Raw genomic sequence first — 57671 nt, 5'->3', positions numbered from 1 at the left:
GCCCTGGTGGCCGCGATGCTCAACCTGCTGGCCGCCGTCGGCGCGCTGCTGTATGTGCGGCGTCACACGCCCACGCCGATCACTCACACTCGCAGCACCCAACCGGCGCGACTGGCCCTGGTGCTGTATGCCATCGCCGGTGGCGTGGCCCTGGGCTACGAGGTGGTGTGGTCGCAATCCATCGTGCAGTTCATGAGCACCCGCACCTATGCGTTTGCCGTGGTACTCGCCACGTACCTGGCCGGGCTGTTTATCGGCAGCCAGTTCATGGCGCGACGGGTAGAACGCATCCGTGACCCATGGGGCGTATTCGGCCTGCTGATCGCCGGCGCCGGGCTGGTAGCCTTGCTGGAAATCGCCCTGCTGGGCCGCTGGCTGGTGCTCCTGCAAACCCAGGCCGAAGCCCTGGTGCTGAGCCTGGGCGGCGCCGAACTGCCGGGCATGAGCGCACGCTTTGCAGTGGCCGCACTGTGCATCGTGTTTGTGCCCACCCTGCTGCTCGGCGCCGCCTTTCCCCTGGCTCTGCGCTTGAGCGTGGGCAGCGAGCAGGTGGGTCGGGATGTCGGCGCCGTGGTGGCGTTCAACACCCTGGGCGGGATTGTCGGGGTGATGCTGTGTGGTTTTGTGCTGATTCCCTGGCTTGGGCTGGTGCGTACCCTGGGTTTGCTGGCCGTGATTGCCGGCGCCATCGGCTACATGGCCGTGCGCCGTGGCCACGGGGTGAAGAAAGGCCGGCGCCAGGCGGTGGTCGCTCTCGGCCTGCTGTCACTGGCAGTGGCGCTGCTGACCCCGGTGGACCGCCTGGCCAAGCTGCTGCCCGGAGCACGCAATGCGAGCCTGGCGTTCTACCAGGAAGGTCGCGGCGCCACTGTTGCCGTGGTCACCCAGGGCCAGGGCGCGCGGAGTTTTCAGCGTCTGTACATCCAGGGCGTGTCCAACACCGGCGACGCCATGCCGTCCCTGCGCTATATGCGGGTCCAGGCGCTGTTGCCGCTGTTGATCCATAACGGCGAGCCCCGTTCGGCTCTGGTGATCGGCTTCGGTACCGGGATTACTGCCGGGGCGTTGCTGCGCTATCCGGGACTTGAGCACCGGGTGGTCGCCGAGCTGCTGCCATCGGTGATCCAGGCGGCGCCGTTGTTCAAGGGCAACTTCAATGCCGCCAGTGACCCGGGTGTGAATGTGCGCCTGCGGGACGGTCGCCAGGAACTGCTGCGCAACCCACAGGCCTACGACCTGATAACCCTCGAACCACCGCCACCGTCGGCGGCCGGGGTGGTCAACCTTTACTCCCGCGACTTCTACCAATTGGCCGCCCGGCGCCTGGAGAAAAACGGCCTGCTGGCCCAGTGGCTGCCGCTGCCGACGCAAAACCTCGAGGACTCTCAGTCCCTGGTGCGCAGTTTCCTCGACGTGTTCCCGTACGCCACGTTGTGGACCAGCGAGTTCCACGAAATGCTGCTGGTGGGCTCCATGGAACCCATCGACCTGGACGCCACGCGGATTCGCCAGCGCTTTGAGCAACCTACCGTGAGCAGCGCCCTCGGCGATGTGGGCATTGATTCGGCCGCCACCCTCCTCGCCACCTGGGTCACCGATCGCCAGGGCCTGGAACGCTTTGCGGGCAATGCGTTGCCGGTCACCGATGACCGGCCGCGTATCGAATACGCACCCTGGGTACGCAGTAAAGAAATCGCGCGGGTGTTGCCGGCACTGCTGGATTTGCGGGTGCCTGCGCCCTTGCTGAATGCAGACCCGGGGTTCACACGGACGCTGGCCAGCGAACAACAGCGCCTGATGCAGTTTTATCGCGCCAGCCTGCATGCCTACGACGGCGACCGCGCCGCCTGGGGTCGGGATATCCAGGCGGTATTGCAGCAAGACAGTGCCAACCCTTATTACCGCTGGTTTATCGGCCAGTAGTCGCCCGGGGCGCGAGCCCCGGGCACAGCACTTCAGCGTTTGAGCTTCAGGTACGACTGGTGCAGGTCCGAGGCCCAACCATCGATCACGCTTTTGACGTCATCGGCCTTCATCACCTGGGAGTCGTTCGACAACGGCTTGCCGGTGCCTTTGCGCACGACCTGGGCGATGACCTTGCCGCTGCCGCCATCCAGGAACTGGGCTTCGGTGCCCAGGGTGGTTTCCTGGTCGCGAATCCCGGTACCGGTGCTCACCGCGGCCGCCACCAGGGCGACGGGGATGTACTCATACGGCTTGAGGCTTTCGGTCTTGCTGCTGACCGCCGTGATGGCGGCCCGCACCACGATCACCCCCGGGCCAGGCCCGTTGGCCAGTGGCAGGGACTTTTCCAGTTCGCGCTTGAGGGCCTGGTTGTAGTAGCTGTTGATGCCCTGCAAGGTGCTGTCGGGAATTTTCGTGGTGGCTTGCGGCTTGGGGTAGAACTGCGTGGGTTCGATGTAAACGGCGGTATAGCGGCTCAGGTTCAGGTCGGGGTCAACCCAGCGCATCACTTCTGCACCCGACGGCGACTTGGCCTCCTTGAGGTGGCTGTAGTCGGAGAGAAACCCGGAGTATTCGTCCGGCTGCGTCACCTTGCTGGAACATCCCACCACCCCGATTGAGGCAATGCATACGGTGCCGATCATTAGTCCTAGCTTCATCGTCGAACTCCCTGGCTGTCATCGAAGGAACACTGAGCTTGTAGGTATAGCCAACTCTGGAAAAATAGCCCGCCTCACCTTGCAGGTTGCGAGCTATTTCACAGCACACATTTGACAGGCATGCGCCCAACGTCAAAGCTGCACAAAGCTTAAGCGCGCCACTAGAGCGTCAATGCATCGGACATCGGAAGTCGCAATGCCCAAGCCTGACAATAAAGCCGTACCTCCCCGTGATTCATCCAGCCGTTACCTGTACCCCGTCGTGATCGCCTTGTTGCTGTTGGCCATGGCCGGGATCTGGTTTTTTCTCCAGGCCAGCACGCCCAGGCTGCCCGTAGCGGCGCCGGCGCCTGTGACCCAGCCAGTGGCGGTCGTGCCCCCGGCAACCATGGTCGATGAGCAGCAATGCCAGGGCTGCCACCAGGCCCAGGTCAAGGACTGGCAAGGCTCGCACCACCAGTTGGCGATGCAGGCTGCCACGCCGGAGACGGTGCCGGCCGACTTCAACGATGTGTCGTTCAGCAGCGAAGGCGAGACCACCCGTTTCTCCCGTCGGGGCGACGATTTTTGGGTCAATACGCCCGGTGCCGACGGCAAGGCCGCGGACTTCAAGGTGGCCTATACCTTCGGCATCGCACCGTTGCAGCAATACCTGATCGAGGTCGGCGACGGGCGCTTGCAGGCCCTCGGCGTAGCCTGGGATACGCAAAACAACCGCTGGTTTCACCTCTACCCGGGCCAGGGCGTGAACTTCAAGAACCCGCTGCACTGGAGCAAACCCAGCCAGAACGCCAACTTCATGTGCGTGGAGTGCCACACCACCGGCTACAAGCGCAATTTCGAGGCTGCCAAAAACAGCTTCGACAGCCAGTGGAACAGCCTGGGGGTCGGCTGCCAGGCGTGCCATGGCCCGGCGTCGAACCATGTGGCATGGGCTGCAAAAAAAGGCGACCTGCTGCACGCAGGCTTTGCCGTGAACCTGAAGGACAAAGACGCCACTGTCGAGCTCGAAACCTGCGCGCGCTGCCACGCCCGCCGTGCTCCCCTGGGAGACGGCTATACCGTCGGCAACCGCCTGATGGACGACTACCTGCCCAGTGTCCTGACCCGCGAGCTGTACGCGCTGGACGGCAAGATCAAGGATGAAGTGTTCGAACACGGCTCCTTCGCCCAAAGCAAAATGGCCGACAAGGGCGTGCGCTGCAGCGACTGCCATAACCCCCACAGCGCCGAACTCAAGGCCCCGGGCAATGGCGTGTGCCTGCAATGCCACAACACCGCAGGCAAAACCCCGGTGCCGACGGTGGACGGTCGCGGGTTGCAGGCCAAGAACTACGACTCCCCCGAACACACCCGCCACGCAGCCGGCGAGCCGGGTTCGTTCTGCGTCGATTGCCATATGCCGGGCAAGTTCTACATGGGCAATGACTGGCGGCACGACCACAGTTTCAGCATCCCGCGGCCCGGGGATAAGGTCAGCGAACAGTTCAAGCTATGGAGTGCCAGCGAACCCGAGCATGCACCGCGTTACGCCGAGAGCATGGCGTTGATCCGTGGCGGCCAGCCGGGTGCGGCGCAGGCGCTGTATGACCAGTTGGCACGCAACAACCTGCCGGCGATCCAGCGCGCAACCCTACTCGCTGAACTGCCCAACTACCCGAGTGAGCAGGCGTTGAAGCTGGCGACCAGGGAGCTGGGCAACCCGGCGCCGCAGGTACGTGAAAGCGCAGTGCGCGCGATCAGTGCGTTCCTGCCGCCACCTGAGCGGGTGGCGTTGTATGGACCGTTACTGCGGGACCCGGTGCTGGCGGTGCGGATCATCGCCGCCCGGGACCTGTTGAGCGCGTCCGGGCAAGGCCTTGGGCCGGCCTGGGACAAGGCGATCGTGGAATACGAAAATGTGCAGCTGAGCCTGCTGGAGCGGGCCGAAGCCAACCTCAACCTGGCCATGCTGTATCAGGCCAGCGGCCGGGGCGACAAGGTTGAAGCACAACTACGCACCGCGTTGCTGCGAGACCCGGACTTCTTCCCGGCGCTGGTGACCCTCGCGCAATGGCTGGAAGCCAATGGTCGGTCACAGGAGGCGCGCACGCTGATAGCGGACAACCTCAAGCAGCATCCGGAGGCGGCACTGTTGCAGCACACTCAAGGGCTGATGCTGATTCGGGCCGGGGATACGGCCAACGCCATGCCGCACCTGCGCGAAGCAGCACGGCTGGAGCCGGCGAATCCACAGTACAACTACGTGCTGGCGGTTGCGCTGCATGACAGCGGGCACGTGGATCAGGCCTGTGAGCAACTGGAAAAGCTGCTGGCGTTGCAGCCGTATAACCGCAATGCACGGCTGTCGCTGATCCAGTACTACCTGGAGAACGGAAAAGAGCCCAAGGCGCAGGTGGTGATGCAGTCGTGGAAGAAGCTCAACCCTGGAGATCCGGCGTTGAAGTGAACCGGGCTCCTTCATGCCCCCGCTCAACCATCCGTAGAACGCGTCAACGCCTCCCACTGATCGATATCCCGCAGCGATTGCGCGAGCTTTTCCCGCACATACCCCAGCGCATCACTGCCCAGCAGCAGGTGCGCCGGTGGGTTGTCGCTGGCAATCAGCGTCAACATCGCCTGCGCGGCTTTTTGCGGGTCACCCAATTGGTGGCCGCTTTTCGCTTCCCGCGCCTGGCGCACCGGATCGAAGCTGGCGTCGTAATCGGCAATGCTGCGGGGCGTGCGCTGCATCGAGCGGCCGGCCCAGTCGGTGCGAAACGAACCCGGCGCCACGGCCGTGACGAAAATGTTGAATGGCTTGAGTTCCTTGCTCAGGGTGTCGGAGATGCCCTCCAGCGCGAACTTGCTGGCGCAGTAGTAGGCGATGCCCGGCATGGTAATGGTGCCGCCCATGGACGTGATGTTAATGATGTGCCCGCTGCGGCGCTGGCGGAAGTACGGCACGAAGGCCTTGGTCACGGCAACCGCGCCGAATACGTTGACGTCGAACTGACGACGCATTTCTTCCAGCGGCGACTCTTCGAAAATGCCTTCGTGGCCATAACCGGCGTTGTTCACCAGCACGTCCACCGGGCCGAAGCGGGTCTCCACCTCGGCGACAACGCTGTCGATCCGCTCAAAGTCGGTGACATCCAGGATTACCCCATGGGCACGTTCCGCAGACAGCGCTTCAAACCCTTGCAAGGCCTCCTGGTTGCGTACGGTGCCAATGACGTGGTGGCCGGCAGCCAATGCCTCTGCTGCCAGCGCCTTGCCAAAGCCGCTGCTGATGCCGGTAATGAACAGGTTTTTTTGCGTACTCATAGGAAATGGCCCTCGGTGGATGTGTACCCATGGTAGCCAGGTAATCAGTGTCGACCTATGCCGGTAAATCTATGAGCCTTGCCTATTCCTATGATCCTTGCGAGCCACCGCCCGCTGCTCAGTGCGTTGTTTCTGCTCTTGCTTGAATTGCTGCTGCCAGCGCGCCAGCGCTTCAGCCCCGTCCGATGCCTGCACCGTTACCGGCGCAGACACGATCATCCCGAAAAGCGTCCAGACAAGGAGTTGCTTCATTTCATCTCACCTTCGTTGTGTTTGCTGAAACCTGTGTGTACTGATCGAGCAGCCCGGCCAAATCCTGGTAGCAAGCCGCCAGCTCGTGGGCGCCCAGGTGGGTCAATGACCTGGCGGTCCGCCGCGCCTGGGCCGCGCTGACGGATGAATGGGCGGCGTACCGGGAAATGCGCCGAGCGCCGGTTTGTGCGCATCTGGCGATCAATGAGTCAGGCTCCAGGTCGCGGGTCTTGCGGTGCAGTAACCTCAACTGGCGACCCAACTGAAGCGACACTGCACCCGCCTCATCGGTGCCCGACACCGCCTGCAGGGCAACGAGGCGTTGCTGTTGGGTGGCCTGCCACTTCAGCAGGTCCAGACGATGCCCATGACGCAGCAACCGGCGCGTGTCGTTATGCAGCGCCTTGCGCAGGACGTGGGCGTGGCTGGCGGGTTTTCCCGGCAGCAGCTGGAAGGCCAGCAGGCAGATGGCAAGCGTCACCAACCAGGCAAGGGCCTGATTGGCGAAGTCGGTGAAGTCGTATTGGGCGGTCCCGGCGGTGCCGACGAGGGTGTTGAAGGTAATCAGGTAGGCGATGCCTTGCAGGGCATGGCGCGGCCGGGTGGTGGCATGAATCCCGACCGCCCAGAACGCAGTCAGCACCACCGTGAGCAACCCGAAACCGCTGATGTGTGGCAACAGCAGGAACTTGCACCCCGCCGCCGCCAGTATTCCGTAGAAGGTTCCCCTGGCAAGGCTCGTGATGCCTTGTTCGGGCGCCGGGCTGGTAGCCAGCAAGGTGCAGTACGGGCCCAGTACGGCCAACAAGGTTGGCCCCTGATCCCAGCCGGTGAGGTACCACACCGCGGCGGTGCCCAGGGTGGCCAGCAACGCTCGCACACCATTACGCAAAGCAGCGCCGTAGTGTCGGTGGAAGCCCACGGCGCGGGCCGGTGTTTGGGGCGCGCGCTCAAGGCAGGCAAAACTCGACAAGGCACTGGCCAGGTTGTCCAGTTGCTCATTCAAGCGCGGCTCGCTTGCACGGCTTTCAAGGCTGCATTGCAGCGCCCGGACACGATCGGCCGCCATGGAAAACCCGGGCATGGTTTCAGCCAGCTGTTGCAGCTGCGCACCGATATGAGCGTGGGAAGGCCACGCACACTCGTCCAGCACCACGGCATGCAGGTACGCAAGCCCTGCCTGGAGGGTCGCGAGCCTTGCGCGGATCAGCACCGACTCCCCCCGGCCGATGCCGAGAAGGTCGTCCACCTTGCTGATATCAACGGCCAGCGGGCCTTGCGCAATCGCCGGCGCGCCGTCAGTGCGCGTGGCCAGCAGCCGCAAGGTGCGGGATGAAACGTCGCGAAGCGCCGCGTTCAGTGAGCGCTCCACCGTCTTGCGGCTGAACAGCGTGGCCACCAGGCTCAGGCTCACCACGCCAAGTACAACGGCCGTGCCCCGCCCCACGATATGCTCGAAACCTTGCTGCGGCTCGACAATGGCGGGGCCCAGGGCAAGGCAAACGGTGTAGCCGGCAACCACCGCCGCCGTGGCCTGGTAGTGCCGAAGCACGGTCATGGCTCCGACACAGAGGCCGAGCCACACGCCGATTCCAAGAATGAACAGCAGCATTTTTTGGGCGAACAGGCTGGTCAGCACCAAGGCGACAGCCAACCCCACCAGGGTGCCCAGCGCCCGGTTGAGCCCCTTGCCCACCACCGCGCCCTGTAGCGGATGGATCAGCAACAACACGGTTGAAGCGGCCGAGAACGGCGAATCCAGGTGTAGCTGGAACCCCAGCCACAGTGCCAATGAGGCCGCCATCAGGCTGCGCAGTACGTAGCCCGATATCGCAGGTTCCCATGCCCCCAGCATGCGTAGCGCACGTCCCATCACATGAACGCCTGAAGCCATTGCACCAGCCTCCAGCGCGGCGCGGCACCCGCTTCGCTGACCTCAATGCTGGCGGTCATCCCCGCCGCCAGCTCCACGCCCGCCGGCACCTTGTCCAGCTCGATGCGCACGGGCACCCGCTGGGCCAGGCGTATCCAGCTGAACGTCGGCGCCACTTGGGGCAAACCACTGTTGCTGCGCAACTCGTTGCCGTCGGCGATGCCTCGGCCAATGCTTGCCACATGCCCTTCAAGCAGCGGTGCATAGCCCATGAGCTTGATAGCGGCCGAAGCGCCGACGTTGACGCCAGACAACTTGGTCTCCTCGAAGTAACCGGTGACCCAGAAGCTATGGCTGTCCACCACAAAGATATTGGTCTCGCCGGCCGTGGCGTAGTCACCCGGCTGAAGCCGCAGCTGAGTCACATAGCCGTCCACCGGCGAACGAATCGTCGTGCGGTCCAGGTCGAGCCGCGCATGGGCCAACTGGCTCTGGGCCGCATCCAGGCGCGCCCTGGCCACCGCCAGGTCGCGGGCCGCGTTGTCGGTTTCCTCCCGGGCAATGGCATCGCCCAGCTGGTTGCGGCGCTTGAGCTGTGCGCTGCGCTGCTCAAACACACTGCGTGCCTCGGCAAGCTCGGCCGCGCGCTGTTGCTGGGCCAGCAGGTAGCTGCTGCGGTCGATCTGATACAGCAAGGCGCCCTTGGCCACCCACTGGTTGTCGCCCACCAGCAGGTGTTCCACCTGGCCGGAGACCTCGGGGGCAATACGGATGACCTGCGCGCTGACCCGCCCGTCCCGCGTCCAGGGCGCCAGTTCATAGGCGCGCCACAACTGCGTACAGAACAGCAATGCCGTCAGCCCGAGCACCAGGGTCACGAGGGCCTTGAGGATGTGTTTGATCGTCATCGCGGCGCCTTCAAAACGTCAGGACCAGGGTCGAGAGCACGATCATTGACACAAAGAAACGCGCCAGGCTCGGGTGCCAGGTCCAGTCCAGCCAGCGCCGCAGGATCCGCTCCAGCAGCGCGTAAACCAGGGCTGCAACACCCACGTAGAGCAAGAAAGGCGGAATGTAGAGGTGGGCAATCGTTATTTCGCTGAGCATCGGTTGAATCTCGCCGTCGGCAATCACCTTGATGGCCTTGGTGACGATGGTAGGGGCTGCAAGGCCTTGCCGATATTGAGTATGCTGCCAGGATATAATCAAATTCAGACAATCGAGGCGGTGCGCAATGGGCGAGATGAAGCTGCAGGGAATTGATCAATTCGAACTGGACAGTTTCGATCAGCCCGCCGTCGCGTTGATGCTCGGCAGCCAGCGCAACGACACTGAATTCCCGGTGCACAGCCACCGCAAGGGCCAACTGGTGGTGGCGTATCACGGCGGCATCGTGTGCACCGTGGAGGATGGCGTGTGGATGGTGCCGTCGGGCTTCGGCGTGTGGATTCCCGGCGGTGTGGCCCACAGCAACCGCGTGACCGCCAACGGCAGCATCGGCTTTCTGTTTGTGGAACCCGGCGCCGCCGCCTTGCCGGAGAAATGCTGCACCCTGGTGCTTTCGCCGCTGGTCCTGGAGTTGATCCTGCACCTGAGCGCCCAAGCCCAGGACTACCCGCCCGCCTCTGCCAATGCCCGGGTGGCGAGCGTGCTCCTCGAACAGCTGGAACTGGCCCCCTCGGAACAGTTGTACCTGCCGCTGCCGGCCACCGCGCAGTTGCGCTTGATCGCCCGCGGCCTGGCCCAGGATCCGGCCAATCGTTGCACCATGGCCCAATGGGCGCATCAAGTCGCCATGAGCGAGCGGTCCCTGGCGCGCCTGGTCAAGCACGAAACAGGCCTGACCTTTGGCCAATGGCGCAAGCAATGGCAAATCATCGTGGCCTTGCAGAGCCTGGCCGAGGGCGAGTCGGTGCAACGAACCGCCGAAGCGCTGGGGTACGAGTCGGTCAGTTCGTTCATCAGCATGTTTCGCAAGACACTGGGCTCGTCGCCGGCGCGTTATATCCGCGGTACTGCAACGCGTTAGCCGAGCCCGTGCCAGGGCGCCGTTTAGAGCAGCTTCCAGGTATAACTGAGGATCAGCCGGTTCTCGTCGATATCGCTGCGGTAGTTCGAGCGGGCCATCACGTTACGCACCCGAATCCCCACACCGCTCAACGCGCCGCTTTGCACCACATAGCCGATATCCAGGTCACGCTCGCGGTCACGGCCTTCGTAACCGGCGCCAGTGGTCACGTTGTTGCCGGTGATATAACGCACGGTGGTGGTCAACCCCGGAATGCCCAGCGCGGCGAAGTCATAGTCGTATCGCGCTTGCCAGGAACGTTCGTCGGTGTAGGCGAACTCGTAGGTGGGCACCTCGTTGCCCAGCGGCGAGATGTTCGCAAACACCCGCGGGAAGGCACTGTCGCCGTACATGGCCTGGTAACCGACATAGAACGTGTGCCCGCCACGCCTGGCCGACAGCAGCGAAAAAAACGCCTGGTTGTCGATCTTGCCGAGCAACTTATCGCCGTCTTCCCGCGCAGTGTAGTAACCCAGGTTGGCGCCGAGCACCCAGTCGCCCATGGGCTGGCTGTGCTTGAGCCCGATAAAGTCCTGGCGGTAGATGTCTTTGAGTTGGCCGTGCCAGTAGCTGGCTGTGGTGCGGTTGGTGTTGAAGGCGTAGTCGCCACCGACGTAGTTGAACGCGTCACTCTCGGCTCCGCGCTGCGGCACATGGCCGAGCATGGCGATCATCTTTTCGGCGCCGGCCTCGTTGCGCAGGCTGGTGGTGGTCAAATGCCCGGCCTGCAGCGTGAGCCCCGCGATTTCACCGGAACTTACGCTCACGCCCTGGTAACTCGGCGGCAGCAGGCGAATATCACTGAACGCCAGCACCGGCAGGTTGGGTTGCAGCTCGCCGACTTTCAGTTCGGTTTTGGAGAACTTCGCCTTGAAGGTCAGCCCCAAACGGCTGTAGTCATCCGGCGCGCTGCCATCGCCCTTGACCGGGAGCAAACCGGTATTGGCCCGGTCCGGGCTGCTGTCGAGCTTGAGGCCCAGGGTGCCCAGTGCATCCAGGCCAAAGCCCACGGGCCCCGGGGTGTAGCCGGATTTGTAGGTCAGGATAAAACCCTGGCCCCACTCCTCTGCCTTGGATTGTTTGTTGGCGCCGACGATGTCGGAGAAGTCGCGGCTGAAGTAGTAGTTGCGGGCCTGCAAGCTGGCCGTGGAGCCTTCGATAAAACCGCCCTCAGCCGCCGTCGCCGCAAGGGGCATCCCTAGCAGGGATAGCCAGATACGTTGTGTTTTCATGTCGTTGCTCTTAGTTATTGTTATCGACAGATCTGGAAGTTACTGCGCCGGTGCGACTACCCCCGCAGGCCGGTCTCGATGCTCATTCAACGCATACGCGGTCATCGCCAGCACCGCGACAGCCCCGGGAATCGCAAAGGCCATGAAGTTCAGGTGCAGGGGCAGTTCAATCCCCATCAGCGCGCCGCCCAACAGCGGACCGACGATGGCGCCGGTGCGGCCAATGCCGGACGCCCAGCCCAGGCCCGTGGCGCGAATGGACAAGCCATAGAGTTGCGCAGCCCCGGCGTACAGCAGGATTTGCGTGCCGATGGTGGTGGCGCCCGCAAAAAAGATCAGCAGGTACAGGACCGGCATCGGGCTCTTGATGCCCAGCAGGCTGATGGACACCAGCGCGGCGATGAAGAAGCAGATCACTACCTTCACCAGGTTCAGCCGGTCACACAGCCAGCCACCGACCAGCGCCCCGGCGATGCCACCAAAGTTCAGGGCCAGCAGGAACGACAGGCTCGATCCCAGGCTGTAACCGGCACCGGCCATCAGTTTGGGCAGCCATGAACTCAGGGCGTAGACCATCAACAGGCAGCAGAAAAACGCGACCCAGATCGCCGCCGTGCGTAACGCCAGGCCATGGCGAAACAGCTCCAGCACCGAGGCGCCCTTGCCTTTGCCGGCGCTGATATGCAGCTCATCTTCCGGGTCGATCCGGGTGTGCGGCGACAGACGCTTGAGCAGCGCACGCGCCTGTTCCTTGCGGCCCTGGCGAATCAGGAAGCCGATGGATTCGGGCAGCCAATACACAATCAGCGGCATCAGCAGCAGCGGGATAGCCGCGGCGAAGAACATCGATGGCCAGCCAAAACGCGGCAGCATGAAAATCCCCACACCGGCCGAAAGCATGCCGCCCAGGGAGTAACCGCCGAACATCACCGCCATCAGGATGCTGCGCATTTTCTTCGGTGCGTATTCAGTAATCAGTGCGGCCGCGTTGGGCATCAGGCCGCCACAGCCAAGCCCGGCAATAAACCGGCAGATCCCGAATTCAGTCGGGTTGCTGGCAAAGCCGTTAACCACGGTGGCGACGCTGAACAATGCAAAGCAGATGGCAATGCCTTTACGGCGGCCGAACTTGTCGGCCAGGCTGCCGAAAATCAGCGCGCCAAACATCATCCCAAACAGTGCGTAACTGCCCAGGGCTCCGGCCTGCAAGGGCGTCAGGCCCCATTCCTGCATGATCGACGGCAACACCACGCCGTAGATGAACAAGTCATAGCCGTCAAAGATCAACAGCACGGCACACAGGCTGACCACCAGCCAGTGAAAACGGTTGAAACGGGCGTTATCGATAATCGAATTGACGTCGTGGGTACGCATGGCAGTGCTCTCATTATTGTTGTTGTGAGTCAGTGTCTGCAGGTACAGCGGTGGATCAGCCGAGGTCGCCACCTCCTACCGGCAAGGTCACGCCGGTGATGTAGGAGGCCTCGTCGCAGGCCAGGAACAGAATCGCGCCGGCCTGCTCGTCAATGCTGCCGTAGCGTTTCATCGGGCTGCTGTCGAGGGTCTGGTCGACGATCTGTTGGTACCAGACGCGCTCCTGGTCGCTCTGGGGCTGGTTGTTGCGCGGGATCCGCCGTGGTGGTGCCTCGGTGCCGCCGGGCGCGGTGGCGTTGACCCGGATGCCGCTGCCGGCGGTCTCCAGGGCCAGGCACGCGGTCAGGGCGTTGACACCGCCCTTGGCCGCGCCATAGGGCACGCGATTCACCCCGCGGGTGGCCACGGACGAGACATTCACGATGGCGCCACTGCCCTGTTCCAGCATGTAGGGCAACACGCAGTGGCAGCACCACAGCGTCGGGAACAGCGAGCGGCGTACCTCGGCCTCGATTTCATTCTCGGCGTAGTGCTCGAACGGCTTGGCCCAGATGGTCCCGCCCACGTTGTTCACCAGAATATCGATACGCCCGAAGCGCGCCTTCGCGGCGGCCATGACGCGGGCGCATTCGGCATGCTGCTCCAGGTCGGCGGTGAAGATCAGCGCCCGTTCATGCTGCAACTCATGCACGAGCTCCGAGCGATCCACCGCCACCAGCCAGGCGCCCTCTTCCAGCAAACGCTCGGCCACGCGGCGGCCGATGCCCTGGGCGGCGCCGGTCACCAGCGCCACCTTGGTGTTAAAACGTGAATTCATAGCGGTGTCCTCAGGCAGCATCGCCGGTGACGATGGCGTTGGGGGTGAACTTCTCGTAGTGGAAGCTGGCCGGCGTTACGCCCTGGGCCTTGAAGTGCTGGCGCACCGCGTCGACCATCGGTGGCGGCCCGCACAGGTACACATCCACGTCGCCTTCGTTCAGCAGGTCTGCGGCCATGTGCTGGGTGACGTAGCCCTGCCGGGGATGCGCGGTCTGCGGGTCGGCCACGCAGGTGACAAAACTGAAGGTGGGCAGGTGTTTGGCGAAGGCCTCAAGCACCTCGACCATCACCAGGTCCTGGTCCCGGGTCACGCCGTAGATCAGCGTCACCGGCCGGTTCTCCCCACGCTCGGCGAGCACTTCAAGCATCGACAGGAACGGCGCCAACCCGGTACCGCCCGCCAGCAACAACAAGGGCCGCGCCACTTCACGCAGGTAAAAGCTGCCCAGCGGCCCGGTCATCGGTACGGCGTCCCCCGGCTGGGCACGCTCCAGCCAGCCACTCATCAACCCGCCGGGCACGTGCTTGATCAGGAAACTGGCGCGCGTGTCGCCGGGCTTGCTGCTGAAGGAATACGAGCGCGTCTGCCCACTGCCAGGCACACCGATATTCACGTATTGCCCCGGCAGGAATACCGGCGCCTGGTCCAGGTCGAAGCTGACTTCCAACGCCGCATCGGCATGCCGGGTAATGCTCGCCACCGTGGCGGCAAACTGCGCGGTGCCGGTCTTGCACGCACCCGACGGCACCGGCACGGCAATCACGCAGTCCGATTGCGGCACCATCTGACAGGTCAATACCTGGCGCTCAACGGCTTCCTCTTCGCTCAGGGCGTCTTCGATGTAGTCGTCGCCCAAGTCATAGGTGCCGGTTTCACAGCGGCATTTGCAGGTGCCGCACACACCGTCGGAGCAGTCCATGGGCAGGTTGATACGTTGGCGAAAGGCCGCGTCGAGGACCTTTTCACCTACCTTGCAGTCGATGAAACGGGTCACCCCGTCCTCGAAGTTCAGGGCGATGGAGTACGTCATGGGCGTGTCCTCAGATGTGGTAGATATCGATGACCTGGTGGATGTAGTCGTTTTTCAGCACCACCTTCTTGCGCGTGATCAGCGGCTGTTCGGCGCGGATGTCCAGGCGGTAGAACGAGGTGCCGAAATACGTATCCGTGGTCTTGTACCGATGGCTGAGGGTTTGCCAGTTGAAACGCAGCTCCACGTGTTGACCGTCGTCGGCCAGCACTTCGAGGTTGGTGATCAGGTGCGCGGTGCGCGGTTCCGGGGTGCTGGCGCTGGAGCGTTCGGTCTTGATCCGGAACACGCGGTCTTCCAGGCCGTCGCGGCTGGGGTAATAGATCAGCGAGATTTCACTTTGGGGGTCTTCGGTCAGGGTGTCGTGGTCGTCCCACGCGGGCATCCAGTACTCGACCTTGGGTGAGTAACATTCAAGCCACTCGTCCCACTGGCGGTCATCCAGCAGGCGGGCTTCGCGGTACAGAAAGTCCAGCAGGCGATCACGGGAAGCACTCATGCCAGCACCTCCTTGTCTGTGGCGATCAAGCGTTGTTGCTCCTGCTGGATCGCACGTTGCAGGCTTTGCGCCCAGTGGGCGTGCTGGCGCACGAACAGGCCTTCGTCTTCGGTTTTCACCCCACTGAGCTGCGGGTGCATGCCCATGGCCCGGGCGTTTTCGTCGGCGCCTTCGACCCACTGTTTCGCGCCACGGCTGAGGTCATTCCACAAGGTGGTCGCGCCCTGGTAGCCGGTCTGGCAGGCGCGGAATTCTTCCAGGTCATCCGGCGTGCCCATGCCGCTGACGTTGAAGAAGTCTTCGTACTGGCGAATGCGCGTGGTGCGCTCCTCGGCGCTTTCGCCCTTGGGTGCCATGCAGTAGATCGTGACTTCGGTCTTGTCCACGGCAATCGGCCGTACCACGCGAATCTGCGTGGAGAACTGGTCCATCAGGTACACATTCGGGTAGAGACAAAGGTTGCGGGTTTGATCGACGATAAAGTCGGCGCGTTCCTGGCCCAGGCGCTCGGCCAGGGCCTCACGGTGAGCATGCACCGGGCGCACCTGCGGGTTGAGCAGGCGCGTCCACAGCAGGATATGGCCGTGCTCGAAGGCGTAGACACCGCCGAGGCTTTTCGACCAGCCATTGGCGTCCACGGTGCGGGTGCCTTCGGCTTCGTAGTTGCGCCGGCCCATGGTCGCCGAGTAGTTCCAGTGCACGGAGCTGACGTGATAACCGTCGGCGCCGTTTTCGATCTGCAGCTTCCAGTTACCGTCATACACATAGGACGAACTGCCTCGCAGTACCTCCAGGCCCAGCGGTGCCTGGTCGACCATCTGGTCGATGATCACCCGGGTTTCACCCAAATAATCACTCAGTTCCGGCACCGACTCGCTGAGGCTGCCGAACAGGAAGCCGCGATAGTTTTCGAAGCGGCCCAGGCGCTTGAGGTCGTGGGAGCCGTCACAGTCGAAGCTGTCGGGATAGGCGCCGGTCTTGGCGTCTTTCACTTTGAGCAGCTTGCCGGCGTTGCTGAAGGTCCAGCCGTGGAATGGGCAGGTAAACGAGCCTTTGTTGCCTTGTTTGCGGCGGCAGAGCATGGCGCCACGGTGGGCGCAGGCGTTGACCAGGCCGTGGAGCGTGCCGTGTTTGTCACGGGTGATGACCACGGGTTGGCGGCCGATCCAGGTGGTGAAGTAGTCGTTGATCTCTGGCACCTGGCTTTCGTGTGCCAGGTAGACCCAGCCCCCTTCGAAAATATGCTTCATCTCAAGGTCGAACAGGTCGGGGTCGGTGAAGATGTCGCGGCGGCAACGGAACACCCCGGTGGCGGGATCTTCCTGGACGGAGTCGCGCAATTGTCGGGCGAGTCGGTCGAATGTGCTGATCATGGGGTAGGCCCTCGGTTGTTCTTGTATCAGGCACCTCCACCTTATGTACTTGCCCTACCCGTCAATATCCGCTGGCTGCAAATCGTTATCCGCCTGGCGCAAGCCGGCGCTTCCAGGTGTAGGACGGCAGCTCGCCAAAGCGTTTGCGGTAGGCCTCGGAGAACCGCCCCAGGTGCACAAACCCGTGGTCCAGCGCCACCTCGGTGACGCTGCGCGCAGCGCCCCGCTGCAACACGGCGTGCACCCGCTCCAGTTTGCGTTGGCGGATATAGTCACGGGGCGAAACGCCGACCTGGCGTTCAAACAAGGTATACAGCGAGCGCTCGCTGACCTTGGCCACGGCCATCAGTTGCTCAGTGCTGATGTCGTCGGTCAAATGCTCCTCGATAAACTCGCGCAACGCTTCAAAGCCGCCGCGCTGATCGGGCCGGGGGATCACGCGCAGCACGTTGCTGCCCAGCAGCGCCAGCAGCTTGTTTGCCACGACGCGCTCATACAGGCCCTGCAGTTCGGGCTCGGCGGCGTTTTCCGCCTCGTGGCAGATCAGCCCGAGCAACGGCAGGAACCCGCCCATTTCAGTCAGCACATGCCGCGCTGCCGCGAAACGGATGCCATCCTGGGGCAGCGTCCAGTGCTGCTCAAGGCAGGCGTTTTCCAGCAGGCGCACCGGCAATTTGATGATGAATTTTTCGCAGTCTGCGGAATAGGTCAGGTCCACCGGGTCATCCGGGTTGATCAGCAGGATCTCCCCCGGTCCGAACACCAGTTCCTCGCCCCGAGCGTTCGAGCGGCAATGGCCCTGGAGCAGTACCTGCAGGTGGTAAATGGTTTCCAGCGCTACCGACGTCACCCGCACCGGCGCGCCGTAGCTGATACGGCACAGGTCCAGGCTGGAAAAGGTCCGGTGGCTGATGCTCGCCTGCGGGCGCCCTTTTGGGGGCAGGCGGATACGGTGGCTGCCCACATGCTGGTTCACATAGTCCGACACCACATAGGCATCGGCCCGCTCAAATATCTGGCTGCGCTCACTCAATAGCACGGTCATGGTTGCGCCTCTTTTATTATTATGGGCCCCGATTTTCTGCTTCAACGCAGAGTGCTGCCGGGGGCACAGGCCGTCCAATATTCAATAGGTGTTGCTTCATACCCCGAAGGTATCGTGGGCTCACTTGCGTTGCAGCACCGATTCTCCCGCCTGGGCCGGAAGCCGCAGGTTATCCAGCAACGCCACGCCGGCAATCACCGCCACCCACAGAAACGTCAGCTGAAAATCGGCGGTCGCGGCCTGCCCGGTGTTGCCGTGTAAATTCATGGCAAAACGTAACAACAGCGCACCAATCGCCACGCCCATGGCCATGCTCAGCTGGAAAAACATGCTGAACAAGGTAGACGCATCGCTCATCTGCGCCTTGGGTATGTCGGCAAACCCCAGGGTGTTGAACAAGGTGAACTGCATGGAGCGTGACAGGCCGCCCACGAACAGAATGAACAGGATCAGCGCCCAACTCATGCGCTGGTCCAGCAACGCGCACGCGGCAATCGCCAGTACGCCGAGAATGCCGTTGATCATCAGCACCGGACGAAAACCCCAGCGCTGCATCACCGCTGTGGTGAAGGGCTTCATCGCCAGGTTTCCGGCAAATACCGCCAGCACCAGCAACCCCGCATCGAAGGCAGAGAGCCCGAACGCCAGTTGAAACATCAACGGCAGCAGGAACGGCAAGGTGCTGATGGCCACCCGAAAAATCGACCCACCGCACAGGCACACGCTGAACGTGCGCACGCTCACCACCTCCAGCGCCAGCAACGGCTGTGCATGCCGGCGCATATGGCGCCAGGCAAAGGCGCCAAGCATCACGCCGGCGGCACTGAGTAACAGGCCCTGCAACAGGCTGCCACGGCTTTGCCCGAGCAGCTCGACACCGTACAGCAGCGCCGCACTGGCGACGCCTACCAGCAGGAAACCGCTGAAATCGAAGGTGCGGGACGTCACTTCGTCACGCTTGGGGATCAGTACCAGCGTGGCGATCAATGCCAGCAGGCCCAGCGGCAGGTTGAGGTAGAAAATCCATGGCCAGGATGCGTGAGTGACGATAAACCCGCCCACCGGTGGCCCGAGTATCGGCGCCACCAGGCCGGGCCAGGTGATAAATGAAATCGCCCGCACCAGGTCTTTTTTCTCGGTAGCCCGCAACACCGCCAGGCGCCCTACCGGCACCATCATCGCCCCGCTGATGCCCTGCAACACGCGCGCGGCGACGAAGGTCTGCAGGCTGTCACTCAAGCCGCACAGCAACGAAGACAGGCTGAACAGCACGATCGCCCAACCGAATACCAGCCGCGAGCCAAAGCGGTCCGCCAGCCAACCGCTGATGGGAATGAACACCGCGACGGCGAGCATGTAGGCGCTCATGCCGATGTTCACGTCCACCGCGCCCACGCCGAAGGTCTTGGCGATGTCCGGCAGCGCGGTGGCGATCACCGTGGCATCGAGGTTCTCCATGAAGAAGGTGACGGCCACCAACAAGGCGATCAAGGTCGAGCGGCGTTGGGACATCGACGGCATTGCGGTTCACTCACGGTTTTGAATCGGCACTTTATCAATAAGTCGCTTCTTTATGCCCCGCAATATTCCTGCCCCACCACGTAGCGCCCGGTAACGAATCGCCCCGATTTGGTGTGCGTGCGTACAAAAAAAGGCCCTCTCACGCTTAAAAAACCGTCAAAAACCGCGCAAATCCATTAGTTGGCACGATAACGGCTTAATGGTTAATACAGGATTGTTGAACAATCCAAATCACCCCTGTATCCAGTAACCGAGGCGACGAACATGCAAAAAGGTCTGACGGGCAACACCACCATGCGCACCCTGGGGCTGGCGATCACCCTGGCGTGTGTGGCACCGCTACTGTCGGCGGCCGAGATCAAGGGCACCCTCAAGCCGGGCGAGCTGTCGATCGGCTCGGACCTCACCTACCCGCCCTACACCTACCTTGAACAAAAAACTCCGGCCGGGTTCGATCCGGAGTTCATGCAGTTGATGGGCACGCAACTGGGACTGAAGCCGCGCTTTCTCGACACGCGTTTCGCCAACCTGATCCTCGGCGTCAACGCCCAGCGCTTCGACGTGGTGGCCTCGGCGTTGTATGTCACCCCCGAGCGTGCCAAGCAGGTGGATTTCCTCAGCTACCTGAAGACCGGCTCGTCGCTGATGGTACTCAGCGCCGGCGACTTCAAACCCCAGCGCCCGGAAGACCTCTGCGGCAAGCGCGTCGGCTCGATCAAGGGTGCGTCATGGGTGCCAAAGCTGAACAAAGTCTCGGCTGAATACTGCCTCCCTACGGGCAAGCCGGCGATCGAGTCCCGCGAGTTTCCGACCTCCCCGGAAGCCGCCCAGGCCTTGCTCGCCCAGGCGGTCGATGTGCAGATGGAAGACGCAGCGGTGGCCAAGATCACCGTCGAAAAGCTGCAAGGCAAAACCGTGATCAGCTCCAGCGAGCTGATCTACCCGGTGGTGGTCGGCCTCGCCGTGCGCAAGGAAAACCCGGCACTGCTCCAGGAACTGACCGGCGCCCTGAACCAGATCAAGCAGGACGGCAGCTACGGCAAGCTGCTGGCGCGCTACAACCTGGCCGAGCCGAACGCCGCCGAGATCAGTGCGGCACTGGGTAACTGAAACGCGGAGCACATGTATGCAATTCGATTGGCACTACACCCTGGGCCTGTTGTGGAACGGCGACTTCTGGCGAGCGGTCGGCACCGTGGTCGAGCTGAGCCTGGAAACCTGGCTGCTGGGGATTGTCCTGGGGTTCTTCCTGGCCCTGGCCCGACAGTCGGAACGCCGTTGGCTGCGGGACTCCGCCGGCGTCTACATCTGGTTCTTCCGCAGCCTGCCGTTGCTGGTCCTGCTGATCTTCGTCTACAACCTGCCGCAGGTATTTCCGTCCACCAGCGTGGTGCTGTCCAACCCTTACTCGGCGGGTTTGATCGCCCTGGTGCTGAGTGAGGCGGCCTACATCGCCGAGATCCACCGCGGCGGCCTGCTGGCGGTGGTCAAGGGCCAGCGGGAAGCCGGCAAGGCGCTGGGCGTGGGTTATCGCGGCGTGCAGCGGTTGATCGTGGTGCCCCAGGCGCTGCGGGTGGCGCTGCCCACACTGGCCAACGAGTACATCACTATCGTCAAGCTGACCTCGTTGGTGTCGGTGATTTCGCTCTCGGAAATCCTGCTGGTGGGGCAACAGCTCTACACCCAGAACTTCCTGGTGATGGAGACCATGCTGGCGGTGGCGTTCTATTACGTGTTCATCGTGACGGTGTTCAGCTGGCTGTTGCGCGTGCTGGAAAACCACCTGGACGTGACCCGCCGCAAACCCAAGGCCATCGCCCCCGCCGAACTTGACGGGGTAGCGACGCGGCGTGCGGCCGGCCAGGCCGAGCCCGGCGAGTTTGCCTTGCAGGCCCGCGCCGTGCGCAAGGCCTATGGCGAGCTGGAGGTGCTCAAGGGCGTGGAACTGAATGTGCGCTGGGGCGAGGTGGTGTCGATCATCGGCCCGTCGGGCTCAGGCAAGACCACGCTGATTCGCACCATGAACGGCCTCGAAAGCCTGGACCGCGGCGAGATCACCCTGCAAGGCCAGCCGTTCCTGCGCGGTACCCGGGAGCCGCAAGGCGCGCTGGGACACAAGGTGCATATGCGCGGCATCGTCCACGTCGGCATGGTGTTCCAGGGGTTCAACCTGTTCCCCCACAAGACCGCCCTTGAGAACGTGATGCTCGCGCCCGTCTACCATGCCCATGGTGGCAGCGAAGAATTGCGCCTGTTGAGCCTGGCCCTGTTGCGCAAGGTCGGCATGCTGGAGCACGCCGGCAAATACCCGCACCAGTTGTCCGGCGGCCAACAGCAGCGCGTGGCAATTGCCCGGGCGCTGGCAATGCGGCCCTCGGTGATGCTGTTTGATGAGCCCACCTCGGCCCTCGACCCGGAACTGGTGGGCGACGTGCTGGCGGTGATCGAGGAACTGGCCCGCGAAGGCATGACCATGGTCATCGTCACCCATGAAATGAACTTTGCGTTCAAGCTTTCCGATCGCGTGGTGTTCATGGAAGGCGGCGAGATTATCCAGGACGCCGCGCCCCGTGAAATGCTCGAGCAACGCAGCGAACGCATGACCAAGTTCCTCAAAGACGTCCAACTGGCGTGAGCCCAAGGAGCCCCAACGTGAGCCAAGCCAAGGAACCCAGCCTGTCGCTGGCCGACCAGGTTGCCATCGAACTGCGCGAAGACATCATCGGCGGCCGCCTGCTGCCCGGCATGCCGCTGGTGGAGAGCGAGCTGGTCAACGCCTACAACGCTTCGCGCAATACCGTGCGCGAAGCCTTGCACCACCTGGGCCGCGAAGGCCTGACCAGTTACGTGCGCAATAAAGGCGTGATCGTGCGCCGCCTGGGGGTGGATGAAGTACGCGACATCTTCAAGGTGCGGCGCACCCTGGAGCTGCAGGCGATTGCCGCAAGCAAGCCACTGCGCGAGTACCAGTCCGACCTGATGCTGGAATCCATCGAGGCCGCGCAACTGGCCCAGGACCGCGAAAACTGGCAGGCCTTCGGTACCCACAGCCTGCGCTTTCACCAACACATCGTCGGGCTGATGCGCAGCCCGTTGCTGGATGAGTTCTTCACCCATATTGCGGCCCAGATGCGCCTGGTGTTTTCCAACGCCCCCAGCGAGGAAACCTTCCAGAAGCCCTGGCTGGAACGCGACCGGCAGATTCACGACTTGCTGGTTGACGGCCACAAGCAAGCCGCCGGCGAAGCCTTGGCCAGCTACCTCAACGACTCCGAATCGCTGCTGCTGGACATCCTCAGCAGCCTCCCAAAACCCTGAAGCGAGAACCCACCATGTACAAGGACTACCCGGCAGCCTACCAAGTCAGCAAAGGCGCTGCCTTGCAGGTCGACAAAGCCTTCTATGACCGCGTGCGCGAGTCCCGGGACGGGCGCACCCTGATCGAGCAATTCGAAGTGCCGATCCGCACCGGCCGTGCCTGGAAAGTACCGGCAGGCCACGTGTTCCGCGTGACCACCCCGGTTGGCCCGCAGGTCGGTGACTTCAACGTGTGGAGCGCCAACGACCCCCGTGAACGCATGTGGGCAGCGCGCACCCGCCAGCTGCAAGGTGCTCATGTCACGACCTACGACCGCCTGTGGTCGAACCTGCCGTTTTTGCGGCCGATGGTCACCATCACCGACGACAGCCTGGCCGACTACGGCATCGACGAGCACGGCGGGCGTTTGCACGACTTGCTGGGCACGCGCTGCGACCCTTACGTGAACAAGATGCTGACCGGCGAAGACTTCCACCATCACTGCCACTCCAACCTGACCCGCGCGGTGCTGCCCCACGGCCTGACCGAGTTCGACGTGCACGACGTGCTGAACATCTTCCAGTGCACCGGCCTCAATCACGACGACATGTACTTCATGAAAGCCTGCCCGGCCAAGCAGGGCGACTACCTGGAGTTCTTCGCCGAAATCGACCTGCTGTGCGCCCTCTCCACCTGCCCCGGCGGCGACCTGTCGCTGCCGATGTGGGGCCCGGATGCCGAAGACCCGCTGAAGGTGTGCCGGCCGTTGGGGGTTGAGATCTACCGCCTGGACGACGCGCTGCTTGAAGGCTGGAAGCAGCCCGAGCGCGCCGCCTATAATGGCAACCATGGCCTGTTGATTCCCAAGGCTGACTGGGAAAAGTAACGGCCCGACTGACACCTGGGGCCCCGCGCCTCAGGTGTTCTGCGCAATCCTGCGACTGATAAAGCTGAAGGCCAGTACCGCAAAAATCAGCACGCCGGTTGCCACCTGCTGCCAGTAGAAATTCCAGCCGATCAGCAGCAAGCCATTGGCGATGACATTGATAAACAGCACCCCCAGCAACGTGCCCGGAATATTCGCCCGGCCCTGACGATTCAGGGTGGTGCCGATAAACACCGCGCCAATCGCATTCAGCAGGAACGCATTGCCCGACAGCGGCACGTAAGCACTCACCGTCGAACTGAGCAGAATCCCCGCCACTGCGCACGCCAGCGCTGCCGCCAGCACTGTGGTGGTGACGATGCGCCGCACCGACAACCCCGAGTAATACGCCAGCAACGGCTGGGTGCCCTGGGCCAGCAACTCCCGCCCCAGGCGCCCACGGGCCAGCAACAGGCCGTAGACCACGGCCAGGACCAGCACGATCAACAGTGGCAACGGCACGCCCAGCGGGCTGAAGCTCGCCAGTTCCGGCTTGAATCCCTGGGCGATGTAGATCGGTTGGCCGCCGTCCGAGAGCAACTGCTGGGCACTGGTGCCGATAAACAAGGTGCCCAGGGTCGCCAGGAACGGGCTGATCCTGAGCCCTGCGATCAAGCCGGCATTGAACAACCCGACCAGCAGCCCGGCGGCCAACGCGCCAGCAATCGCCACGCCCAATCCGTGCCCGGCGTTAAGCAGCACCACAAAGCTGAAACTGGCGAAATCCACCACGGTGCCCACCGACAAATCGATGCCACCGGCCGCCACCGCGTAGGTCATGCCGATGGCGACAATCGCCAACAGCACGAAGTTGTTCAGCGCAAGGCTTTTCAGGTTGCCGCCACTGAGGAACCCGGGCGCCTGCCAGGCAAACACCAGCACGATGGCCACGAATACCAGCGGCAACGTCAGGGGCAACAGCGAACGCCAACCCGCTACGCCCATGGTTGCGATTCGGCTCATGATGACTCTCCCCGATTCAAAGCACTGGAGGCCGCGACCACCAGCAGAATCAACACGCCCTGCACACCGTTGACCCAGAAGCTCGACAGGTTGAGCAGTTGAAACCCGTTGATCAAAAAGCCGATCAGCAAAGTCGCCAGCAAGGTGCCGGGGATGCTGGCCACCAGCCGCCGGGAAAACACCACGCCGAGAAAGGCGATCGCCACCACCGACAGCAACATGTCACCGGAGCCGGTGGTGCTGCCGCTGAAAAACGCCGCCGAACACAAGGCCGCCACCGCCGCGCACAGCCCCGACAGCAAATAGCTGGAAAGCACATAGGCCGGCACGCGAATCCCGGCAGCTTCTGCGGCGTGCGGGTACTCGCCTACGGCATGCAGGCGCAACCCGTAGGCGGTGTGCTGGATCAGCAACGTCAGCAGGAAGGCTGTCACCAGCAACACCCAGGCGAGCGCCGGCACGGCCAGCCAGGTGCCGCCGCTGAGCAGGTCGAGCAACGGTGAGTCAGTGGACACCACGGTGTTTTCGGTGAGCACCAGCTCCAGCCCGGCCAGCACATTCATGCTTGCCAGGGTCGCGAGCAAGGGTGGCAAGCGCAGCACCACCACGGCCAGGCCATTGAGCAGTCCGACCGCCAGTCCACAGCCCAAGGTCAGCAGCAGGCTGGCCCAAAGGTCGAGGCCGGCGTTGTTGAGCCGACTGAACACCGCCGCGCACAACCCCAGGTTAGCCGCCAGCGACAGGTCGAGACCGCCGGCCACCACGTTGGAGCCGCCGCCGATAATCACGCAGGTCAGGCCGAAGGCAAGCACGCCGAGGATCGCCGACTGGCTGAATACATTGGCGATATTGCCCGCCGACAGGAAATTCGGCGCAGAGACGGCAAACCCCAACAAGATCGCGAGGAACACGCCCACCGAGCCGCGTCGCAACACCAGCACCCACAGTCGCTGGGACAAGCCCGGGGTCGCCGTTTCAAGCAGGGACATGGGCCACCTCCTGTTTCACCGGCACGGCTACCGAGGGTTGCACCGCGCCCGTGGCACACGCTAACAACTGATCACTGTCTGCCTCACCGGCCTGGAATTCGCCGGCAATCTCGCCTCGGTGCAACACCAGGATGCGGTCGCAAATGCCCAGCAGCTCCGGCAGGTCCGACGACAACACCAGCACCGCAGCGCCCTCTTCCACCAGGCGCCCGATCAGGCGATAAATCTCGACTTTGGCGCCGACATCCACGCCAACGCACGGCTCGTCCAACAGGTACACCGCCGAGCGCCGGCTCAGCCATTTGCCCAGGGCAACCTTCTGCTGGTTGCCGCCGCTCAACTGGCTGACCGCCGCCTGCGGGCCCGGCGCCTTGATTACCAATTCACTGATCAGCCGCAGACTTTCGGCCTGCTCATGGCGTTTGCTCAGCAAACCCCAGCGGCTGAAGCGCCCAAGCCCGGCCAGGGTCAGGTTTTCCAGCACCGAGAGCAGCGGCGAAATCCCCTGGCTGCGACGTTCTTCCGGCACCAGGGCAATCCCTTGGGCGATCGCGTCACCCGGTGAACGCAGGCGCAACAGACGACCTTCCAGATGCACGCTGCCACTGTCGGCACGCACCACGCCGAACAGGGTCTTGAGCAAATCCTTGGCCCCCGACCCCACCAACCCGGTCAGGCCGACGATTTCGCCCCGGCGCAGTTCCAGGTCAATCTGCCGGTAACGCCGGGCCAGGCTCAGCCCGCGCACCTGCAGTAACGGCTCGCCAAGTTCGACCTGCGCCTTGGGATACATCTCCTGGACCTCGCGATTGACCATCAACCGCGCAATCTGCGCGCTGGAGGTATGCCGCGGCTGCACCACCGCTACATCGCGGCCATTGCGCAACACCGTCACCTCATCGCACAGGCTGTCGATTTCCTGCAGGTAATGGGAGATGTAGAGGATCGACAAACCCTGGTCCCGCAAGCGCTTGACGATGCGCAGCAACTGGTCGACTTCGCGCTTGACCAGGGCCACGCTGGGCTCGTCGAACACCAGGATCTTCGGCTGGCGAATCAACGCCCGGGTGATTTGCAGCACCTGGCGCTCGGCGCTGTTCAGCTCGCCCACCAACGCACCGGCCGGCAGTTGCAGGTCAAAATACTCCGCCAGCAAACGCTCGGCTTCGCGCTGTTGGCGACGCCGGTCGACAAACGGACCACGGCGCAACTCATGCCCGAAGAACAGCGCCTCGCCTACGGTGAAACTCGCCGGCAATAACCGCTCCTGATGGATGAACTGCACACCCAGGGCGTCCACCTGGCGCGGCGACAGTGAAGCGTACGACTGGCCGTCAATGCTCAGTTGCCCCGAGTCCGCCTTGTGGATCCCCGCCAACACCTTGATCAAGGTCGACTTGCCGGCACCGTTCTCGCCCACCAGGCCGTGAATGGTGCCGCGCTCGACTTTCAGGCTCGCATCGTCCAGCGCCAGGGTGGCACCGAAGCGTTTGCGCAGATGCTGCAAGTGCAACGCCGCCATCAATCACCCCGCAGTTGCTGGACCTGCGCCAGGTTGGCAGCGGTGGTCAGCAGCGTCGGCACATGGGTTTCCTTGGGCAGGTCGCGCTGCCCGGCCAGGTACCGCGCCACGTTCTGCACGGCGGTCTTGCCGATCAGCGCGGGTTGCTGGGCCACCACCGCGCCTACCGGCGAATTCGCCTGGCCCAGCAGTTCCAGCACTTCAGGCGTGCCATCCACGCCGTAGGTCTTGATCTCGGTGCGCTTGGCATCGATCAGCGCCTTGCTCGCGCCCAGTTGTGGAATGTCCCACGCCGCCCAGATCGCCGAGACGCTGCCGGCCGGGTACTTGTTGAGCAACGCAGACACTTGGGAATAGGCATCCTGCACGGTGTTGGGGATTACATCCCGCAGCTCCGGCTGGATGATCTCCAGCTGCGGATGATCCTTGAGCGCCAGCTTCAACTGGTCGTAGCGAATCGCGCACACCGGCACGCCGTAGAAGCCGTTGAACACCAGGATCTTGCCCTTGCCGCCGGCGTCCTTGATCAGTTGATCGGCCAAGGCCTTGCCGGTGGCGACGTTGTCGGAGGTGGTGTTGTTGAGGCTGTACTGCGAAGGCGCGTCGATGGTGAACAGCGGAATGCCGGCCTTGCTGATGCGCTTGAGCCACGGGTCGATCACGCTGAGGGTGCCGAGCGTCTGGATCACCGCATCGGGTTTCTGGGTGACCACGGTTTGCAGCTGGGTCACCAGGTTCTTGTCATTGCGCCCGGCGTCCAGGGTAATGGGCGTGCCGCCGAGACGCTTGATCTCGTCGACCTGGGCCTGGAACGCCTTGATATCGAAGTAGTGACTGGTACCAGTCATGCTCACGGCAATGCGCTTGCCGGCCAGGGACGGTACCGCGTCATCGCCCTCGGCGGCCTGGGAAATGGCGGCATGGCCCAGCAACAGCGCTGCGCCAAGCCAGATAAAACGGGAACGCGAGAAAAAGGTGCAAGGCATACAGGGCTCCGCTGAGCGACGGGTGAAAGGGTTCACCTGTGTGCATTGCAGAGCCCATGCCATAAATAAATATCAATAGAATCAATCAGATGAAAACAGTCGTCGGCAGTGCGCTGTCCAGCGCAAACCACAACTGCCCGATAGCTGTTGCCCAGCCAACAGTTGGCCGGGCAGTCACCTCAGGCCGCCGGGTAAGCAAAGATCAGCTCGACCCTGATACCGTTCGGGTCCTCGACAAACAATTGGTGCTCGAACAGCTCCGGCACCACCCGCTCGGTGAACGGCACCCCACGCTTGCGCAGGCGTTGTTGATGCCTTGGCAGATCGTCACAGCGCAATGCGATGTGATCGAGCGCACCTGAGCCGTGCCCCGGGCTGCGCCCGCCAAGGTACGCTTCAAGCGCCGCATCGTTGCGTTGAACGTTGGCGATGTGCAACAGCGGCCGCCCTGCTGAATAAAGCCAGCTCCCTGGAAAAGGGAACGCCGGGCGCCAGCCCTCCTCAAGGCCGAGGGCGTCACGATAGAAACTCACCGTCGCGTCGACATGCTCCGTGCGGAGCGTGAAGTGATCCAGGTAGTGAACGGTCATGTGCAGAGCCCTCCCGTCAGAGCGCACCCAACTGCTTCATCAGCGTCAGGTTGTCTTCGATGTGCCAGTTGGCGACGATCTTGCCGTTGCCAATCTGATAAATGTCGGTGGCAATAAAGTCCACGACCTGGCCGGTGCCCTTGATCTGGCCGAAGGAACCGGTGAAGTGCCCGCGAAAATGCAAATGCGCCACGACGCGATCGCCGGCAATGATCATTTGCTCCACTTCGCAGCTCAGGTCCGGCACCGCGCCGCGAAACGCGCGGGAGGCCAGCAGCGGGCCCTCCGGCCCTTGCTTGCGCCCGGCGGGCGGTGTTTTGTCGATGAAGTTGAGCGCCAGCGCTTCACGGGCCAGGCTCTCGTCACCGGTATTCCAGAACGTGTCGTAACGCCGGGCGACCGTTTCCATGATCTTCAGTTGCGCGGCGGTCAGGCTCTTGTCCACCACCAGGACACCGGGCGCCACCAGCTCGGTGGTGGCAAACGCCAAGCCCGAGAGGGTCAGGGCCAGGAATCCGGCGGCGATAAAGGGAATGGAGCGTTGCATAGAGGCACATCCTATAAAGGCGAAGAGAACGAACTCAGATGGTTTCGCTTTCCCTGAGGCTGAGGGGGCTTTTCAAAGTGTATTGAGCGATGGCGTCCTTGCGCATGAACGCCACGCCGGGATGGCTGTTGGCGTACCGCAGAAACTCGTCCCAGACCCTGACCATTTGCGGCGTACCGCTGATGCGGTCGTGGGCACTGATCGCCATCATGCGGCGTCGGCTACCGGCTTCCTGGTAGAGCTGGTCGAACTCCAGCTTGACCTGTTCAAGGAATTTCGAGGGCGAGTAATTGCGCCCCTCAATCAACACGATGTCGTTGTTGCGCAGGGTGTACGGGACCACGACAAAGTCCTTGCCATTGACCTGCTCGATAAACGGCTCATCACGACTCACATCATCAATGTGATAGACGTAGCCCAGCTCCTGCAGCAACGACAAGGTATTGGGCCCGCGCCGCAGCCAGTTACAGTTGTAGCCGGTGACCGGCTGACCGGTGACGTCCTGCAGCATGCTCGCGGCCTGGCGCAGGAAGGTGCGCTCTTCATCGCGGCTCATGGCAAATTGCGAGCTCCAGTGCGGGCCATGCCCCGAGGCTTCGTGCCCACGGGCGACGATCTCCCGGGCCAGCGCGGGGTTGCGCTTTACGGCGTCGCCGATCATGTGGCAGGTGACTTTCACCCCATGCCGGTCCCAGAGGTCAAGCATCCGCGGAATACCTTCACGGTAGCCGTAGGCAAACCAGGTGTTGGTGGCCACATCCTGCGGAACACTGTCGGGAAAATCCACGTGGGGGAACGGACTGTCAGTGCCCTTAAGCGGTTGGCCGCCTGCCTCGAATTGCATGGAAATGGACACCACCAGCCGGGTGTCCCCAGGCCAGAAACGCCCGGTTGCCTTGCCGGCAGTCGCCGCGGGGGCAGCGTTGCCCTGCCCTGTCACCGCGGCGTTGGCAGTGGCCGGGCCGAGCAGCGATCCTGCGGCCAGAACGGCTGCACCTGCGCCGGCCTGGGCGAGGAACGTACGACGTTGCGGGTTATCGGTTTTGTCCATGTTGGTTCACCTCATACTGAATTCAGGGGATCAAGCCATTGCGGCAGGCCGGGTGGCTTTACCCGCGCCTTCCTGGGAAACAATGAACAGCACACCGAGCAATGGAATCGCCGCAGCCGCAAACGGAATCGCCGCCGCGCCCCAGTGGCTGTCCACCACGATGCCGCCGATGATGCCGCCCAGGGCGTTGGCCAGGTTGAAGGCCGAAATATTCGCCGTGGCAGCCAGCTCCGGGGCCTTGCCGCCATGTTTCATCACGCGCATTTGCATGGATGGCACGTTGGCGAACGAGGCGATACCAAAGAGGAACGCGGTCACCAGGAACGGCCACTTGTAGGGCGCCACGAGGCCTGCGGCGATCAGCGTCACGATCATCGCCGCCGGCCAGAACATCAGCGAAAAGCGCAAGTTGGCGTCGGCGGTACGCGCCCCGAGGCTGTTGCCAACTACCAGGCCAATGCCGACCACGACCAGCACCGCGGTCAACATCGTCGAATCAAACCCGGCCACCTGTTCGGCAATCGGCGCGATGTAGCCATAAAAGGCCATGAACCCGGCCCAGCCGAGCACGGTGAACATCAGGCTGGCCAGCAGGTTGCGGTTACGAAACACCGACAACTGGTTGATCACCGAAACCGCCTGCTCGGTGCCCTGGCGCTTGATCGACACGACGATTGCCAGCAACGCGAGCACGCCCAACGCGGCGACTACCAGGAAGGCCGTGCTCCAGCCATATTGATTGCCAATCCACGAGCCGGCGGGTACGCCCAATACGTTGGCCAACGTCAGCCCGGCAAACATCTGGCCGACGGCGCGGCCTTCCATGCCGCTGGCCACCAAGCGCGTTGCGACCACGGCACCGATCCCGTAGAACGGCCCCTGGGTCAGCCCGGCAATCGCCCGACTCACCAGCAACACGCTGTAGTCGCTGCTGAGGGCGGTCATCACGTTGGCGCCGACGAACACCGCCATCAACAGCCACAGCACCGTGCGTTTTTCGTAGCGTGAGAGCCAGATCGTCAGCACCGGGCCGCCGACCACGATGGCCAGCGCATAGGCGGTAATCAGGTTGCCCGCCTGCCCTTCAGTGATGTTGAGGCTATGGGAGACTTGGGTCAGCAAGCCGGCAATCACGAATTCGGCGGTGCCGATGGCGAAGGCCGCCAGGGTCAGCACCCAGACCTGGATGGGCATTTTTGCAGGGTTGGACGACATGTCAGTCACTCCGCTGGTTAACGATGGGTGCAAAACTAGTCCTTTGGGTTTAATTTGATAATTGAGCTGAAATCAAAAACCACCTTCGGAAATACCGAACAATGCTGCTGAAGAACCTCGAGTTGTTTTTGCTGATCGTGGAAAAAGGCGGGCTGTCGGCGGCGGGTAGAGAGCTGGGACTGTCACCCGCCTCCGTCTCGGAAAGGCTCGCGCAGCTGGAGGGTTTCTATGGCGCCAGCCTGCTCAACCGCACCACCCGGGCGATCAACCTGACGGACGAAGGCCGCTTGCTGGTGGACGGTGCACGGCGCCTGCTGGCGGAGGCCGAGGAGTTGCACAGCAGCATTCGCCATGGCACCCACACCCTGTCGGGGCCGATTCGGCTCAGCGCCCCGGAAGACCTCGGGCGCCAATACATTGAACCGATCCTCGCCGCGTTCATGCTGGAGCATCCCGAGATCAGCATTGACCTGAACCTTAGTGACGGCTACGCCGACCCGGTGAGCCAGGGCATTGATTTCGCGGTGCGCTACGGCGCGCTGGCGGATAGCACCCTGCATGCCAGGCCGATTGGCGAAAACCGTCGCGTGCTGTGTGCATCACCCCACTACCTGGCGCTCAATGGCACGCCCCGACACCCCGAGGACCTGGCGCGTCATGAGTGCCTGGTGATGCGCTTCGGCATCAATATTTCGCGGGAATGGACCTTCAAGCGGCACGGGCACACCCATCGGGTGCTGGTCCAGGGCCGGCGGGTGGCGAACGACGGCGCGCTGGTGCGCCAGTGGTGCTTGGCCGGTCATGGCATTTGCCTGAAATCGGTGTGGGACGTGCGCGCCGATCTTGAGGCCGGACGCTTGGTCGAGCTGCTGACTGACTATGATCTGGGCAGTACCGCGTTGAACATCGTCTACCCGCCAACCCGGGTTCAGCCGCGCCGCGTCAGGGTGCTGATCGAGCGAATGGTGAATGAGCTGGCACTGCACGATCATTCAATATCCGGCAAGCCATTGGGCCTAACGTAAGGCTCCGATGACTTGAAACCCTGGAACCTCCAATGTCCGCCACCCCCGCTTCGACGAATTACACACCGATCAACTTCGCCAGCAAATACGCCCTGTTCAGCGAGCAATGGGCGCCCAAGGTCGTCGCGCAAATGAATGACTACCAGTTCAAGGTGGTGAAGATCGAGGGTGATTTCATCTGGCACGACCATGCCGACACCGATGAAACCTTTATCGTGCTGGAAGGCACGCTGCGCATCGACTTTCGCGATGGCGCCGTGACGATCGGCCAAGGGGAAATGTACGTGGTACCCAAAGGCGTCGAGCACAAGCCGCACGCATTGGGTGAGGTGAAGTTGCTGTTGATCGAGCCCTGCGGTGTGTTGAACACCGGCACGGAAGGTGGGGAGCGCACGGCGATCAACGACGTGTGGATTTAACACCGTCCGGCGTTACCTGTTTGGGCTAGTCTTCACATCACTGTTTCTCCAGACCAGGAGCACGCGTGATGAACAGGCAGCTCAAGAAAACCTCAGCCCTCGTGATTACCCTGATGGCGTTGGTGGGCAACGCCTACGCCGGCGCTGGCGCCTGCCCGCCCACCAATGCCCTTAAAGATGCTTTCAAAAAGACACCGTCCGGCGAAGTGGTTGCCTACACCGCGTCCGGCCCAGGCGGTCAGCAATGGACCGGGCAAAACCCGATGACAGAGCAGACGGACCTGCACCAGGTCCAGTTCGAAAAGGCGGTGATCCAAAGCAGCCAGGGTCGGTCGTCTGTGGCATGCCACTACCTCGATCAGAACCATGAACCGGTGAGCATGACCCTGAAAAACCAGGCCAACGCCAAGCCTGTTGGCAGCGCCTGGACAGGAAACGAATGCAAGGCCACCAACCCGGCGCTGTGCACATTTGAATAGCAACCACCCTCGACAGTTTACGGGGCGCGCTGTTCCTTGCATCCTGCGCAATAGTCCTTTGTCATCAACAGCATTGATAGCTCCCTAACGAAACCCTCATGCTAGAGGGCTCGCTTTACGCTTATATCATTCCGAATGATAGTTACCTTTGTTTCATTCGATTCGTGAGATAGCACCCTGCCGAGCATGATCCGCCCATCTTAAATACATTGGCGGATGCACCTCATGGAACAGTCACTCAAACATTTGCGCTATCCACTGGCCATTTTGGCCGTGATGGTGATGAGCGCGTGCGGCAAGACACCAGAACAAGCGGCCGCCATGCCACCAAGCCACGTCAGCGTGGCCAAGGTGCTGGAACAACCGGTCAACGAGTGGGACGAGTTCACCGGCCGCCTCGAAGCACCGGAAACCGTGCAGATCCGTCCACGCGTGTCGGGCCAGATCGATCAGGTAGCTTTCACCGAAGGCGCGCTGGTCAAGAAAGGCGACCTGCTGTTCCAGATTGACCCACGCCCATTCCAGGCTGAAGTGCGCCGCCTCGAAGCACAGCTCGCGCAAACCAAGGCCGCCGCCACCCGCAGCGATAACGAAGCCCAGCGCGGCGAACGCCTGCGCCAGAGCAATGCGATCTCCGCCGAACTGGCCGACTCGCGCACCACCGCCGCCCAGGAAGCCCACGCCACGGTGGCCGGGATCCAGGCGCAGTTGGACCTGGCCAAGCTGAACCTGAGCTTCACCCGTGTGACCTCACCTATCAGCGGCCGTGTCAGCCGTGCCGAGATCACCGCCGGCAACCTGGTGACCGCCGATGTCACCGCGCTGACCAGCGTGGTGTCCACCGACAAGGTCTACGCCTACTTCGACGCCGATGAGCGTGTGTACCTCAAGTACACCGAACTCGCGCGCCAGGGTCGCCGTGGCGCTACCACCCCGGTGTACCTGGGCCTGTCCAATGAAACCGGCAACCCGCACCTGGGCCAGATGAACTTCGTCGACAACCAGGTCAACCCGGCCACCGGCACCATTCGTGGTCGCGCCGTGTTTGATAACAGCAAGGGCGAATACACCCCTGGCCTGTATGCCCGCCTGAAGCTGGTAGGCAGCGGCACCTACTCGGCCGTGCTGATCACCGATGAAGCCGTGGGCACTGACCTTGGCAAGAAATTCGTACTGGTGATGGACGGCGACAAGCCGGCTTATCGCGCCGTGGAACTGGGGCCGAAGATCGAAGGCTTGCGCATCGTGCGCAGCGGCCTGACCAAGGACGACACGATCATCGTCAAGGGCTTGCAGCGCGTTCGCCCGGGGTCGCCGGTTGCTCCGGAAACCATCCCGATGGCCAGCAAGGAAACCCTCGCCGCCCTGGCACAACAACGACAAGCGCTTGAAGCCAGCAACCTGGAGCAAGTGGCGCCGGATAAAGCCGCGCCCAAGCTGGCCAGCGTCGCGACTCCACGCGGTTAAGGGATACAACTCAAGATGAATTTTTCCAAGTTCTTCATTTCGCGGCCGATCTTCGCAGCGGTGCTTTCGCTGTTGATCCTGATCGCCGGCGCGATCTCGCTGTTCCAACTGCCGATCAGCGAATACCCGGAAGTGGTGCCGCCGACTGTGGTGGTACGCGCCAACTTCCCGGGGGCCAACCCCAAAGTCATCGGTGAAACCGTGGCCGCTCCCCTGGAGCAAGCCATCACCGGCGTCGAGAACATGCTGTACATGTCCTCGCAGTCGACCGCCGACGGCAAGCTGACCCTGACCATCACCTTCGCCCTGGGCACCGACCTGGACAACGCGCAGGTGCAGGTACAGAACCGGGTGACCCGGACTCAGCCAAAACTGCCTGAAGAAGTGACGCGCATCGGTATTACCGTGGACAAGGCCTCCCCTGACCTGACCATGGTGGTGCACATCACCTCCCCGGACCAACGCTACAACATGCTCTACCTGTCCAACTACGCCATCCTCAATATCAAGGATGAGCTGGCGCGGCTGGGCGGCGTGGGTGATGTGCAGCTGTTCGGCATGGGCGATTACTCCCTGCGTGTGTGGCTGGACCCGAACAAGACCGCCTCGCGCAACCTGACCGCTACCGATGTGGTAACGGCCATTCGCGAACAGAACCGCCAGGTGGCGGCCGGTGCATTGGGTGCGCAGCCTGCGCCCACCGACACCAGCTTCCAATTGTCGGTGAATACCCAGGGCCGTCTGGTCACTGAGGAAGAGTTCGAAAACATCGTCATTCGTGCCGGCGACAACGGCGAAATCACGCGCCTGAAAGACATCGCGCGGGTTGAGTTGGGCTCCAGCCAGTACGCCCTGCGCTCGTTGATCGATAACCAGCCGGCCGTGGCGATCCCGATCTTCCAGCGCCCGGGTTCCAACGCGATCGACATCTCCAATGAAGTGCGCGCCGAAATGGCGGAGCTGAAAAAGAGCTTCCCGGAAGGCATGGACTACCGCATCGCCTACGACCCGACCGTGTTCGTGCGCGGTTCCATCGAGGCCGTGGTTCACACCTTGTTCGAAGCACTGATTCTGGTGGTGCTGGTGGTAATCCTGTTCCTGCAGACCTGGCGCGCCTCGATCATTCCATTGGTGGCGGTGCCGGTATCGTTGATCGGTACGTTTGCGGTGATGCACCTGTTCGGCTTCTCACTCAACGCGCTGTCGCTGTTCGGATTGGTATTGGCCATCGGCATCGTGGTGGACGACGCCATCGTGGTGGTGGAGAACGTCGAGCGGAACATTGAATTGGGACTGGAACCGTTCCCGGCCACTGAAAAGGCCATGAGCGAAGTGACCGGCCCGATCATCGCGACCGCGTTGGTACTGTGTGCCGTGTTCATCCCCGCTGCCTTTATCAGTGGCTTGACCGGACAGTTCTATAAGCAGTTCGCCCTGACCATTGCGATTTCCACGGTGATTTCGGCGTTCAACTCGCTGACCCTGTCGCCGGCACTGGCAGCGGTATTGCTTAAAGGTCACAACGCACCGAAAGACGGCTTCTCGCGGTTCCTCGACAAGATGCTGGGTGGCTGGTTGTTCAAGCCGTTCAACCGCTTCTTCGATAAAGCCAGCCATGGTTATGTAGGCACCGTGCGCCGGGTGATTCGCGGCAGTGGCATCGCGCTGTTCCTGTACGCCGGCCTGATGGTTCTGACCTGGCTGGGCTTTGCCCACACGCCAACCGGTTTCGTACCGGCCCAGGACAAGCAATACCTGGTGGCCTTCGCACAATTGCCGGACGCCGCGAGCCTGGACCGCACCGAAGACGTGATCAAGCGCATGTCCGACATCGCCATGAAACAGCCCGGCGTGGAAAGCGCGATTGCCTTCCCTGGCTTGTCGATCAACGGTTTTACCAACAGCCCGAACAACGGCATCGTGTTCGTGACCCTGAAACCGTTCGATGAGCGTAAAGACCCGAGCCTGTCTGCCGGTGCGATTGCCGGTGCACTGAACGGCAAGTACAGCAGCATCCAGGAAGCCTACATGGCGATCTTCCCACCGCCGCCGGTACAGGGCCTGGGTACGATTGGCGGGTTCCGCCTGCAGGTCGAAGACCGTGGCAACCTGGGTTACGACGAGCTGTACAAAGAAGTGCAGAACATCATCACCAAGAGCCGTGGCGTACCGGAGTTGTTCGGCCTGTTCACCAGCTACACGGTCAACGTGCCCCAGGTCGATGCTGCCATCGACCGCGAAAAGGCCAAGACCCACGGCGTGGCGATCAGCGACATCTTCGACACCCTGCAGATCTACCTGGGGTCGTTGTATGCCAACGACTTCAACCGCTTCGGTCGTACCTATCAGGTCAACGTGCAGGCTGAACAACAGTTCCGCCAGGATGAAGACCAGATCGGCCAGCTGAAAGTACGCAACAACAAAGGCGAGATGATCCCGTTGGCGACCTTTATCAAGGTCAGCGACACCTCGGGCCCGGACCGCGTGATGCACTACAACGGTTTCATCACTGCTGAAATCAACGGTAACGCCGCACCGGGCTACAGCTCCGGCCAGGCTCAGGTGGCGATTGAAAAACTGTTGAAAGACGAGCTGCCCAACGGCATGACCTACGAGTGGACCGACCTGACCTATCAGCAAATCCTCTCGGGCAATACCGCGCTGTTCGTGTTCCCGCTCTGCGTACTGCTGGCGTTCCTGGTACTGGCCGCCCAATACGAAAGCTGGAGCCTGCCACTGGCGGTGATCCTGATCGTACCGATGACCCTGCTGTCGGCCATCACCGGGGTGATCATCTCCGGCGGCGACAACAACATCTTTACCCAGATCGGCTTGATCGTACTGGTGGGGCTTGCCTGTAAGAACGCGATTCTGATCGTCGAGTTTGCCAAGGACAAACAGCAGGAAGGTCTCGACCCTCTGGCTGCGGTACTGGAAGCCTGCCGTCTGCGTCTGCGGCCGATCCTGATGACCTCGTTCGCCTTCATCATGGGTGTAGTGCCTCTGGTGCTCTCCAGCGGTGCCGGTGCCGAGATGCGTCACGCCATGGGTGTGGCGGTGTTCTCCGGGATGATCGGCGTGACCTTCTTTGGTCTGCTGCTGACGCCAGTGTTCTATGTACTGATCCGCCGGTTTGTCGAACGCGGTGAAGCGCGCAAAGCGGCCAAGGCCTTGAAGCTGGAGACACAGCAATGAGCGTGAAAGTATTTTTGCCGAGCTTGCTGGTACTGGCGCTGAGCGCCTGTGCCGTGGGCCCGGACTATAAAACCCAGCCACTGGAGGCGGCCAACGTAACGGCCGCCGCCGACGCCAAGCAGTACGACCATGCGAAGTTCGAAGGCATCTGGTGGCAGCAATTCGAGGACCCGACCCTTGACCAGTTGGTGACTCAATCCTTGCAAGGCAACCGTGACCTGCGGGTGGCATTTGCCCGCCTGCGGGCCGCCCGGGCGATTCGTGACGACGCCGCCAACGACGTGATGCCGGTGATCACCAGCCGCGTCAGCAGCGACGTGGGCAAAGGCCAGATTCCGGGCCAGACCACCAACCGCGTCAACAGCGAGCGGTATGACCTGGGCCTGGACATGGCCTGGGAAGTGGATTTGTTCGGGCGCATCCGCCGCAACCTGGAGGCCAGCGATGCTGACCAGCAGGTTGCCGAAGCCGACCTGTATCAACTGCAAGTCACCATGATTGCCGAGCTGGTGGACGCTTACGGCCAACTGCGAGGCGCGCAACTGCGCGAGAAGATCGCGGTAGCCAACCTGAAGAACCAGGAAGATTCCCGTGGTATCACCGTCAGCCTGCGGGATGCCGGTGTGGGCGATCAGCTCGATGTGGTGCGTGCCGATGCGCGTCTGGCGGCTGTAGAAGCCAGCGTGCCGCAGCTGCAGGCTGAGGAAGTGCGCGAGCGTAATCGCATCGCCACCCTCCTCGGCCAGCGCCCGGACAAGTTGACCGTGGACCTGAGCCCGAAAGACTTGCCGGCGATTGCCAAGGCGTTGCCGATTGGCGATCCGGGGCAGCTGTTGCAACGTCGTCCGGACATTCTCAGTGCCGAGCGTAAGTTGGCAGCGGCCACCGCGCGGATTGGGGTGGCCAAGGCTGATCTGTTTCCACGGGTGAGCCTCAGTGGTTTCCTTGGCTTTACTGCCGGGCGCGGTTCGCAGATTGGTTCGGCGGCGGCCAATGCCTGGTCGCTGGGCCCGAGCATTACCTGGGCGGCGTTTGACCTGGGCAGCGTGCGGGCGCGGTTGCGGGGGGCGGATGCGGAAGCTGATGGCGCCTTGGCGACTTACGAGCAGCAGGTGCTGTTGGCGCTGGAAGAATCGGAGAATGCCTTCAGTGATTACGGCAAACGCCAGCAGCGGTTGGTGTCGCTGATTCGTCAGAGTGAGTCGAGCCGTGCGGCTGCCGACCTGGCGGAGATTCGCTACCGCGAAGGTACGGTGGACTTCCTGGTGTTGCTGGACGCGCAACGTGAGCGTCTGGCCGCCGAGGATTCGCAGGCTCAGGCTGAGGTGGATCTGTACCGCGGTATCGTGGCGATCTACAAGGCGTTGGGTGGTGGTTGGCAGCCGAGTACTACCATCGCCAGTGCCAAGTGATCTGATTTAAAGAGCTCCTTTGGTTGGTCGCATCCAGCCAATTTTTTGCCCCGCGCCCTCATTCGGTCGCGGGGCTTTTTTTTGGGGCTGGGGGTTTGTGTGTATATCCGTTATTTGGGTTATGGCGGCTATTGGTTCCGCTCTTACAGCGGGTCACTTTTGAAAGGAGCCCAAAAGTAACCAAAAGGCTCTTGCCCCACCACTCGGCACCTCGCTAAGGCTCGGTGTGCCCGCACTCCGGCAGCACGAAGCGGGCCGCCGCGACGGGGCGTCCCTGCCCCGTCGCGGCTAAACCGGCGTCCTGCCGGTTTACCCGCTCCGTACTACCTGCGTTCGGCCAGCGTGGTTTAACGGGGCGCCTAAGATCAAGATCAAAAGCAGATCAAAAGCAAAGCACAGCGGCCTACAGGCCGGCTTGAGTGTGGTGAAGCAAAGGCAACATCAACATCTAAAGCGAGCACGATCCACTGTAGGAGCTGGCTTGCCGGCGATGGTCGTTAACGATGACGTTGGCGTCCTGAATGAACGCGGCGCTCTCAGGTTCTTCGCCGGCAAGCCAGCTCCTACAGAAAAGCGGCTTTTGCCTTTGCTTCACCACACTCAGGTCGGCTTTCAGGCCGCCGTGCTCTTGCTTTTGATCTTGATCTGACTGCCCCATTCAGCCCGAGGCCGAACGCAGGGATTGAGGAGCGGCTAAACCGGCAGGACGCCGGTTTAGCCGCGACGGGGCAGGGACGCCCCGTCGCGGCGGCCCGCGGAGCAATACCGGAGTGAGGGAACACCGAGCCTAGGCGAGGTGCCGACAGGCGGGGCAGAGCGTTTTGGTTACTTTGCCGCTTTTGCAAAGTGACTCGCTGTAAGAGCGAAACCATAAGCCGCCGTTACCTAAATAACGGACATATACGCAGACCGGCTACCGCGCAAGCACCATGGCAAAATATCCAAACACCGTGAGCAAGATCCCCGACACCGCATAAGCCACCGGAAACCCGATCCACGGCACGGTGCTGTCAATCTCCTTGGCCGCCTCCCGCGCAGGCCCCGAATGACTACGCGCCCCCGCCACCCCGCCCATGAGAATCGCCGGGTTGATCTTGAACACATGAAACCCCACCGCCCAAACAATAAACGGCGGAATCGTGCACGCCACAAACCCCAGCACAAAGATCTTCAACGCAATAATCGCGCTGATCTGCGAAACCAGATTCGCCCCCGCATTCACCCCCACAATCGCAACAAAGAAAATCAGCCCCATGTCCTCGAGGATGTTGCGTGCCGCGTTCGGCGTATTACCAAAGAACCGCACCCGCGATACCAGCGACGAAACAATAATCCCCGACACCAGCAACCCACCTGCATTCCCCAACCCAACCGCCGCACCGAACGCCGGCACTTGAATCAGCCCGATCAGCAAGCCCAGCACCATGCCCAGGGACAACGTGAGCAAATCAGTCGCGGTACTCGGCCGCCCCGCCTTGCCCAACAACGCCGTGGCCTTGTCGATAGCACTGCGCAGGCCAATCAGGTGCATCACATCCAGGCGTTGCAGACGGGTTTCCAACCCCACGGGAATCGGCGCCCCACCCCGCTCAATCCCCACCAATTGCACCTGCCCGGCAATCGGCGACTGGCTGAATTCCTTGAGGGCCTTGCCCACGGCATCCTTGTGGGTCACCAGGATCACCGCTTCATCCAGCGGTATATTCAGCGCCCGGGCATCCGGCACTTCCGGACCGATCAGGCCCATGTGATCAGTCAGCGCGTCCAGGCTCCCACCCAGCGCAATCACGTCGCCCAGTTGCAACACCAATGTCGGATCGGCGCCCAGCAACTGATCACCGCGCTCGACATTCTCGATCTGGTACAGCGCAAACCGCTCGCGAAACTGCGCGATGCTCTGCCCCACCAGCTCCGGATTCACCAGCCGATAAGCCCGCAGGTCAAACGGTCGATAACCGCTGAGTCCCGCATCATCGACGTTCGGCACGCCGTGTTCGACTTCATATTGCTTGGCCGCCTTGCGCGCATCCACACCCCACCAGCGCGGCAGGTATTTGCAGATCAGGATGATGCCGACCGTGCCCCAGATATAAGTGATGCCGTAGGACAGCGCGATCATCGCCGTGGCCGCAGCCGCCGTGGTCCCCGGCGGCAGCGGCACCACGCCCGAGGTGATGGCCTGTTCGGCGGAACCTATGGCCGCCGACATGGTTTGCGAACCGGCAAGAATCCCGCCCGCCGCACCCACCGGCAGCGATAACAGGCGTACGCCCAGCACCACGATGCCCAGCCCGAGGAACGAGGACAGAATTGCCAGGAAGGTGAACTTCAGGCCATCGCCCTTGAGGCTGTTGATGAACGAAGGCCCCACACGCAGGCCGACGCCGTACATGAACAGGTAATAAAACAGACTCTTGGTGAAGTTATCGAGTTCGAAATGCACGCCGTAGTACGACGCCCAGGTCGCAATCGCGCAGCCGATCACGATGGCTCCGGCCACCGCGCCCAGGCCGTAGCCCTTGATGGTGCCACGCCCGACCCAGACAGACAGGCCAACCACCAGGAACAGCAGGATGTAAGGGTTGTCGTGCAGGAAAGTAAAGAAGGCAGTCACGATGATTCGTACCTGGCGATGAAACGCTAAAGGCACCGGGCCTCAAGGCCCGGTGAGTGTTCAGGGCGTTCAGTCGAGGTTCGGGGTGTCGGCCGGGGTAACCGGGTCGGCAATGGCGCCATGGCTGAAACTTGGGCCCGCGTCGGAATGCTCCACCGGGTTTTTCTGCAAGTAGGCGATGGCCTTGCGAAGGTCATCAAGCAGCAGCGCCACCAGGTCGCGACTCACGCCATGGCGCACCAGGATGCGCTGCACCACGATGTTCTGGCGGTCGGACGGCAGCGGGTAAGACGCAATCTGCCAGCCGCGCATACGCACGCGCTCCGACAGGTCGTAGAGGCTGAAACCGTGGTCGACGCCATCCTTGAGCTTGTAGCAGACCGCCGGCAGCCCGTCCTTGCCGTCATACACCAGTTCCAGCGGGGCGAACTTGACGATCTCCGACGCCAGCCACTGCGCAGTGTCCGAACAGGCTTGTTGAATGCGGGTGTAGCCGTCGCGCCCGAGCCGCAGAAAGTTGTAGTACTGGGCGATGATTTCACCGCCCGGCCGGCTGAAGTTGAGGGCAAAGGTGGCCATGTTGCCGCCCAGGTAATCGACGTAGAAGATCAGCTCTTCCGGCAGGTCTTCGGTGGAGCGCCAGATCACCCAGCCCACGCCCAGCGGCGCCAGGCCGTACTTGTGGCCCGAGGCATTGATCGATTTGACACGCTCGATCATGAAGTCCCATTGCAGTTCCTGCTGGATGAACGGGGCGATAAACCCGCCGCTGGCGGCGTCGACATGGATCGGGATGTCCAGGCCCAGGTCACGTTGCATCGAATCCAGCTCGGCCGCCAGGGCGGCGACCGGTTCGTAGATCCCGGTAAAGGTCACGCCCAGGGTCGCCACCACACCGATGGTGTTTTCGTCGCAATATTCCCGCAGGTCGGCCGGGCGCAGGCCCAATGCATCGCCGCGCAATGGCACTTCGCGAATTTCCACGTCGAAGTAGCGGGCGAATTTCTTCCAGCAAATCTGCACCGGGCCACACACGAAGTTTGGTTTGTCGGTGGGCAAGCCTGCGGCTTCGCGGCGTTTCTTCCAACTCCATTTGAGGGCCAGGCCACCGAGCATCGCCGCCTCGCTGGAGCCGGTGGTGGAACAGCCGACGGTTTGCCAGGACTTCGGCGCGTGCCACAGGTCGGCAATGATGTGCACGCAACGGTTTTCGATTTCGGCCGTCTGCGGGTATTCATCCTTGTCGATCATGTTCTTGTCGAGGGCATCGGCCATCAACTGCTGCACTTCGGGCTCGACCCAGGTGGTGCAGAAGGTCGCCAGGTTTTGCCGGGAGTTGCCGTCCAGCAGCAGCTCGTCGCGCACCAGGTTGTAGGCCGCCGACGGTGTGGTCGAGTGGTCCGGGAGGCGATATTTGGGGAGTTTGTGCTGGGCGGAGCCACTCGAATAGACGTCTTCGATGGCTTGGTCCTGGGTCTCTACGGTTCTGTGAAGTGCCATGAAATCCTGCTCTTGGATGAGGGAAATGGCGTAGACGTTGATCGCGACAAACGCCGATCAGGCTGCGTCAGGAAACGAACGATGGAGCGGTGGCGCCGAATATCACACGCACTGCGGCACAGGAAAGTGACCCAGATCATCAAAACCGTGGATAAGCAGTCCAGCCTGGCAGTGACCTATTGGCTCAGCGCTTCGTTCAGTATCAAGCTGCGATAGTGCCCGGGGTTGGAGCCCGACCACTTGCGAAACGCCTTGTAGAACGAGCTGGCGTCGGCAAATCCCAGGCGGGTGGCGATCTCGGCAAAGCTGATCTCGGCGTCGGCCAGCCATACGATCGCCAACTCCTTGCGCACGCTGTCCTTGAGGCCCTGGTAGGTCTGCCCTTCTTCTGCCAGGCGCCGGCGCAGGGTCGAGGCCGAGATGCACAGGGAGGCAGCCAGGCCTTCGGTTTCCGGCCAGGTGTCGGCGGGCATTTGCCGAAGGTCGGCCTTGATGCGGGTGGCGAGGCTGTCGGGGTCGCGGTATTTGACCAGGATGTTGGCAGGCGCATGGGCCAGGAAGCGCTTGAGTTCTTCCGGACTGCGCTTGATCGGCAGGTCGAGGCAGTCGGCGGAGAAAATCATCCGGGTGCGGGGCCGGTCGAAGCGCAGGTTGTCGGAGAACATCACCTGGTAGTCGTCACAGAAGTCCGGCTGTGGGCAGCGCAGTTCAATCGCCAGGATCGGGATACGCCGCCCGGCCAGCCAGCAGGCGACACCGTGGACGATCATCCAATAGGCAAAATAGGTGAAGGCTCGCTTGGGTTTGGGCTCAGGCTCCAGCAATACGATTTCTGCCAGGCTCTGCTGGCGCACCAGTTGCGCCGGCATGCGCTCGAGCATCAGCGACAGAAAGCCAAGGCCGGTTTCCAGTGCGGTGGCAAGCGTCGGCTGGGCCATGGAGGCGCGGCAAAGGAATTCCAGGCTGCCGGACTTGAGCTTGCGCGGGTCCATGCCGAAAAATTCATCATCCATGCGCCGTGCCAGCAAGCGCCACAAGCGCGCATACGCCGTGGCCGGAACGCGTGCATTTGGCTGGCCCAGCAGCGCGGGACTGATCCCGACCTTGGTCAATACTTCATCGGTCGCCGCACCCGGTGCGCAGCTCTGCAACAGGGCTTCGCGGACCAGCTGGATGGAAATCGTGTCTTTTTCCGACATGGGGAATGGCGCAATCCGGTGACTGGAACGTTGCCGCGCATTCTAGTGGCGGTTGCGGTTTGCCACCACCGTTCAGTCAACGTTCAGTAAAGGTCAACATTTCCTGTTTAGCAATGAGTATCATTATGTTACAACTTAGCCTCCTATCTAGTCACGATTCGGTGCCGAATGCTTGTTCCCTTTTTAATCATGCTGCGCGAAGGCATAGAAGCGGCCTTGATCGTTGGCATTATTGCCAGCTATCTCAAGCAGACTGGCCGTGGCCAGTACATGCCCGCAGTGTGGATCGGCGTCTTTCTGGCAGCCGCCCTGGCGCTGCTGGTGGGGGGCGGCCTGGAACTGGTCAGTGCCGAATTCCCGCAAAAGCAACAGGAACTGTTTGAAGGCATCGTCGGCCTGGTGGCCGTGGGCATTCTCAGCTCCATGGTGTTCTGGATGCGCAAGGTAGCGCGCTCCATCAAGCATTCCCTGCATGAATCCCTTGATCATGCCTTGGCCGGCTCCAAGCACCAGGTCACCGCGCTGATCGCCATGGTGTTTTTTGCCGTGGCCCGCGAAGGCCTCGAAACCGTGTTCTTCCTGCTGGCCGTGTTCCAGCAAAGCGAAGGCCCGGGCGCGCCGATTGGCGCCCTGCTCGGCCTGATCCTGGCAATCATCGTCGGCTTCCTGATCTACACCGGCAGCATGCGCCTGAACCTCGGTGCGTTCTTCCGCTGGACCGGTTTGTTCATCCTCGTGGTGGCCGCCGGCATCCTCGCCAACTCGGTACAGGCGCTGCACGAAGCCGGGGTATGGAACCACCTGCAAACCGTGTTGTTCGATTTCAGCGCGACGCTGCCGATGGATGGCCCGTTGGGCTCGGTGCTCGCCGGCATGTTCGGCTACCAGGACGCCCCGACCGTGAGCACCCTGGGTGCCTACCTGATTTACCTGGTGGTGGCCCTGGTGATGTTCTTCTTGCCGGCGCCGCCGAGCAAGCCGGCCGCCCGCACAACCTCTTCCGTTTCCAGCCAGTAAGGACCGCCTCTTGTCCAACCAAACCCCTCAACCGGCTCCGCCCTCCCGCGCCTTGCGCTGGGCGGTGGGCGGCTCGGTGGTCGTGATGATCGCCGCCGGTGGCCTGTTCTATTACGCCTCGCAACTGGCCGCCTCCAAGCGCCAGGCCAACCACAATGAAATCGCCGTGACCATCCACGCCCACAGCTGCGAGCCGAATGCGCTCACGGTGCCGGCCGGCCACGCCAGTTTCCGCATCATCAACCGCTCGGACCGTGCCGTGGAATGGGAGATCCTCGACGGCGTGCTGGTGGTCGAAGAGCGCGAAAACATCGCTCCGGGCCTGAGCCAGGTGATCAACGCCAACCTGCTGCCCGGCGACTACCAGATCACCTGCGGCCTGTTGAGCAACCCGCGGGGCACCTTGAAGGTGACTCCAACCGCCGAGTCGGACGCCCAAGCCAAAGCCAAGCCATCGATGGTGGCGTTTATCGGCCCGCTGTCGGAATTTCGCGTGTACCTGAGCAGCCAGGGCAGCGCCCTGGTCAAGGCGGTTACCGCGCTTGATCAGGCCATCGAAGCCGGCGACCTTGCCCAGGCCCAGGCGCTTTACGTGCCGGCCCGTGAGGCTTACCAGCGCCTGGCCCCGGCCTCGCAGCGCCTGGCGGAACTGGACAACGCGATCAATGCCCGCGCCGATTACTTTGAAAAACGCGAGCAAGACCCGGCCTTCAGCGGCTTCCACCGCCTGGAATACGGCCTGTTCCAGCAACGCAACCTCGACGGCCTGGCCCCGATTGCCCAGCGTCTGGTGACCGACGTCACCAGCCTCAAGCAACAGCTGCTGGCCCAGTCGCTGCCACCGGAGCAACTGGTGAGCATTGTGGTGCGCAACCTCAACAGCCTGGCCGACGTACGCGCCGCCAGCGGTGAGGAAGAACGCTACAGCCATATCGACCTCAACGGTTTCGCCGCCAACCTGGACGCCGCCCGCAAGGTGGTCGACCTGATGCGCCCACTGTTGACCAAATCTGCCGAGCAACTGCTGCCCGGCATCGACAGTGCGATCACCGCCCTCGACGCCGAACTTAACGGTTTGAAAGTCGATGGCCGCTACGCCACGTATGACAGCGTTACGGCCGATCAGCGCAAGCAGATCGCCGACAAGGCCAAGGCTCTGGCCGCCGCACTCGATGGAATCGACCCCGCCCTTGGCCTTTCCGGCCTGAAGTGAAGACGACCGTAGACATGAGTGATTCAGAACAATTTTCTTCCCAGCGTCGTCGTGTATTGCTGGGCATGGCCGCCACTGGCGCCGCGATTGCCGGTAGCAGCCTGAGCTGCCCGGCGATGGCGGCCGCGTCGGCGACTGCACAAGTCACCACCGCCCCAAGCAGTGAAAAGACCCAGGACCACCACGATTACCATGGCAAGCACCAGACCGGCATCGTCACCCCGCGCCCGGCCTGCGGCATGCTGGTGTCGTTCGATGTGCTGGCCAGCGACCGCGAAGACCTGGAGCGCCTGTTTCGCACCCTGAACGAGCGCATTGCGTTCCTGATGACCGGCGGCACCGTGGTGCAAGTCGATCCGAAACTGCCACCCACCGATTCCGGGATCCTCGGCCCGGTGGTGACGCCGGACAACCTGACCATCACTGTATCGGTGGGCGAATCGCTGTTCGACGAGCGTTTCGGCCTGGCCGCGGCCAAGCCCAAGCGCCTGATTCGCATGGTCGGTTTCCCCAACGATGCGCTGGAACCGGCGCAGTGCCACGGCGACCTGAGCCTGCAGTTCAGCTCCAACACCCCGGACACCAATATTCACGCCCTGCGCGACATCGTGAAGAACCTGCCGGACCTGCTGCTGGTGCGCTGGAAACAGGAAGGCAGCGTGCCGCCCCAGGCCCCTGCCCGCCCCGGCGAGCCGGCACAGAGCGCCCGCAACTTCCTCGGTTTTCGTGACGGTTCGGCCAACCCGAATTCCAACGACAACAAGGCGATGGATCAGATTGTGTGGGTTCAACCCGGCAGCGACGAACCGGCCTGGGCCGCCAATGGCAGCTACCAGGCGGTGCGGATCATCCGCAACTTCGTCGAGCGCTGGGACCGTACGCCCCTGCAAGAGCAAGAAAGCATCATTGGCCGGATCAAGACCAGTGGCGCGCCCATGGACGGCCAGAAAGAAACCCAGGTCCCGGACTACAGCAAGGACCCGGAAGGCAAATTGACCAAGCTCGATGCCCACATCCGCCTGGCCAACCCACGTACTGCACAGACCCAGGCCAACCTGATCCTGCGCCGGCCGTTCAACTACTCCAACGGCGTCAATAAAAACGGTCAGCTGGACATGGGGCTGTTGTTCATCTGCTACCAGGCTGACCTGGAGAAAGGCTTTATCAGCGTGCAAACCCGGCTCAACGGCGAGCCCCTGGAGGAATACCTGAAGCCGGTCGGCGGCGGTTATTTCTTCACCTTGCCAGGCGTCACCGGGCCCCAGGATTTTATCGGGCGCACGCTGCTTGATGCGACACATCCACAAACCACTGCCAAAACCTAAAACAAACCCCAGAGCGGAAATCGTCCCATGAAGAAGTCGTCTCTCGCATTGTCGTTGTTAATGAGCCTTTCGCCGTTGGCCGCCTTCGCCGCCACCGCGCCGCTGGACCTGGTAGGGCCGGTGTCGGACTACAAAATCTATGTCACCGAAGAAATCGGTGAACTGGTCACCCAGACTCAGGCGTTCACCGACGCCGTGAAAAAAGGCGACCTGGCGACCGCCAAGAAGCTGTACGCGCCAACCCGCGTTCACTATGAGTCCATCGAGCCGATCGCCGAGCTGTTCAGCGACCTCGACGCGTCCATCGACTCCCGTGTAGACGACCACGAAAAAGGCGTGAAAGCCGAAGACTTCACCGGCTTCCACCGCATCGAGTACACCCTGTTCTCCGAGAACACCACCAAAGGCCTGGACGCCCTGGCAGACAAGCTCAACAGTGACGTGCTGGACCTGAAAACCCGTGTGGATGGCCTGACCTTCCCGCCGGAAAAAGTCGTCGGTGGTGCTGCCGCCCTGCTTGAAGAAGTAGCCGCGACCAAGATCTCCGGTGAAGAAGACCGTTACAGCCACACCGACCTGTATGACTTCCAGGGCAACATCGACGGCGCGAAGAAAATCGTCGACCTGTTCCGTCCGCAGATCGAGAAGCAAGACAAGGCGTTCGTCGCCAAAGTCGACAAGAACTTCGCGGCTGTAGACAAGATCCTGGCCAAGTACAAAACCAAGGATGGCGGCTTTGAGACCTACGACAAGGTCAAGGAAGCTGACCGTAAAGCCCTGGTTGGCCCGGTCAATACCTTGGCGGAAGACCTGTCGACGCTGCGTGGCAAGCTCGGTTTGAACTGATGTAATGACCGCCTGCGTCTGACGCCCCAACGGCGGGCAGACGCAGGCGGCTCCTGTTACGCGGGTGTTTGCGGCTTCGGCATAAAGTGGCGAAGCGGCGTACCCGACAGGCTCCCCGTTTGCAGGTCGACGGCATACCACTTGCCATCATGCTGGCCTGCGACCAGCTCCTCTTGCAGATTTTTTCCTGACTGCCCCTCGACACTGGCCACCGAACGGTGCGCCCAGTTAGCCCTGGCCTGCATACCCGCTGCCGTAATCAGATAACTTTTGAGCTTTTCCTGCGCGGTCACCAGATGCGGGGCCGCCTTGGAAAATTTCAGCGCGCTACCCCCAATCAGCAACGGCAGCTTGGCCAGGCCTCTGGTCGCCGCCACGAGCATTTCCGGGTAACCATCCACAGGGTTGAACACCGCGCTGGCAAACAGCCCCGCATCCCGGGCAAAGTTGAAGGCTCGGTCACTGAACGTTAACGGCGGGCTCTGCCATGCGACTTTCACCGGGTGTGGCCCGGACACAGGCTTGATACGGGCCAGGCTACCCCTCAATGCACTGACTGGCTTCAAGGCCCTGGACGAGCGGATAAGGGCTCGGGCCTGGCTCCCTGCGCCCATCAATAATCCGCCCGCATCAAGCACTAAATTGGCAAAACCCTCGCCGATCTTGCCTTCCGAGAACGCCTTGTACGCTCCAACAAAGGGCACCAGCCCGACCAGGATCGCATGGTCGCGTGCTACGGCCTCACGGTGGTTTTCAAGGGGCAACGGGTTCCTCGCCCGCTCCAGCATTGTGGCCGGACGCTCATAGAAATTGTCTGTGGCGATTTGTTCGACAATGCGCCGGGTTTTTGCCGAGGCATAGGTATCGGGAACAAAAGCATCGGGCGTGACACCCTCCCGAAGCCAGTCGCCGGGCAGGCTGTCGCCCAGGGGTTCAATAATGACATTCGATGAAATGGCCCCCGCCCGGTTTTCTGTTCCCTTGTCGTAAGCGTCGTAATCAAACGGCACGTGGGTGCCCCGTTGCACCCGCAGCATGGTCTCGTGATCCGCACTGATGGTGCCATTCAAGGGCAACGTGTCCGGCAAATCGCTGCGCTTGACGATTTTCCCGGATGCGAACACCTCGAAGTAACTCACACCTTCAACGTCTTCGGCGCGGATCAAGGTGCCTTGGCGGCCCCTGACCTCTTCCAGCCGCTCAGGTTTTTCGCCGGATTTGGGCTCACCGGTCTCGCCACGCAAGGTATAGAGCTGAACCGTGCCCTTCTCTATGCGCTGGCGGTCCTTGAGCGGCAGCTCTGCGAACATCAGCTTCAACCGGGTGGCGTAGGCGGCCTGGAGCTTTTGGTAGTGTGCCGTGACCTGGGGTTTCAACAGCGGGGCCAACGCCGGCAACTGGCTGATCCTGGCATCCAGTGTCTGTTGGGCGGCCTTCACCGCCTCGGGAACCTTATGGGCGTTGACCGCGCTGATGGGCACCTTTCGTGATGCGGAAGGTGGTACGTCGGCATCCAGCAGCCAGACGCCTGGCTTCAGGTCGCCAGTCATGTAAGTGTCGATAATGAGCCGCGTCCTCGGCTCGGAGGGGGCCATGTTTCGCGCGACCCGGTCATCGGCAACCCGCACTTTCATACGTTCCAACTGACGCTCCGAAACCCCGGGAAAAGCGCGCAGCAACTCCTTGATCGCCAGTGCCCTGCGGGTTGGCAACGCCGTGGTCGCGATGGTGAATGCTTCATTGGCCTCGGCACGCTGGGCCAGAAAGCTTTTGGAGGCAGCCTGAATATTTTTCTCAGAGTGACTGCCGTCGGTGCCGGCGGTTATCACGCCATTGAGTACGCCCCAATCCGCCAGGATTTTCATGGCGTGCAGTTGGATCAACGCCTCCTGCGCCGCATCCGTCGGCCCTTGAGTCGTCAGATGAGTGACCTGCTCTTCGCTCATCAACCGGGAAGTACCCGGCTGGCTGAAGTCGGCCAGCTTGCAACCCAGGCGCAGCTCCATCCAGGCCGGCGTGCCGATACGCACTGCGTCTGGTACGCCCCTGACCAGAAACTCCGGTGCCGCCTGGGCCAGAAACAACTGCGCGAGCAGCGGCGCCACCTTCAGCTCGATCCCTTTGCCGATCAGGTGCTGTTCAACGTCCTCGCGCACCGCGCTCAAGGTGCGGCCCTTATTGCCGGGTTGATACAGCGCATAACCGGCCACCTGCCCCGGAATGCCCGGGGCGTCTGGGTCGACCTGCAACTTCAAGGCAGCAATCACCAGGTGTTGGCGCGTTCGCCGTGCCTCGCCTGCATCGGTGGATGCATCGAGCCATTCCACCGCCTCCGCCAATTGCCCGCCCCACTCCAGCGTCCGCGAATTGTTGAGTACGGCTTCCAGGACTTCGCCAGCCTTGTCCCGCAGTGACGCTGGTGTTTCATCATCCAGATGGCCGCTCCAGATGTCCGAGCCGTCAACGGCCAGGTTCGCGAGGATGGTTTTGTCCTCCGTCGACAAGCCTCCCTTGGACCGCGGCGGCGTCAACCATCCGTCATAGTCCCCAAGGGGCGGCGCTGGAGGCAGCGAGGTTTGCAGCCATCGGATCACGTTGCGTATCTGGCCGGCATTCACGGGAGAGCCAAGCCCCTTGGCCGCCACTCGCTGGCGCAGGTCATGCTGGGGTACGGAATACAACGCATTGCCCATGGTGGCGCTCAACGCTACCAACGGACCAAGCTCAGCCTTTAATTGAGGGACAGCTTCGACATAAACCGTCAGATTTCGCCAGCTCCCTAGCGGGGTGCGGCGTTCCAGCCGACCCTCGGAGATCCTGAACGGGTTGCCTTCCCAGTCCGCCGCTTCGCGCGTGAGCAGCGCTTGCATCGCGGGCGAGGCCACCAGTTGATTGAGTTGATCCCGGGCGGCCTCATCGCTGATCGCAAGCGTTGATCCCGGCGGCAGTTCAGTAGGGTGTTCGGACAAATCAACCCGCTCGCCATCGGGCCGATCCTGGACCAATTCCGTCAGCCGTTCGGCCAGATACTGGCGTTCATCAAGCTCGTCAATGGTTTGCCTCGCCCCCTCCAGTGCCTGTTGCATCCGCTGTGCCTGGGGCTGCGTCACCAGCGGCAAGCCCTGCTGGCTCAACTGGTGCTTGAGGCTATTCAGTGCGTCTGAGCTGGCGGGCAGTTCGATCCCGTAGAACTGCAAGACCGTATTGCGGCTGACCCGGGGCGGACTGCCCGGCCTGTAGTTCAAACCGCTGTCCGCCGGGTCCAGCACCTCGCGGATGACCCGCAACCGCGCCGAGACTTGCCACCACCCGGAGTCGTCTGCCGTGGTGTATTTCACCCGGGTTCGGGTGCCGCCGCTCACTACGGTGGCGGCAATGAAATCCCGGTGAACCTCAACCGAACCGGGCTCTATGCCCTTGCGGGCAAACCACTCCACCAGCGACGGCTGATTCAGCACCTCGTGGTAGACATCCAATGCCTGCGACAGCCTGCTGCCTTCTGGCACACCGACTCTCAGATTGCCACTCTGCATCGCCGCCCCCAGCGCCTTGCCCAAGGCGACCTCGGCCGAAGCGGCACGGGACGACACCGGGCTCGCCGGCCCCAGCGTCCATGCCAGGTGATTGGCCGCGGTTTGCGGCAAGGAAGCAGTGGGCGAATCGGTGACGACGGTGCCAGACGCAGGTGCGTGGGAACGAAGCGGTGTGTCGATCAGCCATGGGCGGTGATCGGTCGATGTTGCGCGAGGTGTTACTTGAAGGCTGGGCATAGTGATGCTCTCACGTGCGGTTCCATAAGTAGGAAGAGCCGTGCGTCCTTGAACGGTGAGGCAACGTTAAATGCTGAATTCCCCGGAGGTTATCAGACGTATCCGGCAGGCGCCGTCGAATTGTAACTGGTGCGTGTGGTCTCTATGACGCTAGAGGATCCGATACAACAACCGCTCGATCCGCACCCGGCTGACCCGCCGCAAAAACTTGCCGACGGCCGTCGGGTAGTCCACCAGGGTCTGCAGTTGCTGATAGCGTTCGATACGCGAGGTGTGCTGGAAAATCTCCGCCAGTTCGGTACGCCGTGGCCCCACCCACTCACCCTTCGGATCGTCGATCAGCAAGGCATTTTCCAGGTCGAGGCGAAACGCGCGCGGGTTGAGGTTGTTGCCGGTCAGCAAGGTGTAGCGCTGATCGACCCACATGCCCTTGAGGTGGTAGGTGTTGTCGCCGTCGCGCCACAGGTGCAGGTTGAGTTGGCCGCTGTCGATCATGCGCTGGTGGCGCTTGGCAAAGCGTCGCAGGCTGATTTCGTAGAGATACGGCAACGCCGCGATGACCTTGAACGGCTCGCTCGGCGGGATGTAGAAGTCGTTGGCGGTCTTGTCGCCGACGATGATGTCGATCTTCACCCCGCGCGCCAGGGCGCGGTTGATTTCCCGCGTGACCGGCAGCGGCAGGTTGAAGTAGGGGGTGCAGATGGTCAGTTGGTGCTGGGCACTGGCGATCAGCTCGCAGATCACGCGGCTCAGGGGGTTGTTCTTGCACACGCCCAACAACGGGCTCACCGACAGATTGCCGTTGGGCAACTGCCCCGCCGTGGTGTCGTACACCGCGTGTTTCAGGCGGCTGCGCAGGTCGCCGATGTCGTTGCGCAGGCTGCGGGTGGTCGGCGGGTTGGGCAGGTCCAGGCGGTGCACCGCCTTGGCGGCCACCAGGCCGTGCTCCACCAGGTGCTGCATCGAGTCGGCCAGGGCCTTGTTGTGGATCAGGTGGTAACGGTCATAACGGTATTTGTCGAACTTGTGCAGGTACACGTTGTTCAGGCTGGCGCCGCTGTACAGCACGCTGTCATCGATCACAAAGCCCTTGAGGTGCAACACGCCGAACAGCTCGCGGGTTTGCACCGGCACGCCATACACCGGCACTTCGGTGCTGTGGGACTGGGTCATGGCCTGGTACCAGGCGCTGTTGCCCGGTTGCTTGCCGGCTCCGATCAGGCCGCGCTGGGCACGCAGCGAGTCAACCACCACCACGATGTCCAGCCCGGGGCGCGCGGCCTTGGCGGCGTGCAGCGCGTCGTAGATCTCTTGCCCGGCCTCGTCCTGCTGCAGGTACAACGCCACGATGTAGATACGCTGGGTGGCCTGGGAAATTTTCTCCAGCAGGCAACGACGGTATTGCGCGGCGCCGGACAGCACCTCGATAGCCTCGGGCGTAATGGGAAAACCGCGCAGCTTGGGCAACAGGGAGCGTTTGAATAACGACGGCATAGGGCTCGCAATGGGTCGAATCCGAAGGACTCGAGAGCTTACACCATGGGCTGGCTCAGGTCTTCCCGCCCAGGGTTAAAAATAATTAATTGACCAAGGAGAACGATCGTTCTACTGTGGTTTGCATGAACGATATCACTCGCGACATTATCCTCGACGTCACCGAAAAGTTGATCTACCGCCACGGCATTGCTGCCACCGGCATGGATCTTCTGGTGAAGACCGCCGGCGTCTCCAGAAAGAGCGTCTACCGCTACTTTGCCAACAAGGACGAACTGGTGATCGCCGCCTTGCAGCGCCGCGACGAGCGCTGGATGCACTGGCTGCGCACCGAAGTGGAACGCCACGCCACCACCGGCGAGCGCCTGTTGGGTGTGTTCAGCGCGCTGACAACCTGGTTTGGCTCTGCCGACTTTCGCGGCTGCGCCTTCATCAACACCAGCGGCGAAACCGGCGACCCGCAAGACCCGGTGCGCCTGCTGGCCAAGGCCCATAAACACAAACTGTTCGAGTACCTCCTCGAACTGTGTCAAGCACATGGCACCCCCGACCCGGAACGTCAGGCCGCGCACCTGCTGATCCTGATTGATGGCGCCATTACCGTTGCCCTGGTGATGGGCGACACCACCGCTGCCGATAATGCGCAATCCATGGCGCGAACGTTATTGGCGCTTTGACCCAACGTTCATTTGAACCTGCCCAGGAGCCGTCCCATGTCCTCCAACCCTGAAATACGCCCGCCGCTGCCGCCGTTTACCCGTGAATCGGCGATTGAAAAGGTTCGCCTGGCCGAAGACGGCTGGAACTCCCGTGACCCACAACGAGTATCCCTGGCGTATACCCTGGATACCCAATGGCGCAACCGCGCCGAGTTTGCCCACAACCGCGAAGAAGCCAAGGGTTTCCTGACCCGTAAATGGGCCAAGGAACTGGATTATCGGTTGATCAAGGAGTTGTGGGCGTTTACCGGCAACCGTATCGCAGTGCGTTATGCCTATGAATGGCATGACGACTCCGGCAACTGGTTCCGCTCCTACGGCAACGAGAACTGGGAGTTTGACGAGAATGGCTTGATGGCGAACCGGTTTGCCTGCATCAACGACCTGCCGATCAAGGAAAGCGAACGCAAGTTCCACTGGCCGTTGGGGCGGCGCCCGGATGAACATCCGGGGTTGTCAGAGCTGGGACTGTAAACCTGACGCGATTCACCTGTGGGAGCTGGCTTGCCTGCGATGCAGGCACCTCGGTGTATCAGGCACACCCAGTTGATGCCATCGCAGGCAAGCTAGCTCCCACACAACCCCGGTGGTCTACGTCAGTCCTGGTTAAGGCCCACCCGATACAACACGCCATTGTCTTCATCCGTGAGCACATACAGGTAACCATCCGGTCCCTGGCGCACATCGCGGATCCGCGCTTTCAACCCGCCCAGCAGACGCTCTTCGTGGATGACCTTGTCACCATCGAACTGCAAGCGAATCAACTCCTGGCTGACCAGTGCACCAATAAACACGTTGTGCTGCCAGGCCTTGAAACGGTCCGCATCGTAGAACGCCATGCCACTCACGCCCGGTGATTTCTCCCACACGTGGTGCGGCGGGACGGTGCCCTCGACGGTCTTGCCCTTGGCCTCGGGAATCGGCGTCAGGGAATAGTTGATGCCATGGGTTGCCAGCGGCCAGCCGTAGTTTTTGCCACGCTCGATGATGTTGATTTCATCCCCGCCGCGCGGACCATGTTCGTTCTCCCACAGCGTGCCGCTCCACGGGTTGAGTGCAGCGCCTTGGGGGTTACGCTGGCCGTAGGACCAGATTTCCGGCCTTACACCTTCCTGGCCGACGAAGGGGTTGTCTTCCGGTACACGACCGTCAGGGAAGATCCGCACCACCTTGCCTTGCAGCTTGTCCAGGTCCTGGGCGGTGGGACGATCGTTGTTTTCCCCCAGGGTCACGAACAGGTAACCGTCACGGTCAAACACCAGCCGCGAGCCGAAGTGATTGCCCGTGGACAGCTTGGGCTCCTGGCGCAGGATCACCTTGAAATCCTGCAGGCCGCTGAGGTCATCGCTCAAGCGCCCACGCCCGACTGCCGTGCCGGCGGTGCCATTCTTGCCGCCGCCTTCGGCGTAGGACAGGTACACCAGGCGGTCCTCTTTGAAGTCCGGCGACAGCACCACATCCAGCAAACCGCCCTGCCCTTTGGCAAACACCTTCGGCACGCCACTCAGGGGCGCGGACAGCTTGCCGTCCGGGCTGACAAACCGCAGGTTGCCGGGGCGCTCGGTCACCAGGAAGCCTTGCTTGTCCGGCAGGAACGCCACCGCCCACGGATGATCCAGGCCCTTGGCTATCGGAGTGACCGTAATGCTCCCCTGTTCACTGGGGAACTGTTGGGTGTCGGCCGCCGAAACGGGCAGCGCCAGGGGCAGCAAGGCGGCGGCGCAGACGGTCGCTAGAAGGGTTTTGCGTAGAAACATACGGTGGGTTTCCTTGTCGTGTTGACACACTCAATCGCCGCGATTGCCATTGGCATCGCGGGTGGGAGCCTTGGGCTGGATGGCCGGCGGGGTCTGCGCGCTGTCGCGACGCTGGACGCTGTTGCCGATGCCGCCGTTTTGCAGGGTGGGTGGCCGTTGCGCCGGTGGAATGTAGGTGCCCCGCGCAGCCGGTGCGTTGGGCTGGGTGCCCTGCATGCTGTTGGGGTTGGCCTGGTGAATAGGGCCGTTGTAGGGGTTGTTGCTTCTGCCGGGCAGGTTTTGCGCCTGTGCCAACGAGCTCAAGGCCAGGCCCAACGCCAATACGGCAAGGTGACGCAAACGGGTGTTCATGACAAAGCCTCTCTGGGCGCGAGGAGTACGTGCTTTCGATAACACGCTACGCCTAGGGTTCGGCTTTGGTAACTAAATAGTTTCTCATCAGGTGTAACACGATCTGTCTGAAACCCGCTGCCAGCCGGCTGGCCAGGGAAACTTTTGCCGAACCCGCCGTGTCACCTGAAGACCCCCACACGCTCAGGAAAACCGACATGCCACGGGCTATCTGGAAAGGCGCAATCAGTTTCGGCTTGGTACACATCCCGGTGTCGCTGGTCTCGGCGACGTCTTCCCAAGGCGTCGACTTCGACTGGCTGGACAAGCGCAGCATGGACCCGGTGGGTTACAAGCGCGTCAACAAGGCCACCGGCAAGGAAGTCACCAAGGACAACATCGTCAAGGGCGTGGCCTACGAGAAAGGCCGCTACGTGATCCTCAGCGAAGACGAAATCCGCTCGGCCCACCCCAAATCCACCCAGACCATCGAAATCATCGCGTTTGTGGCCAGCGATCAAATTCCCTTGCAGAACATCGATACGCCCTACTTCCTGGCGCCCGACAAGCGTGGCGGCAAGGTCTACGCGCTGTTGCGGGAAACCCTGAAGAAAACCCGCAAGGTCGCCCTGGCCAACGTGGTGCTGCACACCAAGCAACACCTGGCGGCGCTGATGCCGCTGGAATCGGCCCTGGTGCTGGTGATGCTGCGCTGGCCCGCCGAAGTGCGCGGCCTGGACGAGCTGGAACTGGGCAGCGATGTGACCAAGCCAACCCTGGCCAAGGG

The 57671-nt window shown here is 62.3% G+C and carries 50 protein-coding genes (2 of these 50 cut by a window edge); 21 read left to right on the top strand and 29 right to left on the bottom strand.

What is annotated here, in order from left to right; translation table 11 throughout:
- Positions 1–1923, top strand: the 3' portion of a protein-coding gene (locus V3W39_RS21045; RefSeq protein WP_330213264.1) for a fused MFS/spermidine synthase. The gene continues 570 nt to the left of window position 1, outside the view; only the last 1923 of its 2493 coding nucleotides appear in the window; its start codon lies beyond the left edge, outside the window; it ends in the stop codon at positions 1921–1923.
- Between the two features lie 32 nt (positions 1924–1955).
- On the opposite strand, the gene V3W39_RS21040 is transcribed toward V3W39_RS21045, so the two are convergent.
- On the bottom strand, positions 1956–2624 hold the full coding sequence (locus V3W39_RS21040) for a DUF3313 domain-containing protein (protein ID WP_177045345.1): 669 nt from the start codon (positions 2622–2624) through the stop codon (positions 1956–1958).
- 196 nt (positions 2625–2820) lie between these two features.
- Here V3W39_RS21040 and V3W39_RS21035 point away from each other — a divergent pair, with 196 nt between their 5' ends.
- The gene (locus V3W39_RS21035; protein ID WP_330213263.1) at positions 2821–5073 is read left to right on the top strand and encodes a tetratricopeptide repeat protein; all 2253 of its coding nucleotides are present in this window, start codon (positions 2821–2823) and stop codon (positions 5071–5073) included.
- A 23-nt stretch (positions 5074–5096) separates the two neighbouring features.
- Here the strand turns inward: V3W39_RS21035 and V3W39_RS21030 are convergent, their stop codons facing one another.
- From V3W39_RS21030 to V3W39_RS33820, 5 genes are all read right to left on the bottom strand, one after another.
- Positions 5097–5930 (bottom strand): oxidoreductase, encoded by an 834-nt coding sequence (locus tag V3W39_RS21030; protein ID WP_330213262.1) that lies wholly within the window; start codon positions 5928–5930, stop codon positions 5097–5099.
- A gap of 69 nt (positions 5931–5999) precedes the next feature.
- Positions 6000–6182, bottom strand: coding sequence for a hypothetical protein (locus V3W39_RS21025; protein WP_330213261.1), 183 nt, complete (start codon positions 6180–6182; stop codon positions 6000–6002).
- Position 6183: 1 nt separating this feature from the next.
- The gene (locus V3W39_RS21020) at positions 6184–8055 is read right to left on the bottom strand and encodes an FUSC family protein (protein WP_330213260.1); all 1872 of its coding nucleotides are present in this window, start codon (positions 8053–8055) and stop codon (positions 6184–6186) included.
- Positions 8055–8963, bottom strand: coding sequence for an efflux RND transporter periplasmic adaptor subunit (locus tag V3W39_RS21015; RefSeq protein ID WP_177133410.1), 909 nt, complete (start codon positions 8961–8963; stop codon positions 8055–8057). The genes V3W39_RS21020 and V3W39_RS21015 overlap by 1 nt, the downstream gene beginning before the upstream one ends.
- Before the next feature lie 10 nt (positions 8964–8973).
- Positions 8974–9162: a DUF1656 domain-containing protein gene (locus V3W39_RS33820; RefSeq protein WP_442968419.1), complete on the bottom strand. Its 189-nt coding sequence runs from the start codon at positions 9160–9162 to the stop codon at positions 8974–8976.
- A 127-nt stretch (positions 9163–9289) separates the two neighbouring features.
- On the opposite strand from V3W39_RS33820, the gene V3W39_RS21005 reads away from it, so the two are divergent.
- Positions 9290–10084, top strand: coding sequence for an AraC family transcriptional regulator (locus V3W39_RS21005; RefSeq protein WP_177077561.1), 795 nt, complete (start codon positions 9290–9292; stop codon positions 10082–10084).
- Positions 10085–10107: 23 nt separating this feature from the next.
- Here the strand turns inward: V3W39_RS21005 and V3W39_RS21000 are convergent, their stop codons facing one another.
- From V3W39_RS21000 to V3W39_RS20965, 8 genes are all read right to left on the bottom strand, one after another.
- The gene (locus V3W39_RS21000) at positions 10108–11355 is read right to left on the bottom strand and encodes an OprD family porin (RefSeq protein ID WP_330213258.1); all 1248 of its coding nucleotides are present in this window, start codon (positions 11353–11355) and stop codon (positions 10108–10110) included.
- A gap of 39 nt (positions 11356–11394) precedes the next feature.
- Positions 11395–12729: an MFS transporter gene (locus V3W39_RS20995; RefSeq protein ID WP_177045361.1), complete on the bottom strand. Its 1335-nt coding sequence runs from the start codon at positions 12727–12729 to the stop codon at positions 11395–11397.
- Positions 12730–12784: 55 nt separating this feature from the next.
- Positions 12785–13546, bottom strand: a complete 762-nt coding sequence (locus V3W39_RS20990; protein WP_177077555.1) for a 1,6-dihydroxycyclohexa-2,4-diene-1-carboxylate dehydrogenase — start codon at positions 13544–13546, stop codon at positions 12785–12787.
- A 10-nt stretch (positions 13547–13556) separates the two neighbouring features.
- On the bottom strand, positions 13557–14579 hold the full coding sequence (benC, locus tag V3W39_RS20985) for a benzoate 1,2-dioxygenase electron transfer component BenC (RefSeq protein WP_177045365.1): 1023 nt from the start codon (positions 14577–14579) through the stop codon (positions 13557–13559).
- Between the two features lie 10 nt (positions 14580–14589).
- On the bottom strand, positions 14590–15078 hold the full coding sequence (gene benB / locus V3W39_RS20980; protein WP_008433833.1) for a benzoate 1,2-dioxygenase small subunit: 489 nt from the start codon (positions 15076–15078) through the stop codon (positions 14590–14592).
- A complete protein-coding gene (locus V3W39_RS20975; RefSeq protein ID WP_177121175.1) occupies positions 15075–16451 on the bottom strand; it encodes a Rieske 2Fe-2S domain-containing protein in 1377 nt (458 codons plus the stop codon). Before V3W39_RS20975 ends, benB begins: the two co-directional genes overlap by 4 nt.
- 85 nt (positions 16452–16536) lie before the next feature.
- The gene (locus tag V3W39_RS20970) at positions 16537–17496 is read right to left on the bottom strand and encodes an AraC family transcriptional regulator (protein ID WP_177077547.1); all 960 of its coding nucleotides are present in this window, start codon (positions 17494–17496) and stop codon (positions 16537–16539) included.
- A gap of 120 nt (positions 17497–17616) precedes the next feature.
- Positions 17617–19017 carry a DHA2 family efflux MFS transporter permease subunit gene (locus V3W39_RS20965; RefSeq protein WP_177045378.1) on the bottom strand — a complete coding sequence of 467 codons (1401 nt, stop codon included), beginning with the start codon at positions 19015–19017 and terminating at the stop codon, positions 17617–17619.
- Between the two features lie 264 nt (positions 19018–19281).
- Between V3W39_RS20965 and V3W39_RS20960 the strand changes: the two genes are divergently transcribed.
- From V3W39_RS20960 to V3W39_RS20945, 4 genes are read left to right on the top strand one after another with little or no spacing between them, the layout of a single operon-like run.
- Positions 19282–20127 (top strand): ABC transporter substrate-binding protein, encoded by an 846-nt coding sequence (locus tag V3W39_RS20960; RefSeq protein ID WP_330213257.1) that lies wholly within the window; start codon positions 19282–19284, stop codon positions 20125–20127.
- A gap of 16 nt (positions 20128–20143) precedes the next feature.
- On the top strand, positions 20144–21652 hold the full coding sequence (locus V3W39_RS20955; protein WP_177045382.1) for an amino acid ABC transporter permease/ATP-binding protein: 1509 nt from the start codon (positions 20144–20146) through the stop codon (positions 21650–21652).
- A 17-nt stretch (positions 21653–21669) separates the two neighbouring features.
- Positions 21670–22335 (top strand): GntR family transcriptional regulator, encoded by a 666-nt coding sequence (locus V3W39_RS20950; RefSeq protein ID WP_177045384.1) that lies wholly within the window; start codon positions 21670–21672, stop codon positions 22333–22335.
- A 14-nt stretch (positions 22336–22349) separates the two neighbouring features.
- Positions 22350–23201 carry an urea carboxylase-associated family protein gene (locus tag V3W39_RS20945; RefSeq protein ID WP_003210853.1) on the top strand — a complete coding sequence of 284 codons (852 nt, stop codon included), beginning with the start codon at positions 22350–22352 and terminating at the stop codon, positions 23199–23201.
- Between the two features lie 30 nt (positions 23202–23231).
- On the opposite strand, the gene V3W39_RS20940 is transcribed toward V3W39_RS20945, so the two are convergent.
- From V3W39_RS20940 to V3W39_RS20905, 8 genes are all read right to left on the bottom strand, one after another.
- Positions 23232–24203 (bottom strand): ABC transporter permease, encoded by a 972-nt coding sequence (locus V3W39_RS20940; protein ID WP_330213256.1) that lies wholly within the window; start codon positions 24201–24203, stop codon positions 23232–23234.
- A complete protein-coding gene (locus tag V3W39_RS20935) occupies positions 24200–25192 on the bottom strand; it encodes an ABC transporter permease (protein WP_330213255.1) in 993 nt (330 codons plus the stop codon). Before V3W39_RS20935 ends, V3W39_RS20940 begins: the two co-directional genes overlap by 4 nt.
- A complete protein-coding gene (locus V3W39_RS20930) occupies positions 25179–26714 on the bottom strand; it encodes a sugar ABC transporter ATP-binding protein (RefSeq protein ID WP_330213254.1) in 1536 nt (511 codons plus the stop codon). Before V3W39_RS20930 ends, V3W39_RS20935 begins: the two co-directional genes overlap by 14 nt.
- Entirely contained in the window at positions 26714–27700 is a 987-nt protein-coding gene (locus V3W39_RS20925) for a sugar ABC transporter substrate-binding protein (RefSeq protein WP_169388312.1), read from the bottom strand. The genes V3W39_RS20930 and V3W39_RS20925 overlap by 1 nt, the downstream gene beginning before the upstream one ends.
- Positions 27701–27879: 179 nt before the next feature.
- Positions 27880–28290 (bottom strand): VOC family protein, encoded by a 411-nt coding sequence (locus V3W39_RS20920; protein ID WP_177045396.1) that lies wholly within the window; start codon positions 28288–28290, stop codon positions 27880–27882.
- 16 nt (positions 28291–28306) lie between these two features.
- Positions 28307–28837, bottom strand: coding sequence for an ester cyclase (locus V3W39_RS20915; protein ID WP_330213253.1), 531 nt, complete (start codon positions 28835–28837; stop codon positions 28307–28309).
- Between the two features lie 34 nt (positions 28838–28871).
- A complete protein-coding gene (locus V3W39_RS20910) occupies positions 28872–29888 on the bottom strand; it encodes a polysaccharide deacetylase family protein (RefSeq protein ID WP_177133383.1) in 1017 nt (338 codons plus the stop codon).
- A gap of 30 nt (positions 29889–29918) precedes the next feature.
- Entirely contained in the window at positions 29919–31103 is a 1185-nt protein-coding gene (locus tag V3W39_RS20905; protein WP_330213252.1) for an MFS transporter, read from the bottom strand.
- Between the two features lie 101 nt (positions 31104–31204).
- Here V3W39_RS20905 and V3W39_RS20900 point away from each other — a divergent pair, with 101 nt between their 5' ends.
- The 7 genes from V3W39_RS20900 to V3W39_RS20870 all read left to right on the top strand — a co-directional run bounded on the left by V3W39_RS20900 (position 31205) and on the right by V3W39_RS20870 (position 39749).
- Positions 31205–32128, top strand: a complete 924-nt coding sequence (locus V3W39_RS20900) for a LysR family transcriptional regulator (protein ID WP_177045404.1) — start codon at positions 31205–31207, stop codon at positions 32126–32128.
- A gap of 32 nt (positions 32129–32160) precedes the next feature.
- Positions 32161–32547 carry a cupin domain-containing protein gene (locus tag V3W39_RS20895; RefSeq protein WP_177045405.1) on the top strand — a complete coding sequence of 129 codons (387 nt, stop codon included), beginning with the start codon at positions 32161–32163 and terminating at the stop codon, positions 32545–32547.
- Between the two features lie 68 nt (positions 32548–32615).
- On the top strand, positions 32616–33026 hold the full coding sequence (locus tag V3W39_RS20890) for a DUF3757 domain-containing protein (RefSeq protein WP_330213251.1): 411 nt from the start codon (positions 32616–32618) through the stop codon (positions 33024–33026).
- 225 nt (positions 33027–33251) lie between these two features.
- Entirely contained in the window at positions 33252–34493 is a 1242-nt protein-coding gene (gene mexE, locus V3W39_RS20885; protein WP_177045409.1) for a multidrug efflux RND transporter periplasmic adaptor subunit MexE, read from the top strand.
- A gap of 15 nt (positions 34494–34508) precedes the next feature.
- Positions 34509–37688 (top strand): efflux RND transporter permease subunit, encoded by a 3180-nt coding sequence (locus V3W39_RS20880; RefSeq protein WP_177045411.1) that lies wholly within the window; start codon positions 34509–34511, stop codon positions 37686–37688.
- The gene (locus V3W39_RS20875; protein ID WP_177077526.1) at positions 37685–39100 is read left to right on the top strand and encodes an efflux transporter outer membrane subunit; all 1416 of its coding nucleotides are present in this window, start codon (positions 37685–37687) and stop codon (positions 39098–39100) included. The genes V3W39_RS20880 and V3W39_RS20875 overlap by 4 nt, the downstream gene beginning before the upstream one ends.
- A 481-nt stretch (positions 39101–39581) precedes the next feature.
- Positions 39582–39749, top strand: a complete 168-nt coding sequence (locus tag V3W39_RS20870) for a hypothetical protein (protein ID WP_330213250.1) — start codon at positions 39582–39584, stop codon at positions 39747–39749.
- A 264-nt stretch (positions 39750–40013) separates the two neighbouring features.
- Here V3W39_RS20870 and V3W39_RS20865 read toward each other — a convergent pair whose 3' ends face one another.
- The 3 genes from V3W39_RS20865 to V3W39_RS20855 all read right to left on the bottom strand — a co-directional run bounded on the left by V3W39_RS20865 (position 40014) and on the right by V3W39_RS20855 (position 44413).
- Positions 40014–41714, bottom strand: coding sequence for an aspartate:alanine exchanger family transporter (locus tag V3W39_RS20865; protein WP_177116050.1), 1701 nt, complete (start codon positions 41712–41714; stop codon positions 40014–40016).
- A 69-nt stretch (positions 41715–41783) separates the two neighbouring features.
- Complete coding sequence (locus V3W39_RS20860) at positions 41784–43214, bottom strand: glutamate decarboxylase (protein ID WP_177044099.1); 1431 nt, start codon at positions 43212–43214, stop codon at positions 41784–41786.
- Positions 43215–43390: 176 nt separating this feature from the next.
- Positions 43391–44413: an AraC family transcriptional regulator gene (locus tag V3W39_RS20855; RefSeq protein ID WP_330213249.1), complete on the bottom strand. Its 1023-nt coding sequence runs from the start codon at positions 44411–44413 to the stop codon at positions 43391–43393.
- A 168-nt stretch (positions 44414–44581) separates the two neighbouring features.
- On the opposite strand from V3W39_RS20855, the gene efeU reads away from it, so the two are divergent.
- The 4 genes from efeU to efeO (V3W39_RS20835) are packed head-to-tail and all read left to right on the top strand — an operon-like array spanning position 44582 to position 48814.
- Positions 44582–45430 carry an iron uptake transporter permease EfeU gene (gene efeU, locus V3W39_RS20850; RefSeq protein WP_177044101.1) on the top strand — a complete coding sequence of 283 codons (849 nt, stop codon included), beginning with the start codon at positions 44582–44584 and terminating at the stop codon, positions 45428–45430.
- 10 nt (positions 45431–45440) lie between these two features.
- Positions 45441–46643, top strand: coding sequence for an iron uptake system protein EfeO (gene efeO / locus V3W39_RS20845; RefSeq protein WP_177044102.1), 1203 nt, complete (start codon positions 45441–45443; stop codon positions 46641–46643).
- Between the two features lie 14 nt (positions 46644–46657).
- Positions 46658–47968: an iron uptake transporter deferrochelatase/peroxidase subunit gene (efeB, locus tag V3W39_RS20840; protein ID WP_177044103.1), complete on the top strand. Its 1311-nt coding sequence runs from the start codon at positions 46658–46660 to the stop codon at positions 47966–47968.
- 27 nt (positions 47969–47995) lie between these two features.
- Entirely contained in the window at positions 47996–48814 is an 819-nt protein-coding gene (gene efeO, locus V3W39_RS20835) for an iron uptake system protein EfeO (RefSeq protein ID WP_177044104.1), read from the top strand.
- A gap of 56 nt (positions 48815–48870) precedes the next feature.
- On the opposite strand, the gene V3W39_RS20830 is transcribed toward efeO (V3W39_RS20835), so the two are convergent.
- Together V3W39_RS20830 and pssA are read right to left on the bottom strand one after the other, a co-directional pair.
- Entirely contained in the window at positions 48871–52584 is a 3714-nt protein-coding gene (locus tag V3W39_RS20830; protein WP_330213248.1) for a hypothetical protein, read from the bottom strand.
- A 150-nt stretch (positions 52585–52734) separates the two neighbouring features.
- Entirely contained in the window at positions 52735–54078 is a 1344-nt protein-coding gene (gene pssA, locus V3W39_RS20825) for a CDP-diacylglycerol--serine O-phosphatidyltransferase (RefSeq protein ID WP_330213247.1), read from the bottom strand.
- Positions 54079–54203: 125 nt separating this feature from the next.
- On the opposite strand from pssA, the gene V3W39_RS20820 reads away from it, so the two are divergent.
- Both V3W39_RS20820 and V3W39_RS20815 read left to right on the top strand, forming a co-directional pair.
- On the top strand, positions 54204–54755 hold the full coding sequence (locus V3W39_RS20820) for a TetR/AcrR family transcriptional regulator (protein WP_330213246.1): 552 nt from the start codon (positions 54204–54206) through the stop codon (positions 54753–54755).
- A gap of 36 nt (positions 54756–54791) precedes the next feature.
- A complete protein-coding gene (locus tag V3W39_RS20815) occupies positions 54792–55271 on the top strand; it encodes a nuclear transport factor 2 family protein (protein WP_259197354.1) in 480 nt (159 codons plus the stop codon).
- Positions 55272–55393: 122 nt separating this feature from the next.
- Here V3W39_RS20815 and V3W39_RS20810 read toward each other — a convergent pair whose 3' ends face one another.
- A complete protein-coding gene (locus V3W39_RS20810) occupies positions 55394–56554 on the bottom strand; it encodes a PQQ-dependent sugar dehydrogenase (RefSeq protein WP_330213245.1) in 1161 nt (386 codons plus the stop codon).
- A 30-nt stretch (positions 56555–56584) separates the two neighbouring features.
- Positions 56585–56905 (bottom strand): hypothetical protein, encoded by a 321-nt coding sequence (locus V3W39_RS20805; RefSeq protein ID WP_177044109.1) that lies wholly within the window; start codon positions 56903–56905, stop codon positions 56585–56587.
- A gap of 197 nt (positions 56906–57102) precedes the next feature.
- On the opposite strand from V3W39_RS20805, the gene ku reads away from it, so the two are divergent.
- On the top strand, positions 57103–57671 hold the 5' portion of the coding sequence (gene ku, locus V3W39_RS20800; protein WP_177044110.1) for a non-homologous end joining protein Ku. It continues 268 nt past the right edge of the window; only the first 569 of its 837 coding nucleotides appear in the window; its start codon is at positions 57103–57105; the stop codon falls past the right edge of the window.

It is taken from the genome of Pseudomonas sp. Z18(2022) (assembly GCF_036346535.1).
GTDB lineage: Bacteria > Pseudomonadota > Gammaproteobacteria > Pseudomonadales > Pseudomonadaceae > Aquipseudomonas > Aquipseudomonas yamanorum_A.
Note: the sequence above shows the minus strand (reverse complement) of the source record. Positions and strands in the feature narration are given on the sequence as shown.

Coding starts and splice junctions, on each gene's coding strand:
- V3W39_RS21015 (WP_177133410.1), bottom strand. CDS start 8,963: ATGACGATCAAACACATCCTCAAGGCCCTCGTGACCCTGGTGCTCGGG.
- V3W39_RS20875 (WP_177077526.1), top strand. CDS start 37,685: ATGAGCGTGAAAGTATTTTTGCCGAGCTTGCTGGTACTGGCGCTGAGC.
- V3W39_RS21020 (WP_330213260.1), bottom strand. CDS start 8,055: ATGGGACGTGCGCTACGCATGCTGGGGGCATGGGAACCTGCGATATCG.
- benC (WP_177045365.1), bottom strand. CDS start 14,579: ATGACGTACTCCATCGCCCTGAACTTCGAGGACGGGGTGACCCGTTTC.
- V3W39_RS20900 (WP_177045404.1), top strand. CDS start 31,205: ATGCTGCTGAAGAACCTCGAGTTGTTTTTGCTGATCGTGGAAAAAGGC.
- V3W39_RS20920 (WP_177045396.1), bottom strand. CDS start 28,290: ATGACCGTTCACTACCTGGATCACTTCACGCTCCGCACGGAGCATGTC.
- V3W39_RS21025 (WP_330213261.1), bottom strand. CDS start 6,182: ATGAAGCAACTCCTTGTCTGGACGCTTTTCGGGATGATCGTGTCTGCG.
- V3W39_RS20930 (WP_330213254.1), bottom strand. CDS start 26,714: ATGGCGGCGTTGCACTTGCAGCATCTGCGCAAACGCTTCGGTGCCACC.
- V3W39_RS20970 (WP_177077547.1), bottom strand. CDS start 17,496: ATGACCGTGCTATTGAGTGAGCGCAGCCAGATATTTGAGCGGGCCGAT.
- V3W39_RS21005 (WP_177077561.1), top strand. CDS start 9,290: ATGGGCGAGATGAAGCTGCAGGGAATTGATCAATTCGAACTGGACAGT.
- benB (WP_008433833.1), bottom strand. CDS start 15,078: ATGAGTGCTTCCCGTGATCGCCTGCTGGACTTTCTGTACCGCGAAGCC.
- V3W39_RS20855 (WP_330213249.1), bottom strand. CDS start 44,413: ATGTCGGAAAAAGACACGATTTCCATCCAGCTGGTCCGCGAAGCCCTG.
- V3W39_RS20880 (WP_177045411.1), top strand. CDS start 34,509: ATGAATTTTTCCAAGTTCTTCATTTCGCGGCCGATCTTCGCAGCGGTG.
- V3W39_RS20915 (WP_330213253.1), bottom strand. CDS start 28,837: ATGCAACGCTCCATTCCCTTTATCGCCGCCGGATTCCTGGCCCTGACC.
- pssA (WP_330213247.1), bottom strand. CDS start 54,078: ATGCCGTCGTTATTCAAACGCTCCCTGTTGCCCAAGCTGCGCGGTTTT.
- efeB (WP_177044103.1), top strand. CDS start 46,658: ATGAGTGATTCAGAACAATTTTCTTCCCAGCGTCGTCGTGTATTGCTG.
- V3W39_RS21000 (WP_330213258.1), bottom strand. CDS start 11,355: ATGAAAACACAACGTATCTGGCTATCCCTGCTAGGGATGCCCCTTGCG.
- V3W39_RS20955 (WP_177045382.1), top strand. CDS start 20,144: ATGCAATTCGATTGGCACTACACCCTGGGCCTGTTGTGGAACGGCGAC.
- V3W39_RS21040 (WP_177045345.1), bottom strand. CDS start 2,624: ATGAAGCTAGGACTAATGATCGGCACCGTATGCATTGCCTCAATCGGG.
- V3W39_RS20995 (WP_177045361.1), bottom strand. CDS start 12,729: ATGCGTACCCACGACGTCAATTCGATTATCGATAACGCCCGTTTCAAC.
- V3W39_RS20975 (WP_177121175.1), bottom strand. CDS start 16,451: ATGATCAGCACATTCGACCGACTCGCCCGACAATTGCGCGACTCCGTC.
- V3W39_RS20965 (WP_177045378.1), bottom strand. CDS start 19,017: ATGCCGTCGATGTCCCAACGCCGCTCGACCTTGATCGCCTTGTTGGTG.
- V3W39_RS20815 (WP_259197354.1), top strand. CDS start 54,792: ATGTCCTCCAACCCTGAAATACGCCCGCCGCTGCCGCCGTTTACCCGT.
- efeO (WP_177044104.1), top strand. CDS start 47,996: ATGAAGAAGTCGTCTCTCGCATTGTCGTTGTTAATGAGCCTTTCGCCG.
- V3W39_RS20820 (WP_330213246.1), top strand. CDS start 54,204: ATGAACGATATCACTCGCGACATTATCCTCGACGTCACCGAAAAGTTG.
- efeU (WP_177044101.1), top strand. CDS start 44,582: ATGCTTGTTCCCTTTTTAATCATGCTGCGCGAAGGCATAGAAGCGGCC.
- V3W39_RS20935 (WP_330213255.1), bottom strand. CDS start 25,192: ATGTCCCTGCTTGAAACGGCGACCCCGGGCTTGTCCCAGCGACTGTGG.
- V3W39_RS20860 (WP_177044099.1), bottom strand. CDS start 43,214: ATGGCACTTCACAGAACCGTAGAGACCCAGGACCAAGCCATCGAAGAC.
- V3W39_RS20905 (WP_330213252.1), bottom strand. CDS start 31,103: ATGTCGTCCAACCCTGCAAAAATGCCCATCCAGGTCTGGGTGCTGACC.
- V3W39_RS20910 (WP_177133383.1), bottom strand. CDS start 29,888: ATGGACAAAACCGATAACCCGCAACGTCGTACGTTCCTCGCCCAGGCC.
- V3W39_RS20925 (WP_169388312.1), bottom strand. CDS start 27,700: ATGCCTTGCACCTTTTTCTCGCGTTCCCGTTTTATCTGGCTTGGCGCA.
- mexE (WP_177045409.1), top strand. CDS start 33,252: ATGGAACAGTCACTCAAACATTTGCGCTATCCACTGGCCATTTTGGCC.
- V3W39_RS21030 (WP_330213262.1), bottom strand. CDS start 5,930: ATGAGTACGCAAAAAAACCTGTTCATTACCGGCATCAGCAGCGGCTTT.
- V3W39_RS20940 (WP_330213256.1), bottom strand. CDS start 24,203: ATGAGCCGAATCGCAACCATGGGCGTAGCGGGTTGGCGTTCGCTGTTG.
- V3W39_RS20810 (WP_330213245.1), bottom strand. CDS start 56,554: ATGTTTCTACGCAAAACCCTTCTAGCGACCGTCTGCGCCGCCGCCTTG.
- V3W39_RS21035 (WP_330213263.1), top strand. CDS start 2,821: ATGCCCAAGCCTGACAATAAAGCCGTACCTCCCCGTGATTCATCCAGC.
- V3W39_RS20830 (WP_330213248.1), bottom strand. CDS start 52,584: ATGCCCAGCCTTCAAGTAACACCTCGCGCAACATCGACCGATCACCGC.
- V3W39_RS33820 (WP_442968419.1), bottom strand. CDS start 9,162: ATGCTCAGCGAAATAACGATTGCCCACCTCTACATTCCGCCTTTCTTG.
- V3W39_RS20890 (WP_330213251.1), top strand. CDS start 32,616: ATGAACAGGCAGCTCAAGAAAACCTCAGCCCTCGTGATTACCCTGATG.
- V3W39_RS20895 (WP_177045405.1), top strand. CDS start 32,161: ATGTCCGCCACCCCCGCTTCGACGAATTACACACCGATCAACTTCGCC.
- V3W39_RS20945 (WP_003210853.1), top strand. CDS start 22,350: ATGTACAAGGACTACCCGGCAGCCTACCAAGTCAGCAAAGGCGCTGCC.
- V3W39_RS20990 (WP_177077555.1), bottom strand. CDS start 13,546: ATGAATTCACGTTTTAACACCAAGGTGGCGCTGGTGACCGGCGCCGCC.
- V3W39_RS20805 (WP_177044109.1), bottom strand. CDS start 56,905: ATGAACACCCGTTTGCGTCACCTTGCCGTATTGGCGTTGGGCCTGGCC.
- V3W39_RS20960 (WP_330213257.1), top strand. CDS start 19,282: ATGCAAAAAGGTCTGACGGGCAACACCACCATGCGCACCCTGGGGCTG.